This window comes from Nonomuraea sp. NPDC050153, assembly GCF_044460125.1.
In the GTDB taxonomy this organism is placed as follows: domain Bacteria; phylum Actinomycetota; class Actinomycetes; order Streptosporangiales; family Streptosporangiaceae; genus Nonomuraea.
The window spans coordinates 55,381-100,787 of the sequence record NZ_JBITJQ010000044.1; the positions used below are offsets into that span (position 1 = coordinate 55,381).

Sequence of the window (45,407 nt, forward strand, 5' to 3'; positions counted from 1 at the left end):
AAGGACGGCGGAGCGAGCCGACGCTGGACGCCCAACCAGGACGTGGTGGCGACCCTGTTGGACCAGTTGGTGGGTGAGGTGCCGTCGGTGGCGCACCGGCACGCATTGGAGATCTGCGCGCACGCTTACATGACGACGGAGGAGCTGCTCCGCGCGGTCCTGCCGGAGGATCCGGGGACGCTGTTCGGCTGGCTGCGGCGGCTCCCGTTCGTGGAGTCGAGCAGCCTCGGGCTGTACCCGCACGACGTGGTGCGGGAGGTGCTGGAGGCGGACCTGCGGTGGCGTGATCCGCAGGGCTATGCGGCCATGCACGGCCGCATCCACGCGCATCTGACGGAGAAGGTGCGTACGGCGGCCGGTCCCGGCGTGCTGAGCACGGTAGCGGCACTGTTCTACCTGCATCGCGGCAACGAGGCGATGGTCGACCCGCACAGCTGGTACGACGAGGGCGAGGTCCAGGAGGACGTCATGCGGGCCGAGGATGTCGGCACGCTGCGGCGGCTGGCGAACACGGCCGAGGGTGAGTCGTCCGCGGCGAATGCCGACTTCTGGATGCGGCGGCAACCGGAGGCGTTTCGAATATACCGGCGGACCGAGACGGGAGAACCGGTGGCTTTCTACGCGTGGCTGCGTTTGCCGGAGCCCGATGAAGCCGAACTCGCGGCCGATCCGATCGTGGCAGCGGCGTGGGCGCACGCGCGCGCTTCCGCGCCGCTGCGCGATGGCGAGTATCTTGCCGTCGGCCGGTCGTGGATCCTGCCCTCCTACCGCGGTAATTCACCGGTCATGGATTTGCTCCAGTGGCGGGTGATCGGCAATTGTCTGCGGTCGGAGCGGATGGCATGGTCGTATCTCGCGATACGACGGCCCAGCCCGGGCCGGGTGGATTGTTTTCGGTACCACGACATGCATGACCTCCCCGGCGGGCCACAGCTGCAGAATGAGACGTACACCTTGTTCGTTCACGACTGGCGGGCGGTGCCGCCGCAGACCTGGCTGGAGCACCTGAACCCATCCAGGGCGCCGGACCCGCATGAGAAGACCGGGGTCACGGCGGGGCGGCTGGTGGTGCTGTCGCAGGAGGAGTTCGCCGAGGCGATCCGCAAAGTGCTGCGCCACCTGTCGCGGGTGGACGTACTGGCGGAGTCCCCTCTGGCGCGCAGCAGGCTGGTCGCGGAGCATGCCGAGCAGGACTCGGCCAAGGCGCTACGCGAACTGGTGGAGCAGGCGATCGAGGCATTACGGGAGAACCCGCGCTCGGTCAAGTTCCATCGGGCCATCGCGGCCACCTACCTGCACGGGGTGCCGACCCAGGAACTGGCCGCCCAACGGCTCGGCTTGCCCTTCACCACCTACCGCCGTCACCTCGTCTCGGGCATCGAACGCGTCTGCGCCCACCTGTGGCACTGCGAGGTGTACGGCACGGGCACCTCGCATTCACCGGCGCGATGACGGCCGGTGTACGCCGGCCAGAAGTGCGCGAGCGGCTCGGAAACCCGATGATCGTGGCTGCCTGAAGGATGTCAATACTCCGTTCACGGTCGTGAGCTGCGGGTTTGTCTCGGCTTCCTGGCCTAAGTCTAAGCAATGGCCTGGGTCAGGCATGCTCGAGGCTCGTGACGCTCCGTTTCTTCTATATGATCTTCTGCCGCATCGTGGGTTGGCTGACGCTGCTGCCCCGTAGCGACGCGTCCAAGAACTTGGAGATCCTCGTCCTGCGGCACGAGGTCACCGTGCTGCGCCGTCAGGTTCGCCGTCCAAGGCTGTCATGGGCGGATCGAGCGGTGCTGTCCGCGCTGGCCAGAGGACTGCCGGCGGTGCTGCGTGCTCACCGACTGGTGACGCCAGGGACGCTGCTGCGCTGGCACCGGCGCCTGGTCGCGCGTCACTGGACCTACCCGCACCGGAGGATGGGACGGCCTGCGACCGATTCGGCGGTCGTGGCGTTGATCCAGAGGCTGGCGCGGGAGAATCCTCGCTGGGGTTACGAGCGTATCCGTGGCGAACTGCGGCATCTGGGCCATCAGGTGAGCGGTGCGACGATCCGTCGGGTCCTGAAACGGGGGCGCTTGGGTCCGGCGCCGCGACGGGCCGATGACCGCTGGCGTGTTTTCGTCCGCGCCCACGCCGCGAGCACGCTGGCGTGTGATTTCTTCACGGTGGACACCGTCACGCTGCGCCGGTTGTACGTCTTCTTCGTGGTGGAGGTCGGCACCCGGTTCGTGCACGTGCTTGGCGTGACCGCGCACCCTGATGGCGCTTGGGTTGCCCAGCAAGCCCGTAATCTTCTCGCCGATCTGACGGACCGGGCCAGGACGTTCCGGTTCCTGATTCGGGATCGGGACACGAAGTTCACCAGCAGCTTCGATGAGGTCTTCGCAGGCGACGGCATTCAAGTGCTGAAGATCCCGCCGCGGTCGCCTCGCGCGAACGCGTTTGCCGAGCGATGGGTCCGCACCGCCCGCACGGAATGCACCGACCGACTGCTGATCTTCGGCGAACGGCACCTTCGCACCGTGCTGGACGAATACGCCGATCACTACAATCGCCACCGGCCGCACCGCTCCCTCGCCCTCCGAGCTCCCACCAATGATGACTCCGACGTGATCCTGCTCCCGCTGGACCGGATCGAGCGTCGTCACGTTCTCGGCGGGCTGATCAACGAGTACCAGCGCGCTGGCTGACCAACGGATGCAGTCATGAAGAGGCGGGTCAGGGCCTTGGGCCGAGTTTTGACACCCTTCAGGCGACCGGCGACGACGCGCTCGCCAACCGTACGCCGGGCCTCGACAGTATTGCCGGCCTGGTCGAACAGGCCCGCGTCTCCGGCCAGCCCGTCGAACTGACCGAGCACGGCGAGCGCCTGCCTCAGCCCGTCGACGTCAAGCTGGCCGCGTATCGGGTGGTTCAGGAAGCCCTCACGAACGCCATCAAGCACGCGACCGGCCGACCCACCAGGGTCACGGTCCACCACCGCGCCGGCCACATCGACATCGAGGTGACCACCGACGGGTCCGCTCTGGTGGAAGGTCCCGCCGTGCCGTCCGGGGGACGAGGGCTGGACGGGCTGCGCCGGCGCATCCAGATGCTGAACGGTGAGCTGTCCGCCGGCGCCCGGCCCGGGGGCGGGTTCAGCGACCGGGCTCTCATCCCCTTCAGGAGCACCGCATGACCAGTACGCCGATCCGGGTGCTCATCTGCGAGGACCATGAGCTGGTGCGCACCGGCTACACCACGATCTTCTCCGCCCAGCCCGACATGGAGGTCGTCGGCGATGCCGCGGACGGCCGCGCGGCGCTCGAGGCCGCCCGGCGGCTGCTGCCGGACGTCGTGATGGACATCCGGATGCCCGTCCTGGACGGCATCGAGGTCACCAGGCGACTGGCCGGGCCAGGCGTCGCCGCTCCGGTGAAGGTACTGGTGGTGACCACGTTCAACGTGGACGAGTACGCCTACGAAGCACTCAGGGCAGGCGCCAGCGGCTTCCTGCTCAAGGACGCGCGGCCGAAGGAACTGGTGGACGGCGTGCGCACCGTCGCGCGCGGCGACTCCCTGCTCGCGCCCGCCGTCACCCGGGCCCTCATCGGCCACTTCGCCGAGCGCCTGCGCCCCAGCGACTCCGCCCGGCCGGCCCTGCAGGAGGTCGTGCGGGCGCTGACCCAGCGGGAGCTGGAAGTACTCGAACAGCTCGCCGAGGGCCTGTCCAACGCGGAGATCGCCACGCGACTGTCCATCAGCACCGAGACCGTCAAGACGTACGTGTCGCGGATCCTGACGAAACTCGACCTGCGCGACCGAGTACAGGCGGTCGTGCTCGCCTACCGGGTGGGATTGGTGTCCGCCGATCAGGGGTGACGCGGCGGTCAGGGGGAGAACTCGGCGCGGTGCGGCCGAGGCCGGATCCGGCCGGCTCGGGCGGCCCGCCGCAGCAGGAGGATCGTGGGCACCATGCAGACCAGCAGCGCGAAAAGGCTGGCCTCAGGGCCGAAGACGCCGCCGGTCAGCGCGGTCGGGCCGGACAGCGCGACGTTCAGCAGGCCCTCGGGCGGCACGGCCGATCCGGAGACCGTGACACCGAAGATCCCGGCTTGCGCGAAGTTCCAGGCGAAGTGCAGGCCGATGGGCAGCCACAGCGAGCGGGTGGCGACGTAGGCGGCGGCCAGCATGGCTCCGCCCGTCAAGGCGATCGCGAACGCGCCCCAGAGGGTGGCGTTGGCGTTGACCAGGTGCATCGCACCGAACAGCAGCATGGATACGACCAGGGCGATCACCGTGCCGGTACGTTCCTCCATGATGCGGAACACCACCCCGCGAAACAGCAGTTCTTCGGTCACGGCGACGCTCGCCATCAGGCCCGCGGTGCCGAGGAAGCCGCCGAAGGAACCCCAGGACAGCTCCTGCCAGCCACCGAACACCGCGATCAGCGCCATCAACCCGGCGAACAGGCCCGACCCGAGCAACATCCCGCGCCGCAGCTGGGACCATCGCCGCGTCTTCCCGAGTTCGGGGACGTCCGGACGCAGCTCGACGACCCGGCACAACCAGCGGTAGCAGGTGACAGCGATGATGGCCAGGCCGACCCCCACCGGCAGGGCGAGGATCGGTACGGGCGAGACGAGTTGGTTGATCCCGGTCATCACCGTCATCACGCCGAACAACGCGACCAGCAGGACGGGGAACCGGAACCTGCGCAACCGGCCACGGCCCGTGGCCGAACCGGTGTGCGAAGGGGTGGTTCTCGGATGCTCGGTGGACGCCACGCTCGCGATCCTTTGGATCAGATGTTCGCGGTGTCTTCCGCGGCTTAAGTGAGGCTAGGGATCGGAGCCGGGCATGCCATCCCCCTGGAACGGACACAGCGGTAGCTCTCACGAGGGATCAGGAACCGCCCCGGCTTCCGTCCCCGCCCCTCGCCGACCCTTCGCACCGGCACCGACCGGATGAAGGCCGCCGACGCCGGCCAAGCCCGCGACATAGGGCATGTGAGCCAAGCTCACCCCTGCGCACCATCTACGCAAGCGACGTACCCGTCGAGAGAGTCTCGGCGGCCCGCGTGATGCGCACCAGACCGCGGTACTTGTCGTGGTCGTAGCCGCGGTCGGCGAGCACAACGTCGGGGCGCTGTCGGGGCCAGGTGTTGTCCGATCTGAGGACGATGATCGCTGATGGCGGGACAGCGATCCGGCACATCCGTATCCTGCGGGATCAAAGGGAGTTATTCGGTTCAGTGGCCTCGGCACGCTACCAGCTGATCGCCACCGACACCCCGGCCGCGGCCCTGCCGCTGCAGCAAGGCGAGGCGCGTCACTGCCTCCACGCCCGGCTGGAGGACTTCATCCGGTACGGCAAGAACATCGGACTGGCCGGCCTGCCGTCCTGGTCGCCGGCCATCAACCAGGCCTGGACCCATCGCCGCCGCGATCGGCTGCGACCTGCTGTCCTGGTTTCGTCTCCTCTGCTGCGCTGCCAGACCGAGCGGGCGATCGCCACACCCTGCACTACACGCTGTTGCACACCAGCGCCCGCCTGGTCCGCGGCCAGCGACGACACACCATCGAGATCCCCCGGGCCTGGCCCTGGGCCCACCAGCCGCAACACGCCATCGCATCCGTCCTCGCGCTGCTCGCCCCCTCCTGAGCACCAGCCCCGCCACTGACACCCCGATCGGCAAGACCCCCGCCGGTCCGTGGACCCGGCACCACCGGCGTGACCGCCGGCTCAGCACCTTGCCCACGAACCAACCGAAGATCCACAAATCACGCGGCCGTCACGCTGGGCGGAGCCACCCGCACCCGTGAGTCACCGAGGCTGGTGGAGCGTCATCGGGAAGCCCCGAACAGAGCACTTTCGAGTGCCTGACAATCGGATGCCTGAAGGATGTCCCTGACCCTCACCCGAATTCCCAGCTCGGCTTCAATCGCAGCCATGAGCCGCATTGCAGCCAGCGATTCTCCGCCCGCCCGAATGAAACTGACGTCCAGAGGGGCTTCCGGGCCAAGCATCCGTTTCCACAACGTGGGCAGAACGCCCCGATCTTGCACCCCGATGCGGTTGTCCTCAGCGGGCAGCGCTGCGACACGTTGCGGGCTGATGGACTGCCCGCCAGGGTCGGACCCGTTTTCGGTCGGTCCGCTCTCCACGGAGAGATGGGAAGCGACCATCGAGCGGACTCTTCCGTAATCCACCTTCCCGTGCGCGTTGACGGGAAGGCGCTCGACGACGACAACCGCGTCGGGCAACATGTACTCGGGAAGAACAAGCGCCAGGGCCTCACGCATTTGACTTCGAGCAGAAAGTGCTCCAATCCACTCCTGGTTCGTCGCGATCGCCAGAGCGAGACGCATAACTCCAGTAGCGTCCCGGACGCCGACAGCGGCTACTGCCACAACGCCGGGGACTGCTCCCGCTGCGCGCTCGACCTCTTCGGGAGAGATACGGAAACCACGTATTTTCAGCTGGTTGTCGACTCTACCGAGAAAATCGATGCGCCCGTTCTGCTTGATTCGCACGAGATCGCCGGTCGGATAGACCGGGGCCTCCAGGCCGTCGACCCGGAGCAGGCCACGAAGCTCGTCGCGGCAGGGGAAACCTGAGATCCCCAGAACGCCGGGCCGACCGAAGGGAACGGTGGCGCCGTCCTTGTCAAGGACGCATAGGACAGCACCTACGATTGGAGCCCCCAGTTGGGGCAGATCGCGCTCGACCTCACTCTCCCGCACTTCATGGAAGGTGACGGAGATGCCGCACTCGGCAGGGCCGTACACGCTCAGCAGGCGGACAGAGCCCTGATGCCTGCGGACGAATTTGGAGGCTCGGGCCGCGTCGTAAGCCTCCCCGCCGATCACCACCGCCCTGACACAGGCCGGCAGCCTCTCATCAAGCTGCTCCAGATGATCGGCGAGTACAGTCCACAATGCTGTTGGAAGGTCCATCACTGTGGCCTGCTGTGATTCGACCTGTCGTAGAATCCCCGGGATTCCATCAGACGGGTCAAGAATGAGATGTGTCCCGCCGGTCGCGAGAATGGGGAACGACTCTTCGAAGAATGCATCGAACAGCGGAGAATTCGATCCTGCAACCACATCGCCGGAGGTCAACTCCAGCTCGTTGATGAATGCATCGATATACGCCGACAGGTACGGACGGCCGACTGACACCCGTTTCGGCACACCAGTCGTCCCGCTGGTGTGCACGACATAGGCATCGTCGGGTTGCAGCGCAAGGTCATGCACGCTGCGTAGGCGGCTCAGCTTTCCGTCTGATGACCAGTGGAAATGCGCAGACTCCAGTATCGATGATAACCGTGACGTCGGAGCGAGCGGGTCGACCGGCATAAAGACGATGCCCTGCGTGAGGCAAGCAGCCAGTCGGCTGGCATAGACAGCATCACGCCCGACGTCGACGGCCACTACCTCCCCGTTCACGCATCCAGCACGTTCCAGCTCACGCATCGCGGAATTCAGCAGGACGGCGAAGTCCTCCTGCGTCGCGTAAGGCGCCATTGCGATGACAGTGGGGGCTGAAGACCCACGAGGTTCAAATCTCAGCTGACGGTACTGAGGGGGTGGACCGACCAGGACAGCAGGAGCGGGAGAAGGCCACCGCCAATCCTGCCCTACCGTACCTTCCTTGATCTCATGTGCTAGCCGAGAGAGGCCTTGGGTGAACATGTCCGCCATCGCCTGCACCGTCTCGACATGGTACAAGGCGGAGTCGAACTCCCATACCAGGCGGACAGATCCATCGGGAGCCAGAGGGTCGGCGCCTGCCTGCTTGGGTAGCACGAGCACGTCGAGGGGGGCCTTGGCCGTACCGTTCTGTCGGTATTCGAGGAGCGCCGTTCCGTGACTCGGGATGTGCATGTCCGGAAGTTGAGCGTTGTGCGCACTTAACATGCACCGATAGAGCGCAGCCCGCCGGCTTCCCTCTGCTTTGCGGACTTCTTCCAGGATCACGTCGTACGGGATCAGCTCGCAGTCCAGAGCGTCGCGCAATGCGGCTCCGACCTGGAGCAGAAAGACAGGGAATTCGGTGGACCACTTGCTGCGTACCGCCACCGTGTTGACGAACATTCCCAGAGTGGATTCGAAGCCCGACGGGCGGGCGCCGACCGCCGATCCGATGACCAGGTCATCTTCACCGGTCATTTCGTGCAGTGCGGACAGAAAGGCTGCCATCAACAGTTCGAAGCCGGTGGCACCTTGCTGCGTGGCCCACGCCTGCAGATCACCCCACTCTCGGCCTTCTATGATGGTGACGACAGAGTCGGCTAGAGCTGGAGCGATTTCTGCGGACGATGCCTCGAAATCGAACGATGGAGCCACCGGCAGCTGCGGAACGCCAGACAGCTGGTTCACATAATTGGCCAGTTGAGATGATCCCGTAAGGGCTTTGACCCGTGCAGCCTCCTCTGCAACGTAGTCACCGTACTGGGGCCCCGCGACCTTCTCGGAGCTCAGGTCAGATCCAGACAGAGCACGCAGGAAGTCATTCAACAGAATGGTCAGTGACCATCCGTCGTGGATGAGGTGATGCTCGACCTGGCTAAGCAGCTGCTCATCGTCGGACACCTGGAAAAGGCGCCAGGAAGCGAGTCTTCCCTGCTCCAGATCCCAGTCAATCCGGCCATGCTCGCGTATCAACCTGTCGAGTTCCGCAGCTTGCGCATCAGCCACGCGATCGGTGCGGCGAAGGTCTACGACCTCGAGTGTCGGAACCCATGGATCGCCGATGACGACTCGCCAGCCCTCGGCGCCAGGGCGGTAATTTGACAGGAGGATGGGATGAGCCGCCACCACGGCAGCGAGAGCACCTGAGATCTCTTCCACCGTGAGTGAACCAGGCAAGTGGATGACCACCTGATTCTGGTACGCGGGTACGGAAGGGGTCGTCTCGATCTCGTACATGGCGCGTGCTTGCGCCCGGGAGACGGAGTAATCACGGTGTGAGGCGGCGGGAAGTGTTGACCCGCCGGTCAACCGCATCCCGCTTGAGATCATGTCCGCCAGTTCGGCGATGCTGCTCGACCCCAGAATCTCGCTGATCCGGACGACGGTGCCAAGCTCCAGCTCAATCCTGCTCCTCAGACGGGCCGCCGCGAGGGAATGACCACCGACGTGGAGGAACGCGTCGTCGATACCCACACTCTGGTCACCGACTATGTCGCGAACCATGTCGAGAACTCGGGTCCGTGCCACGTCGGCAGCTGGAACAGAGGCATGACCTCGGTCCGCAGGGGGCAGCGTCCTCGGCTGACGGTTCGCGGAACGACCGGTGATCCGCTGGGCCAGAGCTTCCCGATCCACCTTTCCCGTGGGTCCGACAGGCAGTGAGAGAAGCATGAGAATGTGATCGGGGAGCATATAGGGAGGCAATGACGCTGCCATCTCCCTACGCAGCGCACCGGTCGTCAGTGCCTTGCCCGATGCGTGCACCACGGCGATGGCGAGTTCCTTGCCATCGGCCCCCTCGACCGTCAGAACAGCGGAGTCCGCTACCGCTTCTATTCTGTTCAGCGTTGCCTGGACGTCGCCCAGCTCGATGCGGTAGCCGCGAATCTTGACCTGGTCGTCCAGGCGCCCAAGGAACTGCATCGTACCGTTGGCGATCCAGCGTGCGCGATCACCCGTGAAATACATGCGAGATTTCGGGTCCGATACGAACGGATCGGCCACGAACCGTGCGTCGGTCAGCTCGCTGTCTCCGGCATAACCCATGGCCACCGGCACGCCGGCAATGTACAGGTCACCCGGCTGCCCAATGACGCAAGGGGTACGATCGCTGTTCAGAACGTAGTACCGGGCGTTCTGAATAGGTCTCCCGTACGGGATGCTCGGCCAGTCGGCATCCACTTCGCCGACATCGAAATAGTTCGACCAGACGGTCGCCTCGGTCGCTCCCCCCAGCGCGACGACATGAGCAGCGGGGAACCGCCTGCGGATGTCATCCGGGAGAGAAAGCGGCACCCAGTCCCCGCTGAGGAAGACCAAGCGCAGACCAGGGCTCTGAGGCGGTTGACGGCCCGAGGCAACGGCCATCACCTGACTGAGTGCAGCAGGAGCCGAATCCCAGAAGGTGATCTTCTCCCGATCGAGGATTTCCAGAACGCGATCTGGATCCGCCATTTCGGTCTGACTGATGACGCGGATCGTGCCGCCTGCAGCGAGAATCCCAAAGATGTCGTACACAGACAGGTCGAAGGTGAAGGCCGTAACCAGCAACAGCCGGTCCTCTGGGCAGACGGAGTAGGTTTTGTTGACCCACTCAATGAGGTTCACGACGCTTCGGTGGCATACTTGCACCCCTTTAGGGCGGCCGGTCGACCCCGACGTGAAGATCACGTAGGCCGGATCACTTGAGGATGTCTGGCCAAGTGTCCGAATATCACGGAATCTCTCAATCGATGCCCATGTCAAAACCCTGGGCTTCGGGTCATGGGCCGGGGCATGAGAGGGCGAGGCCGCCCGGCGGATCACTACGTCATATCGTCCGGCGAGTGAGCCGTGCCAGTGCTCTCCGTTCCTCGCCACGATCTCCACGTCGACCGGAGTTGCCGTCTCCGAGGTGAGCGCCTGGAACCAGGAACGCGGCAGCCGCAGGTGACCTTCTCCGGTCTTGCTTTCCGTGTCGATCACGTCGGCAATGATGACGGCTCCGCCTTCATTGACCAGACCGATGGCGTCGAGGATGGCTTTCCGGGCATAATCAGGGCCGGGATAGAACTGCGTGACGCTGGACATGAGGACCGCGTCGAACCGTCGTTCATCGGCAATTTCCAGGATGTCGTGCGCAAACCCTGTGTAGAAGTGTGTGACGGCCGATGATTCTGACATCGCGCTTCGACAGCGATCTATTGCGACCGGCGACGGGTCCACCCCGACATATTCAGCTACCAGTCCGCCGAGCTCAGCCGCGACCAGCCCGGATCCGCATCCGATCTCCAAGAGAGAGTGCGGATTACTGACCGAAGCCACCAGGCCGCGCACATGATCGAGGTAGACGGCGACGTCTCCGCTCTCGAACCCCTCTTCGCTCTGGCCCTGATTGAACCCGGCTGCGCGCAGAGGATCATCATCCGCGGCGATCTCGTCCCAGAGAAGACGCGTGCTGGACTCCTCCAGGTAGTCGACAGGATGCTGGGTGGCGTCCAGGCACATCAGGCGCGTGTCCTCGCCGGCGATCCATGCCGACTCCTCCGCCAGGCGCGCATGCCGCCGGCTGGTCATGATCCAGTTGATTCGGAGTTGTGATATCGGTTCCGCCACGCGTGATGCGGGCCACCGAGGGTCGAGAGGCACGTAGGCCGCACCAGAACACGTGACGCCCAGAATCGCAACGATGGCCGTGACCGAATGCTCGACGAGGACGCCGACGTAGTGACCGGGGCCAAGCCCTTCCTCGATGAGCGCATTGCTCAACTGCTGAGCTCGCGACCACAGCTGGCCGAAGGTCGTGCAAGAACCGTCGCTGGTCTCGATGGCGATGGCCTCAGGGTTCGCGTTGACGGCCTCTTCAATCAGATCAGGCAGGGTGGCCTGATCGTCGAAAGATGCAGTCGTGGCGTTCCAGTCCGCCGGGACAACGTCTCCGTCGCTCCACTGCCATTGCGAGGCGGGATTTTCGTCCCTGAGTCCAGTCACCTGTAAACCTCTCTCAACTATATGGAACTAATTAATCCAGATAGGAGTAACGTGCGTCAGCCGTCGGAGGCTCCGGTGGCGACCGCCGACCGTGGCACTCTTGCCCACACCCTCCGTCGCGCGAGCGAGATCACTGGGCACGTGTCAGCTAGACGGCATTGGTCTTCTCGGGTGCTGCCAGGGGCCCGCGATCAGCTGCCGAAATGGGCTCCCTCGCAGAACAGAGGCGGGCGGGGTCATCGCGACTCGAAGCGCTCGTCCCACGTGTGCACGCTCGACCCACCGTCGCGACTTCAACTCGCCCAGGAAACACCGAAAGGCTCTTCGGGGTCGCGGGCTCGAAGATATCGCGTAGGCGGACATCCACCTCCATGACGTATTCGACCTTCATCCTTGGACCTCCTCAGAGGGGCGGCGCCGGGCGATCATCGACTGCTGCCGGAAGATCAGAATCTGAGGTTCTGAATCTGAATTCGCCAGCCTGACGGGCGGCGGCAATTGATCGAATGCTAAGTCATGGCGAATACTCCCGGTCCTAATGGATGACAGGAAACCCCGGCTTCAGACGGGTACGTCCTGGGCCACTCGGTTGGCGAGATTGCCGCTGCCCACGTCGCCGGAGGGCCGGCCGAGCGGGCGCGGATCTATCTCGAAACCTTCCATCACGGGATCGCGGTCGGGCTGTCGCTGCATCCCCAATCCTGGGCGGAAACAGTCCCCGCCCCGTAACCTGCTGGAACGCCTGCGGGACCGGGCTGATGAGGTGCTGCGCTTCGCCGACCACCCCCGTTGGGTGCCGTTCACGAACAACACCGGAAAGCGCGCGCTACGCCTGGTCAAGAGGCAGGCGGAGATCTCCGGCTGCCATCGGTCCGAAGACGGTGCCGCGCACTGGCAGACCGTCCGTTCCTCCCTCGACAGCGCCCGCAAGCACGGGCTGAGCGCCTTCGAGGCGATCCACCGCACCTCTACCGGCAACCTCTGGATGCCGCCGGGCAACAGCCCACGTGCGGCGAGCATCTGGTGGATCTGCTCGGTCGGGGACGGTCGCGTCCGTAATGCCGCATTCGTGATGAGGTTGGGCGGCACAATGGTTGTCGCGTCGGTGTCCGCGTCGGTGTCCGCGGTGGTGTGGCAGGTCCAGCTGATGTGCAGCTTGTAGCCATTCCAGAAGTCATCGCCCTCCTTCGAGGAGCCCCGCCGCTGGACCACCTCCCGCCCCCTCACGGTCGGTGACGCGCACATCGTTCTGGATCAGCATGGCCGGCAGCGCCTCAACGGCGGGCAGATTCCGCAGCCATACCGGGAGAACGGCGCGGATTGAGATGGCGCTGCCGCCTGGAGACTACCTGACCGACCCGCCGGGCTCGCGGAGCGGGTCAAGGCTGTCGGGATCGACTCCCTGTGCTGGTCGGAGATGGTCCACGGGCCGCGGGTCGAGCCCGTCGTCGGCATGGCGTACATGCTTGCCGCCACCCGCAGGCTGAAGGTCCGGACGGGGTGGTGATCCTGAGGGCCGCCACCCAGGCTGCTCCTGCAGTAGGAAAGGTGACCTTCCACCGGCGAGTACTTCACGGTGAGAACGCCGGGGCTGGCCCACCGCCAGCCAGGCCGCTCGACCTCTGGGTCGGCGCGGGCCGCAAGATCGAACCCGACCACCACGGCACCAGTTCGCCACCCACCTCATGTCCTGACAGAAGTGAGCACACCCTCAACGAGCGTGACCAGCGGTTGCGTCCTACCGGTCCGAGCACGTAGCGCCGCTGCTGATCGACAGCGACACAACCCGAATCAAGATCGACGCAATCCGGTGGCCGTCCTAGTTGTCGCCGGCACGCCGGCGCTGTCATCCGCTACGAGCACAACAACCGCTGCATCCGGCGCGAAACGAACCACAAGCCCGCCGCCATCATCACCAGCAGATACAGCGCATGCCCCAACAACCCCCACGACACCAGCCCCAACGCCAGACCCCGCACCAGCTCCACGGCGTGATACAGCGGAAGAGCGGCCACCACCGCCTCCAGCGCCGGTGGATACCCGCCTACGGGCGCGAACGTGCCCGAGAACAGGAACAACGAGAACTGCCCCACGGTGATCAGGTCGAGATCCTGCCAGCCACGCATCAGCGTCGACACGGCCATCCCCACCGCCCCGAATGCCATCCCCACCAGCAACGTCGCCGGGAACGCCGCCAGCGCCCACCATGGATCGGCCAGCCCGAACACCACCATGACCACCAGGAACACCGCTGTGTAGAGCGCACTGCGCACCATGGCCCACGCCAGCTCGCCGAACGCCACCTCGATCGGCTGCACCGGCGTAGCCAGGATCGCGTCGAACGTCTTGGAGTACTTCATCTTGTAGAAGAAGTTGAACGCCGTCTCGGCCAGCGCACCGTTCATTGCGGAAGCCGCCAGCATCGCCGGCGCCACAAACACCGCATACGGCACCAGCGCGCCATTGTCCATCTGGATGTTCTTCACCAGCGCACCCACGCCGACACCGATCGACAGGAGATACAGCAATGGCTCGAAGAACCCTGACAACAACACCAGCCAATACGACGCGCCGCTCCGCAAAGCCCCCAGGTTACGGTTCATCACCGCACCCACCCGACTCACCGACACCCGTCGCGCCACCAGCAAAGTCACCATGACGCCTACCTAATCCTGAAGCCGTCGACGGAACGTGAGCGAAGCCCACCACCATCCGGCGGCGCCATAGGCCACCAGCACCCCTACATGCGCGGCCCACGGCCATGACGTCGGCAGACCCAGCATCGCCGCCCGGCACAACTCCACCGCATGCCACAGTGGTGACACATACGCCGCCACTCGCAGCCAGCCCAGCTGCTCCACCGGGAAGAAAACCCCAGAGAACAGCGTCGCGGGAATCATCACGAAACGGAACAGCAACTCGAAATAGCTGTCGTGATCGACCTTGGCCGCGAATGCTGTCACGGGAGCCGCCGTTGCCACCGTCAGCAATGCCGCCAGTACCGGCGTCACCACCACCCACGGCGACGACAACCCCACTCCGACCGCGACGATCCCCAGGAACATCAGGACTGCGATTTCCACCCGGACCACGAGGTAGAGGAACCAGCCCCGCAACAGGTCCCCGATCGACACCCGCGTCGCATACGCGGCGTGCGCCGAGCGATACCCCTTGAACGATGCCATCACTGAATACGTCGACTCACCGATCATCATCTGGAACGCCGTCGACGCCAGCACCCCGGGCACGATCCACTCAACGTAGGAAAAGCCCTGCACCTCGCCCACATAGCGCCCCACCCCCAGCCCGATACTGACCAGGAACAGCAATGGCAGCGCGAACGACGCAAACACCGACGTCCGCCACAGACGTTTGTACAGCACCATGTTCCGCTCGAACACAGCTATCGTCGGATGCGCCATCAGTCCACCAAGGTCCGGCCGGTCAAGTGCAGGAACACATCCTCCAGCGACGAACGCCGAATCAGCACACTGGACGGCGCCATCCCCCGCCGATGCAGCTCATTCACCGCCCCGTCACCGTCCTTTGCATACAGCAGAATCCGGTCCGGCAACAGATCGACCCGATCCCCGATCCCATCCAGCTTCCCCACATACTTCGCCAGCTCATCCGTTCCGAACCGCAGCTCCACCACTTCCGGAGAGGAATACGTCTCGATCAGCCGCCGCGGCGACCCCTCCGCGACAATCCGCCCTCCGTCCATCACCACCAACCGATCACACAACTGCTCGGCCTCATCCATGTAATGCGTCGTCAAGACCAACGTCGTGCCCTGCTGCTTGAGCCGGAACAACCGCTCCCACAACAGATGCCGCGCCTGCGGATCCAACCCCGTCGTCGGCTCATCAAGCAACACCAGCTCCGGGTCGTTCACCAACGCCCGCGCAATCGTCAACCGCCGCCTCATCCCGCCCGACAACGGCTCCACCTTCGACGACGCCTTCTCCGTCAGATGCGCGAACTCCAGCAACTCGACAGCCTTGGCCTGCGCCTGCCCCCGCGACAGACCGAAATAACGGGCATACGTCGTCAGGTTCTCCGTCACCGTCAGATCCAGATCCAGATTTTCCAGCTGCGGGCAAACCCCCAGCCGCGCCCGGATCGCCGAACTCTCCCGCACCGGATCCCGCCCCAGAATCCGCAACGACCCCGCCGACGGCATCGACACACAGCCGATCATCCGCATCGTCGACGACTTCCCCGCCCCATTGGGCCCCAAGAACCCGAACGCCTCACCCGGGGCCACTTCCAAATCGATCCCCGCCACCGCGGTGAACTCCCCGAACCGTTTGACCAGGCCCTGAGCCTGAATAAGCGCTTGCATGGACATGGACCAGATCCTACACACCGAGATGATCTCAGGGGCCGCCATGCTCCTGACCGATACCAGTACCGGCCCGACGCATCGATCAATAGCCTGATTCCCCGCGCCACAGTGCTCCGCAGTCGAGTCTTTCTACAAGCTGCCGAACCTGCCGTCAAGTCGTTCGTGGCAACCATACGGATCGAAATGACCGAGGCATCGTCGCAATCGAAGACGGCAAACTGCTGTTTGCACTCGAGGCGGAAAAGGACAACTCCCCCGCCATGACAGGTAGACCGCTCCCCCACGAACGCCCGCACATCTATGCCTCGCTTGGCATGGCCGCCGGTCCCTGGCAGGGAATACTACGCGCTTGTCCGAGAAGGTCATATCGCTTCGTTCTACCGTGTGAATGCCAGGGGCGAAGCCACGCACCTCGAACAGGTGATGAGAGCCCCCGGGAACCCGGGTTCCGCAGTTCATAGTCGCACATGACGAGTGGGCTGGGAGAATCTGCAGGTAGATGGCCTGCCGGAGGCTTTGGGGAGCCACGAGAAGAGTCGAGAGTGCAGTAACCCGACTTCGTGGATTTCATGTGCATGAGCTCGGTGTTCACGGTGCTGTGTAGTCATGTCCTTGCGGTTCACCCAGCGAACCGACTCTGACTGCAGCGTCGTGCGCTACGTCGCGCCGGCCCATGACCGGCGTGTGGACGGCAAGATCAAGCCGGATGTGCTGACGAACCTGGGCCGGGTCGGCCGTCCGGACGTGGACGGCCTGTTCGGGTCGGCGGCCTCGCTCCGCAAGCACTTTCGGCGACGGCCTGAACGACTCCGGCCAGGCCGATGACGTCGAAGTCGGGCAGCCTGTCGGCAGCGCGCCGATCGAGGTGATCGATTCTCGTACCGACATGATCATTCCTGGCCTTGCCGGGATGGACGACGACCAGGTCCCTCGGGCGATGGACCTGTTGGTGGAGAGCCGTCTGCGCCCAGCATCGCGTACGACACCGAATGGCCGTCCGGCGGCTTGACGGTCAGCTTGCACGGGTCGCCGGAGTGGCCCGCGCGCAAGGTGCGGTAAGCGCCCTCCACGGTGGCGATCACGTGGCCAGGGAGATCTCCAGCCCGGCCAGGCCGGTCTCGGAGCAGGATGGGCAGGCCGGTCCGCTCATGACGTTCTCGCCTCCAGGATGGCCTGGCCGTATCCGTGCTCGTCGGCTTCGGCCGGTGGGCGGGTGCGGCGGCCAGGGACGCGGACGGAGGCGCGTTTGAGCCAGCGGTCGGTGCCGTCGTATCGGGGCCGGAAGGGGACCCGGCCGTGGACGGCCTGGTCGTTGTCGATGACGAGGACCTGCCCGGGGGACAGAGCGACCGAGACGCTCACGCGGGTGAGCTCGGCGGTGAGGCGGCGGTAGGCCTGCTGGTAGGCCGGGGTGGCCCGCTCCAGCGGCGTGTACGCCGGGTCGAAGCGCAGGGTCAGCCCGTCGTCGGCGTGGAACAGGGTGGGGACGGGCGGGGGCGGCTGATGGGCGTAGGACTGGGCCTCGGTGTAGGAGTCATCGGGCAGGATCGGCACCTCCGCCCTGCTCAGGGTCTCGAGGTCGGCATCGTCCAGACGCGTTCTGCGGATGCTCGCCGCTGTCGTCGCGATGCGGTCGTGGTTGCGCATGCAGCCGAGCAGGAGCAGGTTTGCCCGGCCGGGGTGGAAGGCGTCCTCGGTGTGCGGGGAGAGCAGGACGGTGCTGGACGCGCCGGTCTGCTCGCTCTCGTGCCCGCGGGTGGGCACGATGTTGTGTACGAAGCGACCGTCCTGCTGGCCGGGCCAGGCGATGAGGTCGCCCATCGCGGCCGACAGCAGCAGCAGGACGATGTCCTGCACTCCTCCGTCGCCTGCCGTGGCCCAGCTGGAGGGGGTGGCCCCGATCGCCTCGTCGTCGATGGGCAACCCGGTCAGGACGAACAGGCCGTCGGCGGTGTCCACGGGCCGGCACTGATCGAGGGCGGCCTCGCCGAGCATCGGCACGGCTTGACCGACCCGGGCGAACAGCTCTGGGGAGGGTGAGGCGGCACCGCATTCGGCGTAGATCTGCCGGGCTGCCGCGTGCAGCCGCTGGGCGCCGGAGGTGGTCAAGGAGCGCGCGAAAGGCAACGCCTCAATCATCAGGAGGGTCCGTTCCGTTGCGGATGAAATGCGGATTTCGAGAGCACGGCCGTGCCCGGGCCGATCACCCAGCCATACTTTTACACGCGATATTGGTCTTTCTTGTCGCTCACATTGACACCACGAATGCGCTTGCATGCCCACGATCAGCGTCGCTCTTGACCCGTCGGAAGGGCTGGCCGATGCGGAACTGGCTGCCTCGGCTGCGGTGACGCGCGTCGCTTCCCGGGAGCAGCACCGCCGCCCGCGGAGTTCATTGCAGAGGGGTGCCCAGATAGCCGGGGAATCGCCCCTCCGGATCACGAGCAGCCCGGATCCGCTGGAGCCTGGACCAGGCCACATCGGACAGGATTCTGTCCGGGCGGACGGTGAAGTCGCTGTCACCGAGATAGCAGCCGTCCGAGTACGGTGACAACCTGTTCATGACAGAGTCCAACCAGGAGCGGCACCTGTCGTCGTCGGCCGGGCTGCGGCCGGCTACATACGCGGCGAAATACAGGTCGGGGCGCAGCGAGACAGCCATGTCCGGCAAATCTCGCGACATTTGAGGGCTGAAGTCACTGAGAATCACGGACGCTTCGGGTGTGGGCAGGTCGGTGAAGGCCGCTACCAATGCCGGCACCTGTTCCGACGCCTCCCCGACGAGGTAGACGTTGTCCACGAAATAACGAAGGCCCGCGGGGCTGCCGTCTGACTGCTCGGCGAACAAGGCGCTCATGGCCGTCGGCTGAGCAGCCGTGGATTTCAACGCTCTGTCGGCCACTGGGCACGTCTCCAGTGCGGCCAGCGCGGACGGGCCGCCGTCGAAGGACACCCCATCGATGATCACCACAGGAGAGTCGAAGCCGGGCGGAGTGGCTCCGACGGCGAGGAATCCCACAGACGAATCCACGTCGCGCCGTACAGCGTGGAACCAGGTCAGCACCTCGGTAGCCACATCAACCGGATAAACGTACGTGGCTCGGGTCAGGCTCCGGTGGCGGGGGCGAGTGCGCAGCCGGAATTCGGTGACCACGCCGAAGAATCCGGAGCCCGACCCGCGCGCCGCCCAGAACAGATCGGAGTTCTCCGTCTCGGAGCAGCGGACCAACTCTCCGGATGCGGTGACCACGTCCATGGATTCGACGAATTCCACGGCCCAGCCGCCGCCGCGGCAGTTCCAGCCCATCCCGCCCTGCAGGAGAAAGCCGCCCATGCTTACGGTGGGGTGGTGCCCGACGGCGAAGAACCGGCCGTGTGCAGCGAGGAATGGGTCCAGGTCCAGTCCGCTGCGCACAGCGGGGCCGACCGCGGCGATTCCGGTGCCCGCGTCGTAGTGCATCCCGTTGAGTGCAGCCAGGTCGATGAGCAGAGCGTTCTCGCGCAGCGACCATGCGGCCCAGCTGTGTCCACCGGAGCGGACCGATACCTTCCACCCCTCTGCGGCCGCCAGTTTCACCCCGGCCGCCACGTCGGCGGCGTCAGCGGCGCGCAGCACTGCAGCCGGACGTCGCGCGGGCCTGCGACCGTTGAAGATATTCGCAACCGCAGCGTCAGAGAAGCCGACGTCGCCGCTGCGCCAGAAGGCTCCGGTGAAGCCGGTCATCAGCGGCCGTCCGAGAGTGCGAATCGCGCAGCTGCATCGACGATGTTCTCAACGGCCGCCGTGGTGATCAGGCTTTCGTCGTAGTGCACGACCAGGCGCGGGACTGCCTCGTCCAGCCACCACGCGAAGATGAGAGGGTCCGCCAGGCCATGACCACCCGGTGCGGGCAACTGAACCGACTCAGCCTGCGTTCCAGCCAAAGGCGAGCCCCGGAAACCCTCTCCCGTTTGATCGAGTGTCACATGCGCCCCGCTGCCACCGATCGAGGATGCCAGGTCCAGGCCCCAGTACCGTTCGACGATGCTGAGCGGGAGCGCGTATTCGAAGACGTCGAGGCTCTGCCCGAAAACTTCGCGGACTGTTTCAAGCGGGCCGCCCGGCTTGCCGTCGAGGTGCAGGGGGACGCGCTGGACGAACTGTCCGAGCGTCTTGGCCGTGTGCGACAGAGCGCGCCCGTGGTGAGCGACACTCACTCCCACACTCGAGGCACCGGTTACCTCCTTCATGCCCGCCAGAATGGCGGAGGTCACCACTACGAACGGCGTCGCCCGAGCATGTTTCGCGAAATCACACACTCTCGAGAACGCGTCCGCCGGCAGCGCACGACGCACCACCTTCAGCGTGGGCTCGCTCTCCGTCGTGCCGACGATCGGTGCAGTGGGAGGTGGGGTTCCGAACCTTTCGGTGTACGAAAGCCAGAACGCTCTGCGCTCCTCACCCCATCGGCCGGCGAACTCCTGCCGGAGCAGCGTGGCGAATTCTTGATAGGAATCAGCGCCCTCAGTTGCATAGCTGATCCGTTCGCCCGCGACGGCACGCTCGTAAAGCTCGCTTAATTCTGCTACGAGATAATTCCACGAGGTGAGATCGGTGATGAGGTGGTCCAGCGCTATCCCGAACAAATGCTTCTGGTCGTCGCGCTGCACGACAACGGCGCGCGACAAGCCTACTGCGTCGAGGCTGAAAGGGGCCCCGACGAGGGTCCGGCGCATCGTCTCGAGCGCTTCATCGTCCGTATCGGCCGTGTGGAACTCCACCTCGGTCAGCACGTCTTCGTACGTGCACGCCTCGTCCGGTGAGGGGTACGCTCTGCGCATGACGTCATGACGCAGGCACAGGACACGCCACGCCGCACGCAGAGCGGCGAGTTCCAGCCGTCCGGTCAGCCAGGTCGCGGAGTAGACCAAGTTGTGCCAGTGCGCGTAGTCCCCGGCCAGCCGAGCCATCTCGACGAACGATGTCGGACCCCGCGTGGCCTTACCCCAGCCCACCGGCATTCCTCTTCCTCCTCAGCTTAGGCATTACGCTCGGGCGCGGTGGCGACTTCAGTCGAGCAGGGCGATGGCCCTGCTGAGCTTGTCGACCAGTTCAATCGACTCGTCGGTGGTGATGGTCAACGGAGGCGCGATCCGCATCACGCCGCGCTCGGCGCGCACGAGAAGGCCGCCTTGCATGGCTGCCGTCGCGATGGCTTCCGCCGACTCCGGCGAGTCGGCCTCGATGGCGATGACGAGCCCCAGCCCGCGAATGTCGGCGATCTTCGGATGCGATCGGAAGGCATCAAGACCTGCCCGGATTCCGGCACCCTGTGCCGCCGAATTCTCCACGAGTTTCTCTTCGGCCATGACGTCGAGCACGGCATTGGCAACTGCGGCCGCGACCGCGTGCCCGCCCGTCGTGTGCCCGTAGCGGAGACCCTGGGCGACCGGGGCGTTCCTGAAGGTCTCCTTGATCGCCGTCGTGGCCGTCACCGCGGCGAGCGGGATCAGCCCGCTGCTGATCCCCTTGCTCGTGACGACGATGTCGGGAGTGATGCCGTCGTGGTCGAACCCGAACATCCGGCCGGTACGGCCGAAACCGCTGAAGATCTCGTCCAGGATGAGCAACGTCCCGTGCTCGTCGCACAGCCGCCGCAGTCCGGCCAGGAACCCCTCGGGGAGCACAGTGCAGCCGCCCAGCCCCAGCAGCGGCTCGACGATGACCGCTGCGGCCGGCGTCCCGCTTTCGAGTGCCCGCGAGAAGAGCGCGAGCAGTGCTTCGGCGCCTTCCGTCGTGCGCAGCGCACGAGGCGCCGTGGGCAGGGCCACGTGATCCACCGGGAACCGGTTCGGCCAGTCGTTCAGGGTGAACGGCAGCCTCGACAGCTCCTGGCCGAGGGCGGTGGTGCCGTGGTATCCGGCTTCGAAGGAGATGATGCGCTCGCGATTCTCGCCAAGGTGGCGCCAGTACTGCCAACAGATCTTGAGCGCTGCCTCGATCCCCTCCGAACCGCTGTTGACGAGGAAGCTCTCATTCAGATCGCCCGGCATGATCTCGGCGAGCCGCCTTGCCAGAGTCTCGGCGGGCTGGTGAGAGGCGGCCATCGGATCGTAATGGGCGAGCAGCTGCATCTGGTTCACTGCGGCCTCGATCAGCCGAGGATGCCCGTGGCCGCACGACACGTTCAGAACACCTGAAATGCCGTCCAGGTACCAGGTGCCGTCCGCGCCGCGCACCCGGCATCCGCGCGCCTCGGTGATCTGCAGCTCAACCTGCTGGGTGACCGGCGTCCAAGGCCGCCAGAGAGAACTCGAAGAAGTCGATCGGCTCATGGCGTTGCCCTCCGTGAGTCTGGTCATCGGGATTTGCCGTGCGGAATGGATTGCGGACTTCGAACCGGTTCGGTGTCGATGACTCGAAGAGGAGGCTGGCCCCAAGATCGGATGTACATTGCTGTCAACCTACGAGGCATGCCCTGCCCGAAGTACTGACAAATGACAGGAACCTGTGGGGCTCAAGAAAAGATTCGGCTCCTGACCCGAAAGTTCTCGGTAGTGGTCAGAGGGCGATCTGGTACTCGTTGACGAGTCGCAGCCAGGGATGCCGTGGTCGCTGTCCATGCCGAGAGAGAAGGTCACCGGATCGCCTCAGCAGGCACGCTCGGTGACCACCATGCGCAATTCCGATGTGTATCGTTCGCCGTCTCCGTCGGAGAGCCAACACTCCTGCGGCGCCGGCAACATCTCGGTGAAGGAGATGTCGCCATCCGATCCGTCCTTCGCCATACGCCGGATCGTGCTGGCCAGGCTGTTGATCAACGGCAGGCTCGTGAAGTCCACGTACGCCGGCTTGGTCTCCAAGGAGACAGAGTAGAACGCTCGCCGAGGCAGGTTGTTTCGGGCTACCCACTCCCGCATCCGCAGATAGCGAAGCTGTTCGTTGAGTTCGCCGCGGACCGCCGCGTAAGCCCAACTGCACTCGCTCGGCGAAAAACGCCAAGTCTCCCGAGCGACGACGAGCCGCCCAATGGATACGCGCGGGTGGTGCTGCCGTCTCGGCAACATCCGGAACGCGTTCACCGAGACCATGGACAGGTAATCGCCAAGCACCTCGGACAGCGGATAGCGCCGGTCATCGACATCGCTTCGAACCATGAGCGTTTCGTCGACCCGTGCCACCGTGAGTGCGCCCAGAGGAATCACGTCGCCCGGCACGTGGGACACATCGTCAGCGCTCCGAGTCCAGTACCGGTAGTGCGGCGACATCAGCGACGCAGGCAAGATGGTCCGGGTGAGATCTTCCCAAGCGCGAGGAACAATCAGCACCATCCGCTCCTCGCCGACGGCAGCATGAGTCATCGCCAGAAGGCGATCCGGGTCGGGGTGCTGGTCGGCGAACGTCTGGATCTCGACCGTATTGTGCGTCATGTGGAGCTCTCCCAGCACGAACTGGTAGTCGCCACGGCTGATCGCGTCGATGGATTCAGCGCCGAGCAGGACATCCGGAGAATGGTGCAGCCCACGCGCCCACGGTGGCGCCGATGTAGCGAACTCAGCCCGGACCTGATCAACGATCTCAGCGGGCTCGACCCTGTACCGCTGCACCCCATCGGGGATCGCCAGGATCCCCGCCCAGCGCCGCTGCAGCTCCTCGACAGCATCCCGAACGAGGGGCGGAAGGTCCCGATCAAGGTAGAAGTCGCGGGTGGCCAGCGCCAGCAGCCGTGCGAGCGGAACCTCGGCGGTGCCGAGCATGAGACAGGCTCGGTCATACAAGGCGTCAAGCCGGCTGAGATAGCCGCGCGCGATACGGGAAGCGAGCCATCGCACACTGTCCAGGACGAGTGAGAGCGGCTCACCCAGCTCATTGAGCATGTCACCACTCAGCGTGACAGCAATATTGCGAACGGTGTCTTCGTAGACTGTTGTTCGCGCACCGTACGTCTTCCCATGTGAACGAACGGCACTGCTGCCGGTCAGTTGCTGAAACTCGACGTGCAGCTTCTCCAGCGCGCCTCTGAGTCGTGTCGGATCGCCGGCAGCGGCGGCGACATCGTCCTTCGCCCGGATGAGCCGATCGAGATCGTCAAGGGCCCGTTGCCTGGCTTCCGGCTCCGGCACTCGGGCCAGCCGGGCCCGGAGGCGCTGCTCTGATCGGGCTTCGACAGGCCCCTCGAAGTCAAGTCGTAACAGATCCCGGTCGCACAGCTCGTCGAGAAGTACCAGCAGTTGCTCCTCGTCGACCGCCAGTTCCTCGGCGATCTCCCGCACTGTGCGCACACCGTCGCATCGCTGCAGTATGGCGGCGGTATCCGCAGAGAGCGGCACCCGTTCACCGCTCGCGAGTACGACATGGTCGTCGTGGAATCGATGGGCGGGTACCCGGCGCGGCGGAACACCATGCCGCAGCTCGGGCCGCCCGGCCAGGGCCGCACCCACCGCGTCGATGCCCCATACCTCGAAGGAAACGCTGCGTCGACTCAGCAGAGACGACCCCACAAGCATCGACGGTCGGGTAGCGCTGGCATCCCACTCGGCCCAGCCCACCGGACCGAAGAACCCGATCGAGTCATTCTTTGTGGTGTACCGCTGCAGGTAGTTGGCGATCGCCATCTCCCGCCGGCGCACTGCGCTGTCGCGGCCGCCGTGCTTGGCTCCGCCCCAGTCGAGGCAGGTGTCGAGAAAGTGAGGGTTCTGCCAGACAACGGCTTCACGCAGGCGCGGATCGGTAGCGACGGATTGGACAGCGTCAGCGATTCGGGTTAGCGCCACGGCGAACTCGGCTTCGTATCCGGCCACATCATCGCACTGGGCCTGATCGGCCTTCGCCTTTATGCACTGATCTGCAGCCGAAGCAAGTAGCGGATCGCTGATCGCCTCGACCTGGCGGACCGGGAACCCCGCACCTCTGAGGAGCATGCCGCGCCAGACGGACCAATCTCCGCCCGGCAGGGGGAAGAAATCAGAGGCAGTCACCGACCCCCTCCTAGAAATCGCGCCAAAAAGCGTCAAAGAAGGCGTCCTTCGCGAGAAAGGTAATCGAAAATCACCTTGTCAACGGCCGATACGCGGTCACGATCTGCATACGTGAGCCAGATGATCTCTGCGATCTCCTGGCTGGGCGCGGGCGTACCCCGGTAGTCAGCAGAATAACATGTCATCTGCACAATCGTCCCAAGCGAATGGCCGTGGGCCTGAGCCTCGAAAGTTCCCACATACTTGGCGCTCGACGGAATAATCGCGATGGTCAACTCCTCGCGAATCTCCCGGACGAGGGTATCGATATCCCCCTCCCCCGCCTCACGCTTCCCGCCGGGGATGTAATACACATCCTTCCCCTTGGAACGAGTACTTAAGATCTTACCGTCCACCACGTTTATCCATGCGATCTTGTCGATCACCTGACCCACGGTCACCTCCTGTCGACCTGCAATGAGTATGCGAGAGCGGCGGCTCCAGGCACCCGCCCTCGGCCTCCAAGCCCATTCGATCCGAAGAGCGCGAGAAAAGCATCAGAACCACTTTTCAATCTCTACGGCTGCGCCATCCTTCCCGACCGGAAGGGTAGTGTGATCGGCCAGCTCCTTCAGCGCCACCGGAGCGTGTCCCATGACGACGCCCCGGCCTGCCCACAGAATCATTTCCTTGTCGTTGTATCCATCCCCGATCGCGAGAGCATCAGCCGGACTCACGCCAAGCAAAGCAGCCACCTTGTCCAGGCCGGAGGCCTTGGACACCCCCTGCGGTCCGAGATCGAGCCATGCGTCGAAACCGACCGCATAGCTGACATCCCGAACGCTGAGATGCTCCGTCAGACCGTGGAAGTCCTCACGCGTCAGGTTGGGATCCCGAATGACAACGCGAACCACACGGTCGGCGAAGACGGTGCTGAGATCGACCAGGATCTTGTCCAGGTTCGAAATCAGTTGCGGGCCCAGTATCTCGTCTTCCGGAAATGGGTGGGTGACAACATACCCGACGTCGACCACCTCGACGGCGATGCGCGCCGCAGGTACGTATTCGAGCAATGTGGCCAGCACGGACCTGGCATCGAAAGTGGATGTGGCAAGAACCTCGCCTTGGGGCATGGTCACGACAACAGACCCATTGCTGCACACCGCCAGGCCGTCCGGAAGGCCGATCTCGCGGAAGAAATCTACCACTTCGAAGTGGGCCCGCCCTGTTGCGAGCACCAGATGACAACCGGAATCGACGGCACGCCGGAGAGCCCGGCGAACTCGGTCGGTCACCGGGCGTCCCGGCTCGACAAGGGTGCCGTCGATGTCCAGCACCAGCATCTTCGGCGGACCAGTCCACCTGCTGTCCATTCCCTGTCCTATCTTCAGCACCGGACCGACAGTAAGTACTTCAACAGGCCCACTCCTGAGCAATACGCCCGCTTCAGCGTTCAAGGCAACGGGAATGGTGTGACTTGGCATAGGACGTCTTTCTCGGCAGCCGCTCCGAGTGGTCGAGGCCATGACGCCCTGCATTCCGACTATGCGTAACGCGGCGGCCCGAGCTCCAGACGCTTGCGCATCGTCGCCAGATCGCCACGAAATCCGTGCATGTTCTCCAACCACCACGTGAGTCCGATATCGGCGTAAGACTTCACTAGTAGTCTGTCATGGTCACTTCGATCGCCCTCCGTGTACCCGCCAATGACGAAGTCGAAATCTTGGCCCGCGACGCGATGTTGCTGGACATACGAGATGATCTCACCGTAGGTCTCCGGCGAGATCATCGTCGGCGTCCAGGCTTTCCTGCGTTCGAGCGAAAGACGCCCTGGGATTATGCCGTCCCATCGAGCCGCCCTCCGGAAAGGGCGTCTGTTCGGCCAGTAGCCGCCGACCCAGATGGGGATCCTGGGCTCCTGGACCGGGCGCGGCGAGAAAATGCATTCCCTCACTTGGAAATGGCTTCCGTGGAAGCTGAACGGCTCCCCAGACCAGAGGCCGGTGATGATGTGGAGCGCCTCGTCCAGCTTTTCGGCCCGGATTCTCTCATCGCCCTCCTCACCAAAATCCTCGAACTCGGAGTCCCTGGGGTAGCCGAGGCCCACGCCGAGGATGAACCGGCCCCCGGAAAGGTGGTCCAACGTCACCGCTTCGCGCGCAACCTTCCACGGGCGGCGACGGGCCAGAGGTGTCACCATGGGTCCGAAGCGAATCGACGTGGTGCTCGCGGCGACTGCGGCCAGGCTAATCCACGGATCGACGATCGGACCGTGATATCCCCGCATGAAGAGCAGGTGATCCCAGATGAAAAACCCATCCCAGCCGGCATCCTCGGCTTGCTTGGCAAGATCCGCAAGTCGCCGTGGATCGGCGTATTCCCCATGTGGGGGGACAGAAATGCCGTACTTGACCTCAGCACGCTGTGCACTCATCGACATGGCGGTATCTCCTCATCTCGTGCTGATTCCGCTGCCGGGCATTCCACCGGATAAAGAATTGCCTCCGGAGCGCAGTGGGCGCAGCGGAGAGCCCTGCCATCGACACCGCTGTCGCACCAGCAAACTCGCACATCGCGACGATGAGCTGAGAGCCGACGCTACGCCATCCCTGCCATGCCAGCCACGAACCCGGTATTGGCAGCCTGATCTGCCAGACCCAGATGAATCGCGGCCGGCACATCCTCGTCGAGGATCGGGGCGCGCTCGGGGTCAACGAGCACGTCGAGATTCAGCAGTTCCGCCGCGGCACACAGATCCTTGGGCATGCCGTACGCGAATCCGCCCACCTCCAGCATCGAATCGCAGCCGATGACGATTCCTTGCCACATTCAGTACCGCTGATCTCGGGCGAGACGTTCATCACGCCCAGGCTGCCCTCGACCCTCTGGGCCGGTTCTGGAGTCCGGGGCGGTTAAAGGTTGCGCAGCACCTGGACGTTGCTGCGCTGAAGCAGCTCGACATCTCCCGCAGCGTAGGACGTGTCTGTGATCACGGTCTGATCCGACGGCCCGCGGCTGCACATGCACATGTGGCGTCCCGTGGCTGAGACCTGTGCGGCCCTGGCTCCACCACTGCTGACGATCTCCAGGGCGATGTCCTTGACCAGGTGCTCCTGGATCTGGAACCGCCTGCTGTAGGCCTGCACCAGGCGCGGAAACTTTCCGAGTCCTAGAATTCGGTCGCCTGGCAGGTAGATGATGTCCACCTTTCCGTAGAAAGGCAGGAAGTGGTGAGCGCAGATGGAGAAGTAGTTGATATCACGGACCCGCACGGCCCCGGCGTGCTCTCCTTCGACGGTACACGTGGTCTTCAAGATTTTGGACGTGTCCACCTCGTACCCGCTGAGCAGTTCCCGGTAGGCCCGGACGATGCGGGGTTCACATTCCTCTTCCTCGAACCAGTCAAGCGCCCGCTTGTCAGCGGTGACGTTCTTCTCGATCCACTCGGCGATAGACACTCGTACTCCGATCCGTTGTGATCAACTAGTTCTAGTGTCCGAGATGATAAATTTCGCGATGTAATGCTCCAGAGGCAGCTCTCGTGCCATCAGCAGCACCTCGCGCCCCAGCCTGTGAGTTGCTTCCGCGTCGATGCCGGGCTGGTCGGCCCAGGGAATCCTGGCGATCCAGTCCTGCAAGGGCATCTCGTACAGCGAGAGGCCGGCGGTCAGGTCGGCGAGTTCGGCGATGGACACCTCCTGCTCGGCCAGGTTCTGCCACCACCCGAGGCGGAGCTTGCGATGCTCATCCGGGGTGAACGCCCGGACCCCGCCGTCATAAATCGCGCAACGCTCGAACAGACTGCCCACGCTCCGCAGCCGGGCAGCCTCGTACTCCGGAGCGCTGTGTACGGGCGATCGAACGAGATCGAAGGGGAAGCGCTCGAACGCGGTCCTCGTGGCGGGATCCGGCAGTTCGAAGAGCGATTCGAAGGCCACGATGTTGATCCTCGGTCCGTTCCGCTCGCCGGACGCGGCCACCGACTCACAGAGCTTGCGAATACCGAGTCTCGAGCCGATCGTGAATATCCAGACCGAACTCAGCCCAGGGCAACGCGCCGGGGAGTACTCCCGCAGGTGTTTTAACACCCGGCTGAGCGTCATGCCTGTCCCGATGATGTCGCCGAGGAACAGGACGGTGGCGGAGCTCAGTTCCCACCGTTCATAGGTGAGTTCGACCGGCGTGCCGGCGCTCCTGTCGGTGCCTACGAAGCTCACCGTGGGATCGGTGCCGAAAACCTCCGCGAGCGAGTCCTCGAGACCGAAGCTCAACCCTCCTCGGAGCACGTTGAGAACCGCCGCCTGGTCAAGCCTCGCCTCGACGGGCTGGATCTCCCCTGCGGCTACGAGACCGCGTAACGCTTGAACCACGGCACTCTTGACCAGTCGCCGGTACCTATGACCCGTGACGGCCGGATCTGTGAGCAGTCTCCGAGAGGGCTCCGTCGAGCAGATCAACGTGCGCAGCGGGCCAGGCGTGTGCTCATAAAGACTGACGTCCTCAGTACGAAGTACAGGCCTCATGATTTGATCGCCGGCTTCCTCTCGGCCCTGCCTGCCAGTTTTGCGATGAGACGTTCGATCCGGTAAGAGGACTCGATGCCATCGATGGTCTTGACCGAGTCGAGTGCGGGTTCGTCATTCACCACCTTGGCAATGAGCACCTGGGCGCGTCCCAGGACGTCCTTTGGCATCCCGGCTACCTCCCGCACGACAACAGCGTTGATTCCGACCGCTTCGAACAGGCTCTCCCAGTCAAGGTTCTCGCTCCCGCTGGGCAGGCCTCCGGCTGACTCATAGATACCGTTGTCCACGATGATGAGGACGTGATTTTCCAGCCCCGGCAGCACGCGCCCCAGGGTTGGCAGCACCGAAAGATTCATCAGGAAGCTACCGTCGGTGTCTATTCCTGCGATCGGCACCGACGGAGCGCCCAGAGCCATTCCTGCGGACAGCGCGGCCACGTCACCCATCGTGTCAGTGAAGAGAGTCCGCTCCGCGGCGAGATGAAAAAGTTCCTCACTCGTGCGCCCGAGCGCCGATACAAAAATGCAGTCAGCGGGGAGCCGGTCGCGCAGCGCGGCCAAGAACTCGGAAGTGCGCATCAACTTCCTCGCAGCTGTGCCAGGAATGGCGGGTTCGCGATCAGAGCAACTGATCGTTGGCCGGTATCCAACGTGGCATAAGCTCTCCGAAGGATGTCAGGGAAGTCTTTCATGCCATCAATCTCAGCCGTTACAACGGGCAGCATGCGGAGATGCGGATGCATGGTCTCCTCGTGGGGCACGCCCCACCAGTTCGCTTCCCCGAACGCTCCTCTCCGACTCAGCAGCATGACCATGTGGAGCCGATGGCTCATCGTCAGCCTGGCCAAGGTCTCACAGGCTCGCCGGAGGCCGGAGTTCTCCATGAGCACCAGGCTCCGTGCGCCAGCCAGCCTTGCCCCGCTCGCAAGCCCCACCGCGGTCGCTTCATCGCCGCACGGTATGTAGGAGATCTGGCGGCGGGCTGCCGAATAGCGATGCAGCGGATTGAGCAGAGAGTCGGGAGTCCCGGTGATCATCCGTACACCCGCCTCGGCGATCGCCGCATAGGCCTGGCCGGCGGTCATCAGTGCTGCTCAGCGGTCGAGAGCAGCTCGACGATGATATTCGTGTAATTGGTCGTACCGACGTTTTTGAGCAGGTGCGCCAGGCCGGCTTGATGGTAGACCGCGTCTCCGATCTTGTCGTCTCCCGGAATCACGGTCGAGTCGACGTTTACCGTCTCCGTCTGCCCTCCCTCGACAACGACGTAGACGTAATCACAAGGATGCTGGTGAATTGTGGTCTGCTCACCCGGCGCCAGCTCCAGCAGCCAGAGACGAACTCGGTCGTCCTGATACAAAAGCTTGGTTCCGACTTGTTCGATATCACCCTGCATCGACGCCTCCACAAAATCGTGACCATTTTTTAAGGCTTTTAAGCTAAGGGCGGGTAGTGACGCTGTCAAGCCTCGAACTCGAAGCAGCCACTCATACCAGAAGACGGTATGTTCCGAGCTGCATTTAGTTATGCTGTCCGACCGTCTGGATCACAGACTTCCTAGCAGCACAGGGTCGATATCGCCAGGGGCGAGTACATCGTCGGGGCGCGGTGATACGCACGGCTGCCTTCATTGATTGTCGACTACCGAGTGGGAGCAGCGGCCTCTCTGTAAATGCGACTGGTGCCGAGTATGCAGGCTCGCCGACAGTGCCCCGTACTGAAACCTGCCAGTATTGGTGTCGGCGACTCATGGGTTCACGCGCCTTTGCCCAGCGTGCCGGCTGTGCGATTTGTGAGTCGTCAGATCGAGCTTGTGGTCAGCTGCGGCCACCGGGGCTGGAGCCTTCACATGTCGTGAGACCTGGTAGCGGCGGGCGGTCTGTTGGGTGCCCATGCCGTGAGGCTGTTGGCGATCTCTTTTGGGTGCGGCTCTCCCTCAGTGAATGCCTGAGCTGGGCTTTTGTGGTCGTGACTGTTTGATCCGGGAACCGCCTTTTACTGTGAGTGCAGACCCGTGAGGCGGTGGTGACGATGAGCTCGTTGCTCGAGGAACTGGCACGGCGCGAAGCCGCTGCCCGCCGGCGAATCGAGGAGATCCGCGAGCAGATCGCCGCGCTCACCTCACAGATGCAGGACGAGCAGGACCGCTTGTCACGGCTGACGATCACACGGGAGACCGTCGAGGAAATCCTGGGCGAAGCGGTCCAGCTGCTCGATGAGCCCAATGGACAGGCCGAGGCCGCCGACGCGGCCGGCACCGTGCCGTCGGCACAGCCGCCGGTGCTGGGTGTGGTGACGGTGCCGCACTGGCAACCCGGCATGAATACGGCGGTGCTGCCGCGCGCGTACCGGGACGCGGTGGAGATCATGGCCGATGCCGGGCGGGCGATACGGGCCGGGCAGATCGCGGTGGCGATGGGACTGCCGGATGAGGCCGCCAAGCGGGAAGGGCTGCGCTCCAAGCTGAAGCGGCTGGTGGAACGCGGCTGGGCGAAGGAAGAAGGGCCGGGACTGTTCACGGTGACCGATCCGGTGGCCCGCGAGATGGCCGGGCAGGATGGCGTGGCGTCACGGGACGCAATCGCGTCGTCACCGGGCGGGTGATTGTGGCGGGGCTCTCCCGCCGTCAGGTTCGAAGGTGCCACCCAATCGACCCCGACGAAGGAAGAGCCCTGTGCAGGCACCGTACGACACCGAGGCCACCGCTGACGTCTTTGCGAAGGCGAAGAACACATTCAACTGGCTCATCGGACACCTCACCGACGCGCAGACCGGGACGCTTGCCCATAACCGGCTGGAGGAGACCATCACCGAGCAGGGCCGGGAGCTGCAGCGCCTGCTGCTGCAGGCCCACCTTGACCTGCGCGCGCTGCGCGAGCTGGAGCAGGTACGCCACGCCCGCCACCCCGACGGTGGCGCCGCGGGGGTGATCGGCGCGGACGGGGTGCCGCGGCGGCGGGTGGAGCTCGGGCACCACCGCCTGCTCGCCACGGTGACCGGGACGGTGACGGTCACCCGGTGCGCGTGGCGGGCCCCGGGCGTCCGCAACGTCTATCCGGTGGACACGGCGTTGCGGGCCCCGGGCGTCGGCAACGTCTATCCGGCGGACGCGGCGTTATCGCTGCCGGCGGTGCGACACTCGGCCGGGCTGGCCAAGCTCGCGGTCATCGAGACGGTGCGCGGCTCGTTCGACGCCGCCCTGGCGGCGATCACCACACGGTGCGGTCAGGTGATCGGCAAACGGCAGATCGAGCAGCTGGTCGCCCAGGCCGCGGCCGATGTCGACGCCTTCTACGCCGCGCGAACCGTGCTGCCGTGCACGGTGTCCACGGTGCTGGCGATCAGCGTGGACGGCAAGGGCATCGCGATGCGTCCCGAAGCGCTGCGGCCCGCGACCGCGAAGGCCGCCGCCCGCGCCCGAGCCACGTTCCGGACGCGGCTGGCGGCCGGGGAGAAACCGGCGCGCAAACGGATGGCGACGCTAGGGGTGGTCTACGACGCCGAACCGGCGCCGCGGCGGCCGCACGATGTGATCGCCGTCCCTGGCGGGCGATCCGGCCGGCGCCTGCCACGGGCCCGGCCGAACGCGACGCGCAAGTGGCTGTGCGGCTCGGTCATCACCGGCCCCGGCCCTGTGATCGCCAAGGTGTTCGACCATGCCGAGGCCCGTGATCCCGCGCACGCCCGTCCCTGGGTCGTGCTCGTCGACGGGGCCCGCCACCAGCTCGACCTGATCACCGCCGAAGCCGCCCGGCGCCGCATCCGCGTCCACATCGTGATCGATTTCGTGCACGTGCTGGAGAAGTTATGGGCTGCTGCGTGGAGTTTGCACCCACCCGCGGCGCCGGCCGCGGAGGACTGGGTCGCCGGGCATGCCCTGGCCCTGCTGGCCGGGCACACCGGCCAGGTCATCACCACGCTGACCGCGCAGGCCGCCACAGCCGGCGCGCAGCACCGTGACGGCATCGACGCGTGCATCCGCTATCTGTCCAACAACGCCGGGCATCTGCGGTATGACCAGGCGCTGGAGGCGGGATGGCCGATCGCGACCGGGGTGGTAGAGGGCGCGTGCCGTCATCTGATCGCCGACAGGTTCGACCTGGCCGGGGCGCGGTGGGGCCTGGCCGGGGCCGAGGCGGTGCTGAAGCTCCGCGCGCTGGTCGCCAACGGTCATCTGGAGGAGTACTGGACTTTCCATCTCGCCCGGCAACACGAGCGCGTCCATCAGACCGGCTACCAGGACGGATACGCCCTTACGGCTTGATCGCTTCAGTCACTCAGGAGGAGCCGCACCCATCTCTTTTGTGAGAGCGATGAGAGCCTGTCACGGGGTGTGCAAGCGGCTGGCGCGGCGGCGGGTCTTGAGCGTGGCGCTCAGCCGGTCGCCCAGGCAGGCCGATTGCAGCCCATGGCGGTCAATACGTGAGGTGGACCTTGGCGGCAGTCCCTCCTGCCCGGTGTTGGCTGGACGAAGATTTGCGGCTAGTCGCCCCGTTCGTTGCGGGCGAGTGGCACAGCCCTCTCAGATCGATCACGCCAGTCGGCCAGCACTTTGCTCGCAACGCGCAGCCACAAGCGTCCCGTCTCAGCGGCGGCGATCGGGTGCCTCACGTGCCGCCGAACTCGGCAACGAGCGGGCGATCCAGCCTGCGCCTGCTCCAACGTCCGACGGACTCCGGCATTCGCCGCGCGGTCGAGTCAGAGGAGGGTGTGCCGAACAGTTGCCGCCGGTGGGTAAGCAGGGCGATCTGCCCCATGCTCGTGGCGTCCAGCGTGATCGCTACCACACATCGCTCCCACGCCGGAGCCCCGCTCAGCCGGGCGGATACCGCGCCCGCGCTCTGGTCAACCCCGTAAGCGCAGCTCCTGCGTGCCCCACCAGTCCCTTGCCGTGGCCCCGTACAGACAAGGGGCGATCCCGCACCCTGGAGATGCGTTCGTCCTGCGCGACGTTCTTGGCGCCCTCTCCAGTAAACCCGGGCTGACTGTCCACCCTGCCGCCCGGTAGCCGGGGTTCGCGTGGCTACAAGAAGACGGATAGGGGCACGGGATCGCCCAAGTAGGTGAAGAACAGGGGGTTCCCCGTATAAGGCCGCCGGCCCTGTGCGGTGAGTATGTTGTCTGCCACGATCAAGTCTCCAGCCTGCCATCGGACGGCTGCGGAGGTCTTGGCATAGGCCTCATGGATGGCGGACACCTGGTCCTCGGTCAGCGGAGAGCCGTCGCCGTAGCTGGTCTCCATCGGAATATCCGCCCCGAATGCCCGCCGCAGAACGGTCAGATCTCTCGGCTCCAAGCTCGCGGAGTTGAAGAACGCCGCCTGGTTGAACCAGCACTCCTCGCCGGTCTTCGGGTGGACCACTGTCGCCCGCCGCCGGCGGACCGTGCGCAGTCCGCCGTTGGATACCCAGTCGTGATCGACTCCGAGCTTCGAGAACAGCTCGATCAACGCGTCGTAGGAGTCAAGGCCGAAAGCGTCACGCCACTTCATTCCGAATTCATCGCGGAACACTCTCGTAAGCGTCCAGCCCAGTTCTTGGAAGCGGCGCGCGAGTTCATCCGGCAGGTGGTGCAGCAGCTCGCGCGAATCGGCGATGCAGGCCTCTCCGCCCGCTTCCGGCGGGCGCACACACGCGGTCAGGGCGATACTGGGGACGATCGCGCTGAACGTCTCCTCCTGATAGGGGCACAGTTCGCGGTCAGCTGGCCACTCGATCGGTGAAGCGACCCCGTCACCGTACGCAGTACGCTGACCGAACAGCTCTGTCGCCCGATACGGTTGCACGCCGAGGAGTTTCCTGACGATCGTCAGATCACCGGGTTCGCGGATGGGCAGGCCGCGAATCAAGGCCGCGCCTTGAGTCCGAACCGTGCCGCGGATATGGTCGGCCGCGTCCAGCAGCCAGTCGAACGCTGACTCCTCAGGACTCAGGATGGTCGGGGGGATCATCATAACTCCTCGGTGACAAATAGGAATCGAAATCGGCAGGTGGAGCGCCTGATCACCGGTATCGTCACGGGAAATCGACCACGCTACCAACGTCGGAAAAAGTTGCCATGGTCGATGTCAGCACGTCCATGCGTGACCGAATACTAAGAGGTCAATTTATCTAGGTGTCGATCTGGTCTGAGATGATCGTCCGTCGAGCTGCATCAAGCACCTTTTCAGCGCGCCCCTTCTTCGGCAGCACCGTCACGCTCGGCGTGTGTCACGGCGAGCGCGATGCGTTCCAACCCGAAGGCGACGCAGGCGCTGTGTGCCGGACTCCCGTCCGGCAGCTCTATCCCAAAGATTTCGCCGAAGTGGTCCTTATGGCAGTTGGCCGAGGCCACGGCCTGCCTCATGCCGTCGGCCACCGGGGCCACCAGTTCGAACTTGAGCGCTTGGGCACGCTGGTTGACGGAGAGCAGCTTCGCCCCAGGACCGAAGAACGGGTCGGTGGCCATCTCCGTGGCGACGTCGAGTCCCAGGGCGGTCAGCCAGTCGGCGACCCTCTGCCGCCAACGATCGCGAAATTCGACACAGGCGTCCGCGGTTCCGACGAATACCAACTCACGCATGCGGAAGGAACGAAACCGTCCTGGCTCGACGGTCGCCTCGTGCCGGTAGCAACACGCCTCCACGGCGAAGCGGGCCGGTGCAGTCAGCATCGTGCCGGCCAGAAGCGGGTAGATGTGATAGCACGCCGCAGGCGTGAGCACCACGTCGGCTATTTCTTGACGATCGTGCCACGTACCGCCCGAGACCGCCTCAGCCCGCCGGGCCAGCCATTCGGTCGCGTCACCACCGAAGTTGTGCACAGAACCGAGCAGGTGCGGGAACTCGCGCACATAACCGGACCGTTCGACGACGTCGCGGGGGAGCACCGGAGGCGCGGTGAGCACCGTGAGATCCTCGGTATCGGCCAGCTTATCGATGTCCGTGCGCAGGCGTGCCAGCACCCGCTCGAACTCCGCCGGAAAGAGCGCCACTCCAGGCGCCGCGGTCTGCAGCGGGAGAGCTTGTCGTGCATCGTTGATCATGCGACCTTTTCCTTTCGGCTTACACTCTCGACCCCGGCTGATCAAAGGGCCGTCGTCGACTGGGCCCTTCGTGTGCGAAAAGTGCTTTGAGCTGGGATACTCACCAGTTCGATGAGCACGCTCAAGGCCCGTACCTCCTGGTTCCACAAGTTGGGGGACGCTGCATCGTCCACCACATCGGCAGCGGTGTATTGCGGCCGGCCGATGACCTCGTCCTGATCAAGCGCCATATGCGGACAGGGGTCGTCATCGCAGTTCAGCCCCTACGTGTACAGAATGGGAGTCGTCCTACAACTTGTTCGCGCGGTACTCCTTCAGTGCTTCGATGTCGCGCGTCCTCCGCAGCGGCGAGAAGAAGACCCACAGTCCCGCGCTCCATGCGCCGATCATCGCGATCCACAACGTTTCGCGGATGCCAACCTGCGAACCGAGCACTCCCCCGATCGCGGCGCCCAGTGGCATGGTCCCCCACACGATGAAACGCACACTCGCGGTCATGCGGCCGAGTAGTTCCGGCGGTGTTATCGCCTGGCGATAGGTGACCTGTGCCACGTTGTAGACCACGCCGGAGGCCACCAAGAAGAAGGACCCCACCATGAACAGCAGCACACCCCAACCCGGCGTCGCCAGCGGGGCCAGGAACATCGGAAGCTGGAAGACCAGGACCGACAACCAGATGATCCGTGCGGTGCCGAACCGGTTGCTCAAGCGCCCGGCGAAGATCCCGCCAACCATACCTCCGGCCCCCATCACCGCGAACACCAGACCGATCAGGCCGGGCGCCACATGCAGGACGCGGATGACGAAGACGGTCTCCATGGCGAAGCCCATGCTCGTGAAGAAGTTCGACGTGCCCGTACAGGCCACGATCTTGCGCAGGATCGGGTGCCTGTACACGAAACGGAGGCCTTCGGCGATCTCGTGCCGCATCCTCTGCCCTGCGGGACGCCGCTCCAGCGCGGGCTCAGGCTTCCTGATCGAAAACAACGACAGCGCCGAGACGGCGTAGGAAAGAGAGTCCACGGCGAGCGTCCACGCCGCCCCGAGCACTGCGATCAGGCCACCACCGAGGGGCGGCGCAGCGAGGTGGGCGAACGACGAAGTCGTCCCGAGTTTGCTGTTGCCTTCCCTCAGATCATCGCGGTCCAGCAGGATCGGGAGATAGCTCTGATACGCGACGTCGAAGAAGACCGTCAGGGTACCGCTGAGCAGAGCGACGATCATGAGGTGCGCATAGGTCAGGTGGAAGCCGAGACTCGGAAGAGCGGCCAGCGGAATCGAGCCGATCAGGATGAGGCGGCCGACATCGCACCACAACATCAGCCAGCGTTTCGCTCGGCGATCGACGATCGCGCCCGCCGGCAGCGCCACCAGCAGGAACGGCAGCGTTGTCATCGCGTTCAGCATGCCGATCTCGAGGGTCGAGACGTTCAGCAGCAGGACCGCGATCAGCGGTATCGCCAGTTGCGTGATCCCCGAACCGACCTCGCTGACCGACTGCCCGATCCACAGGAACATGAAGTCGCGATTGCGCCACAGCGACTTTCTGAGAGGGGGCGAAGAGGCCAGAACCTCATCGATATCGGCCATGTCCGCCGCCTGCCTTTCGACGTGCACAATGATGACATCTATTCGGTGCGGGTTCTGGCGATGCTCCGGGCGCCCGCGTGGCGGTGGCGGCCCGGCCGCGGTTGTACCGCAAGACGGTGGGCCGCCGGCACAGCCGATCTCTGGCCCATGGGCTGGACGACCTGAGCGACGAGTCGCGGCCGAGTGTGCTGCGCACCATCACCGACGTCCAGGTGAAAAACGTGGTGGAGCGCACCCTGGAGGAGGTGCCGGCAGGATCCACACGCTGGTCCAAGTGGGAACTGACCCGCGGGGTCGGCATCTCACCGACCAGCGTGCTGCACATCTGATGGCCCTGTGAGCTGCAGCCCTGGCGCACCAAGGACTTCAAGAGCCAAGCCCCCGCAACGGAACGCACCGGTGCTGCCCATACTGCCCGGCCTGCCCGAGCGGCGAAGCTTCGACTACAACGACAAGCGAGCTTTCAGCCGCCGAGCGCTGACCATATGCATGGTCCGCAGCTGCAAGAGGGTAGCGGATCCCATGTTGATCACGTAGCCGTCCCGGTCGTGTTTCTCGCCGTACGCATGAAATCGTTCGAGCGATTGCTGAAACCTCGTCCCTGAACCTCGCAGAATCGAACGCAGCCCAACTCGCCATTCACTGCAGCCCTCACAAAGGGATCCAATGTCGACTTGGCTCTGATCTTCGAACAGCAAATGCCAAGCGTAAGCCGTCGGGTTGGGACTCTAAACCCTCGAAGGGACATACGCAACAATCCCGATATGCCCACTTTTGTGCATGTTTGTCGCTTCCTTGGCGACGCTCGCCTTGGTGGGATGCCTCGCCTTGCCCGGTCGGCAGCGGAGCTCGCGGAGGACGCGCCAACTCATAGTGCTCCCCCGATGACCTGGAGCTATGCGGTGAGTCGGCGCGGCTACCGCATCCCTCCGCCCCTGAGGCCACGTCATCACCGAAAGAGGGATCGAGCCGGAGGTCGAGACCCCCTGACCGATGTCAGTACTGGTGGCGGACATCGACGGATAATTTGATCTGTGCCTCGCGACGGCACACGCGAAGCCTACTCAATTGTGCCGCAGGCTGCCGTCGAGTGGTTCGTGGCAGGCACCGAATCGACAGTAACCGCATCAGCATTCGACAAATCTCGGCGCACCCAACTGGCTATCTCGGCCGCGTTCTTCAGTCATGCACATTCGCAGCAGGACCACAGCTGGCTCCGCGACTCGTCGGGTGCGACCGGACCAGCCAGGCCGAGCGTGTTCCCCCTGTTCGCTGACCGGATTGGATGAAGAATGAGCCAGAGTTACGGGCACGGGAGCATGGACGCCGACGCGACGATCGATATCGCCGGAGTCGGATTCGGGCCCGCGAACCTCGCGCTAGCAATCGCTCTGGACGAGATGGACTCAGCCGGCAGAGCGGTTACGGCGAGATTCTTCGAGGCCCAAGAGCGCTTCGGCTGGCATCGTGGCATGCTGATCGAGGGTGCGACAATGCAGGTACCGTTCCTGAAGGATCTGGTCACCATGCGCAATCCGACCAGTCGATTCTCGTTCCTGTCGTTCCTCCACACGCGCGGCAGAATCGTCGACTTCGCCAACACCAAGACGTTCTTCCCCTTGCGGACCGAATTCCACGAGTACTTGGCATGGGCCGCCGAGCAATTCGAGGACTATGTCTCCTACCAGTCCGAGGTGGTCGGGATCAGGTCGGCCACGGGGCCGGGTGATGTCGAAGCCGTGGATGTCTCGGTGCGGACAGGCGGCCCCGACGGAATGCCGCAGACTCACCGGGCCCGCAACGTGGTGATCGCAGCGGGCGGGCAGCCGCGGATGCCAGAAGGTCTATCAGAGTCCGCACGGATCTGGCATTCTTCTAGGCTCGTTGACAGCGCGGAGGCCATCGCCGGATCGGAGCCGTCGTCATTCGTGGTCCTCGGCTCCGGTCAGAGCGCCGCCGAAGCCGTCGACTATCTGCACAGCCAGTTCAGGAATGCCCAGGTGCATTCCGTGCACTCTCGATATGGCTACAGCGTCGCGGACGACAGCGCCTTCACGAACGCAATCTTCAACCCCGAGGCTGTCGACCATCATTATGAGGCGTCCGATAGTGTGCGGCAATCATTGCACGCCTACCATGCGAACACCAACTATTCAGTTGTAGACGAGGGCCTTATCCGCCAGCTCTATCAGACCTCATATCTGGAATCGGTGACCGGGCGGCGTCGCCTCCACTTCCACAAAGTCTCGCGACTGGTCGAGGTCACCCACGTCGAGGACCGCCTGCGAGTCGTGATCGAGTTCCTGCCCGACGGGAGCACAACCACGATCGAGGCTGACGCGTTGGTCTGCGCTACTGGCTACATGCGAGCCGATCCGGGATCCCTGCTGGGCGACCTGCTCCCCCGCTGCCGACGGGACAGCCAGGGCCGTCTGCTCCTTGACCGCAACCGACGCGTGGCAACCGACGAGTCCGTGAAATGTGGCATCTACGTTCTCGGCTATGGAGAGCATTCGCACGGCCTGTCCGAGACCCTTCTGTCGCTCACGGCCGTCCGCGCTGGTGAGCTGGCTGAGATTCTGACCAAGGAGCTGGTGTGACAACGAACGGCGAGTCCGCAGCGGGCCAGGTAGAGGTAGACGAATGCTGATTCCTCCGATGTACCGGGTGGACGGGGAAAGTTTGGCGGTCGAGGTCGTCGACCGGCATCCGCTCGCCCTTCTCATCAGCAATGGGAAGACGGTTCCTGAGGCAACTCAGGTGCCCATCGTCCGGCTGCCGGCATCCAGCGACGATCAGCTCACCGGTACCAGCCTGCTGGGGCACATGAACCGGGCGAACCCGCATTGGGCGGCACTATCTAACGAAACCACCGCAAAACTGGTCTTCATGGGGCCGGGCGGCTACGTTTCGCCCACGCTGTACAACACCGACGTGGCTGCGCCGACATGGGATTTTGTCACCGTCCACCTGATCGGGACCGTGCGGCTCTTTACGAATCTCGACGAAACTCTGTCCGTGGTGACGACGACAGCACGAACCCTGGAAAGCCGATGCGGCTCAGGCTTTGATTTCGATGCCTCGCTTGAGTACCACACTTCGATCGCACCAGGTGTCGGCGCGTTCTCCTTCCATGTGGAGAAGGTGGAGGCGATGTTCAAGGTCAGCCAGGAGAAGAATCGTGAGATCCAGGAGAACGTCATGGCCTGGTTCGCGGACGGTAGGGGCTGTTCGTGCACTGACATGGTCGGCACGATGCGGAAACTGGGCTTGGGGAAAGGCGTTGAGGGGGAAACCGGAGCCCGGCTCAGCGAGCTGACATGACTCGGCACGGCCCCTCTGCCCCTGAGGGTGGGCAGCCCATTTGGGACGCTGATCGCGGGCCCTCGGACATCGATCGAACAGCCCCTGGCGGAGATCTGGGGTCGAGGTGGAGTCGACCGAAACTGGCACTTCTCGCGTAGCCGAGATCGGTGACGTGGGCTTCAGGCAATTCCGCGCGACTGCACTAGCACGATCAGGGGACACGATGTCGGATTCGAAAGCCGTTGTCCGCTGCGACGACGCCCTCAGCTACGAGCGGCTGGCCGCGTCATGGCAGCCGGGCTTTGCTTTCCCGGTCATGACCGGACCCTCACTCACACGTTACGAGAACGTGCTGCGATCCGAGGGCGTAGTCGAGTTGCCCGCAGTGATCAGCGCTTCCTGGCCCGGGGTGGTCGTTTCCATGGGCGACCCGGTGGCACATGCTGCCGCGGGATTGCTGGCGAGCGCGACCTCGCGGCCGCATCACCGCGCCGACTCGACCAGTCTGTATGGTGTTCTTGATGATTTTGAGGCGGTTCCGGTCGCCCTGGTCGCGACCGCAGGCGACACCGCGAGGCTCGGCGACTGGCCCGGCATCCGCCATCCTCGCTTCGGTCTGGTGACAAGCCGGACAGCGGAGTCGCTGTCCTGCCTGATCTACCGCACGCTCACGCTGCACAGCAGGGCAGTGGCGGATGACATAGCGGTGATCCATCCAACGGCAGTCGGCGCGGACCATGCTGATGCTGTGGCAATGGATGAGTTACGCCCTTTGCTGCAACGTCCTGGTAGGGCTCTTCAGGTGCTTAGTCACGGACGCGAGTGCTGCCTGGTGCTTGTCGACGGACTCGTCTGCGGCAGGGGAACCGCTGCACCGCCAGCGGGAGCCGATCTTGCAGCGCGCAGAAGGATGCCGCCGTGCCTACGCGGCGAAGGCTGCTGGCGCCAGGAGCTCGGGGATGAGGACCGGATCGCTGCATCGTCAATAGACGTACAGCTTGCGTTTCTGCAAACGTGCGACTCGATCGCGGTCGGCAACAACGCGCACCCGCTGTCGGTCGGCGTCGCGCTGGGTTTCATGGAAGGCACGACCGTAGCGGTCGTCGGCACAGTGGGATTTCACATCGCTCAGCGGCCGCTCTTCGATGACCTGGCGGGCGCGATCCGTGGCGGAGCACGTTTGGGTGAGGCGGTGGAGCTACTCAACGCAGCGGGAGAAGCGAACAGAGAATTCACACGATTCGGGCTTCTGGGTGATCCGTCGTTGCAGATCGACCTTTCCCAGTCACGATCGGCTCACCGGCGCCACTCGGCTGTGCAGAGAGCGGAACCCGCCGACGAGGAGTTGAGCGCGCAACAGGTGATCTTGGGCAGACTACGGTCTCTACTGTCGCTGCAGCTTCCCATGGACGAACTTCGTCTCGGCGAGGTGGAGCGAGCCCTTCGCCGAGGCCTGCTCTCGCGCGGAGATCGGCAGATCGATACGCTCCGCGAGGTACGGCAGAACATCGATGAGATCCAGGCCGCCGCAGTGCAAGAACTCGTGCGCGAGATCCACGGCACCTGGTGGGGGTTCTTCGGCAGCAACGCACGAGCGTTTCGGCAGGTGTCCAGTACACCAGTCAACTGCCCTGCGTGCCGTTGCGATTCCGCTGTCAGAGTCGAACTCACCCATCGTCTGCCCGTAGATTTGACGATCTTCACCGTGCACTGCCAGCGGTGCGGCGACCTCTCCTCGTCCACGTCGGCATCCACCGATTTCGCGGTGGATGCCGACCATGTCGTCTACGCGCCGAGACTGCAGGACAGTGAGCTCACGTGCACTCTGATCAGCGAGCGTGACAGGCCGACCCATGGGCAGGCCGGCTTCGTCTTCGTCGCTGGAGGAATCGGTGACCTGCCGCAGGGCCGATCGCGACCTGTATCCGTCGGCCCCCACGGCACCCAGCGAGAGAGGTGGCGCTTCCGTCTTGGCGAGCACGTGCAGGCCGCCGAACACTATGCAGTTGTAGCCAGCCTCATCGAAGGCGAGTACCGATGCTCGAACGTCTTCGTCAACACTCTTCCTGGATCGTGAGGACTGATGGATCGGACAACCACGCCTCCCAACGCCTTTGCTGCTGACGCGTGGGGCGACCCGCCGGAAGCAGTCGCGCAGATGCTGCTCGCCGCCCAGATCGCACCACCCTCGGGATACATGCTTGAGGTACGGGCCGAGGCCGTCGGCATCACCGTTGACAACGTGCGTTCCGCCGTGGAAACTCTCGCCGGCCGCTACCCGGAACTCGGCGCAAGGGTGGCTACGCAGGATGGACGGGTTCGCTGGTGCCGGGATGAGGCGCCCGCTTCGGACAGGTTGCTCTCGGTGGCGCGGCTCGACCCCGACCAGTCTCCAGATCGAAACTTCGACCAGCTGGCCTTGGTCGCCGACCAAGCGTCCGGGAACGCGCTCTTCTACCTGGTGCTCAGCTCTGCGGCCTCGAGCATGTGGCTGCTCTTTCGCGTCCATCACGCGATCGTCGATGGGTCAGGGCTGGCTGCACTGATTGACGAATTTGTGGAACTCGCTTCGGCGTCGCCCGGAGATACCGTGGTCCAACGACGCGTCAGTGCGTTCTCCCAGGCACCGGTTGCCGAGGCATCCGAGACGTGCCGCCAAGAGTGGCTCAAGCAGATCGACCTCTTGGCCTCGCCCTGGTCGGCGGAAGAAGCACGCCGCTTTGTCTATGACCGCACAGCAGCCATCATGCAGACCACCCTCGACCGGCAGAGGTTGGATGAGACTGCGCAGGCGCTCGGGGTTACGCCGATAGCGGTGCTGATGGGCTGCACGCGAGTGGCTGTGGCGCGCCGTTTCCATTGGTCGCTCGACCGTGTCACGGTTCCGTTGACGGATAGCGGAGACGCTCTACTGGCCATCCGGCCACTGCCCGTCATACACCCTCTGTCAGTTGCGCGATCCGTACAGGCGGAGATCAGCACATCGTTCGACGCACTGCTTGACTCTCTCGATCGTGGCGCCCCACCCGCTGATCTGGTGGGCCGCCTCACCAGCAGTGCCGTGCCAGGTATCCCGGACTGCCTATTGGTCGTCAATGACCCGGTGCGAATGTCACCTTCGCACGCCGGGCTTGTGCTCCACCCCGGCCCCCACCGCGGCGCCCACGGTTTGATCGAGGTCGAACTAACGGGCGATATATTGCGGCTTTCGGGTCACCCAGCCATCTTCACCCGTGAAGATTTGGCGGGTTTCGCCGGCGAGTTGGCTGCGGCACTCGAGAACCTGGACGCTCCCGCGGTGTCGGCGGGGAGCCTGCTCGGCCCAGTGCCCCTGACCACGTCTTCTCCCGTCGCCGCATCCGAAGCAGCGGGCGCAGATGAGGACTACCTCGGACGCTGCCTCAAGGTCTGGCAAGATCTGTTCGGATCCGAGGTCAAGCCGGATGACGATCTCTTCGCACTGGGCGCCACATCACTCATGTGCGCTCGCGTGGCCGCACGACTCCGGTCCGCTCTGACGCTGCCGGTTACCATACGCATTCTCTACCAGCATCCAACAGCACGCGAACTCGCTAGTTGGGCGACCCGGGCTGGTAACCCGTAGAGGGACATTCTCGGGCCGGTGGTTCCGGTGGGGGTCGCGTCCACGGATGTGGTGTATGAGTCGATCTTCGCGTGATCCTGTATCTGCAGGTTAAGCGGTCAGTGTCTGCGGGATCGGGGCCGGGGTGGATGTGTCGCCAGGGACGCATCGCAGGCGGGCTTTGGCCAGCACGTCCATCCCCATGTAGCGGCGAGCTTCGACCCACTCATCGCTCTGCTCGGCCAGCACGGCGCCGACCAGCCGGATGATCGCGGCTCGGTCGGGGAAGATACCGACCACGTCGGTGCGGCGGCGGATCTCCTTGTTCACCGCATCGGCCTTGAACTCGGGCGGGTAGTTTCCCTCGTAACGTGGAGACCGAACCAAGAGAGGTTTGGTCGTGGCAGGAACCACGAGACGCCGTTTTGATCCGGAGTTCCGAGCCGGGGCGGTGCG

Annotated in this window: 38 protein-coding genes (1 of these 38 running past the window's edge); 12 read left to right on the forward strand and 26 right to left on the reverse strand. The window is 64.6% G+C overall.

The window, feature by feature from the left end:
* Together ACIBQ1_RS54860 and ACIBQ1_RS54865 are read left to right on the forward strand one after the other, a co-directional pair.
* Positions 1 to 1,452, forward strand: partial view of an AAA family ATPase gene (locus ACIBQ1_RS54860; RefSeq protein WP_397290791.1) — the 3' portion only. Its footprint begins 612 nt before the window's first position; only the last 1,452 of its 2,064 coding nucleotides appear in the window; its start codon lies beyond the left edge, outside the window; the stop codon is at positions 1,450 to 1,452.
* Positions 1,453 to 1,616: 164 nt separating this feature from the next.
* Positions 1,617 to 2,684, forward strand: a complete 1,068-nt coding sequence (locus tag ACIBQ1_RS54865; protein WP_397290793.1) for an integrase core domain-containing protein — start codon at positions 1,617 to 1,619, stop codon at positions 2,682 to 2,684.
* On the opposite strand, the gene ACIBQ1_RS54870 is transcribed toward ACIBQ1_RS54865, so the two are convergent.
* Complete coding sequence (locus ACIBQ1_RS54870; RefSeq protein WP_397290855.1) at positions 2,639 to 2,986, reverse strand: hypothetical protein; 348 nt, start codon at positions 2,984 to 2,986, stop codon at positions 2,639 to 2,641. The two genes, ACIBQ1_RS54865 and ACIBQ1_RS54870, sit on opposite strands and share 46 nt — an antisense overlap.
* On the opposite strand from ACIBQ1_RS54870, the gene ACIBQ1_RS54875 reads away from it, so the two are divergent.
* Both ACIBQ1_RS54875 and ACIBQ1_RS54880 read left to right on the forward strand, forming a co-directional pair.
* A complete protein-coding gene (locus ACIBQ1_RS54875; RefSeq protein ID WP_397290794.1) occupies positions 2,903 to 3,172 on the forward strand; it encodes an ATP-binding protein in 270 nt (89 codons plus the stop codon). The genes ACIBQ1_RS54870 and ACIBQ1_RS54875 overlap by 84 nt on opposite strands.
* A complete protein-coding gene (locus ACIBQ1_RS54880; RefSeq protein WP_397290796.1) occupies positions 3,169 to 3,855 on the forward strand; it encodes a response regulator in 687 nt (228 codons plus the stop codon). The genes ACIBQ1_RS54875 and ACIBQ1_RS54880 overlap by 4 nt, the downstream gene beginning before the upstream one ends.
* Positions 3,856 to 3,863: 8 nt before the next feature.
* On the opposite strand, the gene ACIBQ1_RS54885 is transcribed toward ACIBQ1_RS54880, so the two are convergent.
* The 3 genes from ACIBQ1_RS54885 to ACIBQ1_RS54895 form a co-directional block, all read right to left on the reverse strand.
* Entirely contained in the window at positions 3,864 to 4,760 is an 897-nt protein-coding gene (locus tag ACIBQ1_RS54885) for a lysostaphin resistance A-like protein (RefSeq protein ID WP_397290798.1), read from the reverse strand.
* 1,059 nt (positions 4,761 to 5,819) lie between these two features.
* Positions 5,820 to 11,639: an AMP-binding protein gene (locus ACIBQ1_RS54890; protein WP_397290800.1), complete on the reverse strand. Its 5,820-nt coding sequence runs from the start codon at positions 11,637 to 11,639 to the stop codon at positions 5,820 to 5,822.
* A 561-nt stretch (positions 11,640 to 12,200) separates the two neighbouring features.
* Positions 12,201 to 12,332, reverse strand: coding sequence for a hypothetical protein (locus tag ACIBQ1_RS54895; RefSeq protein ID WP_397290802.1), 132 nt, complete (start codon positions 12,330 to 12,332; stop codon positions 12,201 to 12,203).
* A 70-nt stretch (positions 12,333 to 12,402) separates the two neighbouring features.
* On the opposite strand from ACIBQ1_RS54895, the gene ACIBQ1_RS54900 reads away from it, so the two are divergent.
* The gene (locus ACIBQ1_RS54900) at positions 12,403 to 12,801 is read left to right on the forward strand and encodes a hypothetical protein (protein WP_397290804.1); all 399 of its coding nucleotides are present in this window, start codon (positions 12,403 to 12,405) and stop codon (positions 12,799 to 12,801) included.
* Positions 12,802 to 13,492: 691 nt separating this feature from the next.
* Here ACIBQ1_RS54900 and ACIBQ1_RS54905 read toward each other — a convergent pair.
* The 17 genes from ACIBQ1_RS54905 to ACIBQ1_RS54985 all read right to left on the reverse strand — a co-directional run bounded on the left by ACIBQ1_RS54905 (position 13,493) and on the right by ACIBQ1_RS54985 (position 30,845).
* A complete protein-coding gene (locus ACIBQ1_RS54905) occupies positions 13,493 to 14,296 on the reverse strand; it encodes an ABC transporter permease (protein ID WP_397290806.1) in 804 nt (267 codons plus the stop codon).
* A gap of 9 nt (positions 14,297 to 14,305) precedes the next feature.
* Positions 14,306 to 15,061: an ABC transporter permease gene (locus tag ACIBQ1_RS54910; RefSeq protein WP_397290808.1), complete on the reverse strand. Its 756-nt coding sequence runs from the start codon at positions 15,059 to 15,061 to the stop codon at positions 14,306 to 14,308.
* Complete coding sequence (locus ACIBQ1_RS54915; RefSeq protein ID WP_397290810.1) at positions 15,061 to 15,990, reverse strand: ABC transporter ATP-binding protein; 930 nt, start codon at positions 15,988 to 15,990, stop codon at positions 15,061 to 15,063. The genes ACIBQ1_RS54910 and ACIBQ1_RS54915 overlap by 1 nt, the downstream gene beginning before the upstream one ends.
* A gap of 1,143 nt (positions 15,991 to 17,133) precedes the next feature.
* A complete protein-coding gene (locus tag ACIBQ1_RS54920; protein WP_397290812.1) occupies positions 17,134 to 18,126 on the reverse strand; it encodes a TauD/TfdA family dioxygenase in 993 nt (330 codons plus the stop codon).
* A 253-nt stretch (positions 18,127 to 18,379) separates the two neighbouring features.
* Positions 18,380 to 19,711, reverse strand: a complete 1,332-nt coding sequence (locus ACIBQ1_RS54925) for an FAD-binding oxidoreductase (RefSeq protein ID WP_397290814.1) — start codon at positions 19,709 to 19,711, stop codon at positions 18,380 to 18,382.
* Entirely contained in the window at positions 19,711 to 20,937 is a 1,227-nt protein-coding gene (locus tag ACIBQ1_RS54930; RefSeq protein WP_397290816.1) for a condensation domain-containing protein, read from the reverse strand. Before ACIBQ1_RS54930 ends, ACIBQ1_RS54925 begins: the two co-directional genes overlap by 1 nt.
* Positions 20,938 to 21,036: 99 nt before the next feature.
* Positions 21,037 to 22,329: an aspartate aminotransferase family protein gene (locus ACIBQ1_RS54935; protein WP_397290818.1), complete on the reverse strand. Its 1,293-nt coding sequence runs from the start codon at positions 22,327 to 22,329 to the stop codon at positions 21,037 to 21,039.
* 288 nt (positions 22,330 to 22,617) lie between these two features.
* Positions 22,618 to 24,945 (reverse strand): lantibiotic dehydratase, encoded by a 2,328-nt coding sequence (locus tag ACIBQ1_RS54940; protein ID WP_397290820.1) that lies wholly within the window; start codon positions 24,943 to 24,945, stop codon positions 22,618 to 22,620.
* A gap of 32 nt (positions 24,946 to 24,977) precedes the next feature.
* Complete coding sequence (locus tag ACIBQ1_RS54945) at positions 24,978 to 25,379, reverse strand: NUDIX domain-containing protein (RefSeq protein WP_397290822.1); 402 nt, start codon at positions 25,377 to 25,379, stop codon at positions 24,978 to 24,980.
* Between the two features lie 102 nt (positions 25,380 to 25,481).
* Positions 25,482 to 26,318: an HAD family hydrolase gene (locus ACIBQ1_RS54950; protein WP_397290824.1), complete on the reverse strand. Its 837-nt coding sequence runs from the start codon at positions 26,316 to 26,318 to the stop codon at positions 25,482 to 25,484.
* A 149-nt stretch (positions 26,319 to 26,467) separates the two neighbouring features.
* Positions 26,468 to 27,364 (reverse strand): LLM class flavin-dependent oxidoreductase, encoded by an 897-nt coding sequence (locus ACIBQ1_RS54955; protein WP_397290825.1) that lies wholly within the window; start codon positions 27,362 to 27,364, stop codon positions 26,468 to 26,470.
* A 158-nt stretch (positions 27,365 to 27,522) separates the two neighbouring features.
* Complete coding sequence (locus ACIBQ1_RS54960; RefSeq protein ID WP_397290827.1) at positions 27,523 to 27,753, reverse strand: hypothetical protein; 231 nt, start codon at positions 27,751 to 27,753, stop codon at positions 27,523 to 27,525.
* A gap of 83 nt (positions 27,754 to 27,836) precedes the next feature.
* A complete protein-coding gene (gene folE, locus ACIBQ1_RS54965) occupies positions 27,837 to 28,382 on the reverse strand; it encodes a GTP cyclohydrolase I (protein ID WP_397290829.1) in 546 nt (181 codons plus the stop codon).
* Between the two features lie 21 nt (positions 28,383 to 28,403).
* Entirely contained in the window at positions 28,404 to 29,195 is a 792-nt protein-coding gene (locus ACIBQ1_RS54970; protein ID WP_397290831.1) for a hypothetical protein, read from the reverse strand.
* Positions 29,196 to 29,443: 248 nt separating this feature from the next.
* Complete coding sequence (locus ACIBQ1_RS54975; RefSeq protein ID WP_397290832.1) at positions 29,444 to 30,028, reverse strand: thiamine pyrophosphate-dependent enzyme; 585 nt, start codon at positions 30,026 to 30,028, stop codon at positions 29,444 to 29,446.
* Entirely contained in the window at positions 30,028 to 30,534 is a 507-nt protein-coding gene (locus tag ACIBQ1_RS54980) for a hypothetical protein (RefSeq protein ID WP_397290834.1), read from the reverse strand. Before ACIBQ1_RS54980 ends, ACIBQ1_RS54975 begins: the two co-directional genes overlap by 1 nt.
* Positions 30,534 to 30,845, reverse strand: a complete 312-nt coding sequence (locus tag ACIBQ1_RS54985) for a cupin domain-containing protein (RefSeq protein ID WP_397290836.1) — start codon at positions 30,843 to 30,845, stop codon at positions 30,534 to 30,536. Before ACIBQ1_RS54985 ends, ACIBQ1_RS54980 begins: the two co-directional genes overlap by 1 nt.
* A gap of 635 nt (positions 30,846 to 31,480) precedes the next feature.
* Here ACIBQ1_RS54985 and ACIBQ1_RS54990 point away from each other — a divergent pair.
* Positions 31,481 to 32,053 (forward strand): hypothetical protein, encoded by a 573-nt coding sequence (locus ACIBQ1_RS54990; protein WP_397290838.1) that lies wholly within the window; start codon positions 31,481 to 31,483, stop codon positions 32,051 to 32,053.
* 70 nt (positions 32,054 to 32,123) lie between these two features.
* The gene (locus ACIBQ1_RS54995; RefSeq protein WP_397290840.1) at positions 32,124 to 33,713 is read left to right on the forward strand and encodes an ISKra4 family transposase; all 1,590 of its coding nucleotides are present in this window, start codon (positions 32,124 to 32,126) and stop codon (positions 33,711 to 33,713) included.
* Between the two features lie 343 nt (positions 33,714 to 34,056).
* On the opposite strand, the gene ACIBQ1_RS55000 is transcribed toward ACIBQ1_RS54995, so the two are convergent.
* The 4 genes from ACIBQ1_RS55000 to ACIBQ1_RS55015 form a co-directional block, all read right to left on the reverse strand.
* Positions 34,057 to 34,236, reverse strand: a complete 180-nt coding sequence (locus tag ACIBQ1_RS55000) for a hypothetical protein (protein ID WP_397290842.1) — start codon at positions 34,234 to 34,236, stop codon at positions 34,057 to 34,059.
* A 236-nt stretch (positions 34,237 to 34,472) separates the two neighbouring features.
* Positions 34,473 to 35,402, reverse strand: a complete 930-nt coding sequence (locus tag ACIBQ1_RS55005) for a TauD/TfdA family dioxygenase (protein WP_397290843.1) — start codon at positions 35,400 to 35,402, stop codon at positions 34,473 to 34,475.
* Between the two features lie 212 nt (positions 35,403 to 35,614).
* Positions 35,615 to 36,472 carry a hypothetical protein gene (locus ACIBQ1_RS55010; RefSeq protein ID WP_397290844.1) on the reverse strand — a complete coding sequence of 286 codons (858 nt, stop codon included), beginning with the start codon at positions 36,470 to 36,472 and terminating at the stop codon, positions 35,615 to 35,617.
* Between the two features lie 288 nt (positions 36,473 to 36,760).
* A complete protein-coding gene (locus ACIBQ1_RS55015; RefSeq protein WP_397290845.1) occupies positions 36,761 to 38,062 on the reverse strand; it encodes an MFS transporter in 1,302 nt (433 codons plus the stop codon).
* A 77-nt stretch (positions 38,063 to 38,139) separates the two neighbouring features.
* On the opposite strand from ACIBQ1_RS55015, the gene ACIBQ1_RS55020 reads away from it, so the two are divergent.
* The 5 genes from ACIBQ1_RS55020 (at position 38,140) to ACIBQ1_RS55040 (ending at position 44,972) form a co-directional block, all read left to right on the forward strand.
* Positions 38,140 to 38,391 carry a hypothetical protein gene (locus ACIBQ1_RS55020; protein WP_397290846.1) on the forward strand — a complete coding sequence of 84 codons (252 nt, stop codon included), beginning with the start codon at positions 38,140 to 38,142 and terminating at the stop codon, positions 38,389 to 38,391.
* A 990-nt stretch (positions 38,392 to 39,381) separates the two neighbouring features.
* Complete coding sequence (locus ACIBQ1_RS55025; RefSeq protein ID WP_397290847.1) at positions 39,382 to 40,662, forward strand: lysine N(6)-hydroxylase/L-ornithine N(5)-oxygenase family protein; 1,281 nt, start codon at positions 39,382 to 39,384, stop codon at positions 40,660 to 40,662.
* 43 nt (positions 40,663 to 40,705) lie between these two features.
* On the forward strand, positions 40,706 to 41,386 hold the full coding sequence (locus ACIBQ1_RS55030) for an FMN-binding negative transcriptional regulator (protein WP_397290848.1): 681 nt from the start codon (positions 40,706 to 40,708) through the stop codon (positions 41,384 to 41,386).
* Between the two features lie 205 nt (positions 41,387 to 41,591).
* Positions 41,592 to 43,445, forward strand: coding sequence for a hypothetical protein (locus tag ACIBQ1_RS55035; protein ID WP_397290849.1), 1,854 nt, complete (start codon positions 41,592 to 41,594; stop codon positions 43,443 to 43,445).
* A gap of 6 nt (positions 43,446 to 43,451) precedes the next feature.
* Positions 43,452 to 44,972 (forward strand): phosphopantetheine-binding protein, encoded by a 1,521-nt coding sequence (locus ACIBQ1_RS55040; RefSeq protein ID WP_397290850.1) that lies wholly within the window; start codon positions 43,452 to 43,454, stop codon positions 44,970 to 44,972.
* 90 nt (positions 44,973 to 45,062) lie between these two features.
* On the opposite strand, the gene ACIBQ1_RS55045 is transcribed toward ACIBQ1_RS55040, so the two are convergent.
* Positions 45,063 to 45,407 (reverse strand): transposase (locus ACIBQ1_RS55045; RefSeq protein WP_397290851.1); only part of this gene is annotated, 345 nt, incomplete at its 5' end.

Bases quoted from the DNA above. Each gene is read 5' to 3' on its own strand.
- ACIBQ1_RS54880 (WP_397290796.1), top strand. From the start codon at position 3,169: ATGACCAGTACGCCGATCCGGGTGCTCATCTGCGAGGACCATGAGCTG.
- ACIBQ1_RS54895 (WP_397290802.1), bottom strand. From the start codon at position 12,332: ATGCAGCGACAGCCCGACCGCGATCCCGTGATGGAAGGTTTCGAGATA.
- ACIBQ1_RS54905 (WP_397290806.1), bottom strand. From the start codon at position 14,296: ATGGTGACTTTGCTGGTGGCGCGACGGGTGTCGGTGAGTCGGGTGGGT.
- ACIBQ1_RS54910 (WP_397290808.1), bottom strand. From the start codon at position 15,061: ATGGCGCATCCGACGATAGCTGTGTTCGAGCGGAACATGGTGCTGTAC.
- ACIBQ1_RS54915 (WP_397290810.1), bottom strand. From the start codon at position 15,990: ATGTCCATGCAAGCGCTTATTCAGGCTCAGGGCCTGGTCAAACGGTTC.
- ACIBQ1_RS54920 (WP_397290812.1), bottom strand. From the start codon at position 18,126: ATGATTGAGGCGTTGCCTTTCGCGCGCTCCTTGACCACCTCCGGCGCC.
- ACIBQ1_RS54925 (WP_397290814.1), bottom strand. From the start codon at position 19,711: ATGACCGGCTTCACCGGAGCCTTCTGGCGCAGCGGCGACGTCGGCTTC.
- ACIBQ1_RS54930 (WP_397290816.1), bottom strand. From the start codon at position 20,937: ATGGCTCGGCTGGCCGGGGACTACGCGCACTGGCACAACTTGGTCTAC.
- ACIBQ1_RS54935 (WP_397290818.1), bottom strand. From the start codon at position 22,329: ATGACCAGACTCACGGAGGGCAACGCCATGAGCCGATCGACTTCTTCG.
- ACIBQ1_RS54955 (WP_397290825.1), bottom strand. From the start codon at position 27,364: ATGTCGATGAGTGCACAGCGTGCTGAGGTCAAGTACGGCATTTCTGTC.
- ACIBQ1_RS54960 (WP_397290827.1), bottom strand. From the start codon at position 27,753: ATGTGGCAAGGAATCGTCATCGGCTGCGATTCGATGCTGGAGGTGGGC.
- ACIBQ1_RS54975 (WP_397290832.1), bottom strand. From the start codon at position 30,028: ATGCGCACTTCCGAGTTCTTGGCCGCGCTGCGCGACCGGCTCCCCGCT.
- ACIBQ1_RS54980 (WP_397290834.1), bottom strand. From the start codon at position 30,534: ATGACCGCCGGCCAGGCCTATGCGGCGATCGCCGAGGCGGGTGTACGG.
- ACIBQ1_RS54985 (WP_397290836.1), bottom strand. From the start codon at position 30,845: ATGCAGGGTGATATCGAACAAGTCGGAACCAAGCTTTTGTATCAGGAC.
- ACIBQ1_RS54990 (WP_397290838.1), top strand. From the start codon at position 31,481: ATGAGCTCGTTGCTCGAGGAACTGGCACGGCGCGAAGCCGCTGCCCGC.
- ACIBQ1_RS55005 (WP_397290843.1), bottom strand. From the start codon at position 35,402: ATGATGATCCCCCCGACCATCCTGAGTCCTGAGGAGTCAGCGTTCGAC.
- ACIBQ1_RS55010 (WP_397290844.1), bottom strand. From the start codon at position 36,472: ATGATCAACGATGCACGACAAGCTCTCCCGCTGCAGACCGCGGCGCCT.
- ACIBQ1_RS55015 (WP_397290845.1), bottom strand. From the start codon at position 38,062: ATGGCCGATATCGATGAGGTTCTGGCCTCTTCGCCCCCTCTCAGAAAG.
- ACIBQ1_RS55025 (WP_397290847.1), top strand. From the start codon at position 39,382: ATGGACGCCGACGCGACGATCGATATCGCCGGAGTCGGATTCGGGCCC.
- ACIBQ1_RS55030 (WP_397290848.1), top strand. From the start codon at position 40,706: ATGCTGATTCCTCCGATGTACCGGGTGGACGGGGAAAGTTTGGCGGTC.
- ACIBQ1_RS55035 (WP_397290849.1), top strand. From the start codon at position 41,592: ATGTCGGATTCGAAAGCCGTTGTCCGCTGCGACGACGCCCTCAGCTAC.
- ACIBQ1_RS55040 (WP_397290850.1), top strand. From the start codon at position 43,452: ATGGATCGGACAACCACGCCTCCCAACGCCTTTGCTGCTGACGCGTGG.